Raw genomic sequence first — 57,380 nt, 5'->3', positions numbered from 1 at the left:
GGCCTGGGCGGCCTGTTCGAGCAGGGCCTGGTCGAATGGATGAGCTCGATGACCTACCAGGCGGCATCGGGCGGCGGCGCCCAGCACATGCGCGAACTGCTGACCCAGTTCGGCACCATCAACGGCGCCGTCAAGCCGCTGCTGGACGACCCGGCCTCGGCCATCCTCGAGATCGACCGCGCCGTGCTGGCGACCCAGCATGGCCTGAGCGCCGAAGAGACCAAGCAGTTCGGCGTGCCGCTGGCGGGCAACCTGATTCCGTGGATCGACAAGGACCTGGGCAACGGCCAGTCGAAGGAAGAGTGGAAGGCCGGCGCCGAGACCAACAAGATCCTCGGCCGTGGCGAAGGTTTTGCAGGTACCAAAGCCATCCCGGTCGATGGCCTGTGCGTGCGCATCGGCGCGATGCGCTGCCATTCGCAGGCGCTGACCATCAAGCTCACCAAGGATGTGCCGCTGGACGAGATCACCGACATCATCGCCTCGCACAACCAGTGGGTGAAGGTGGTGCCGAACACCCGCGAAGCCTCGATGCGCGACCTGTCGCCGGCTGCGGTGACCGGCAGCCTGACCATCCCGGTCGGCCGCCTGCGCAAGATGTCGATGGGCGAAGACTACCTGTCGGCCTTCACCGTCGGCGACCAGCTGCTGTGGGGCGCTGCCGAGCCGCTGCGCCGCATGCTGCGCATCGTGCTGGACAAGTAAGCACCCGGGTGGTCCGGTCCGCTGTCCGGACCACCCCTGTTGGCAGCCTTGCCACGACCCCTGCCATATTGCTAAGCGCTTGTAATCAAACGCTATCAAATTCCCCTCGTATCGGTCATTCTGGCCACACATCGTTCGCTGCCGCGCCTTCCATGTGCGCGGGAGGCTTGCATGCTCTAGAGCATGATGATATGTTGAGACTCCCAGGAAATCGTCTTTCCTCTGGCCAACTTTCCGGTTAACCGAACTATGCATTTTCAACACCGTCCTCCGCTCATGGCATTTGCGCTGAAAACAGTCACCGCGGCCGTCGCCAGCGCCGTGCTCCTGTCGTCCGCCGCCTCCGCTGCCGGCCTTGGGAAACTGACGGTGCTGTCGGCACTCGGCCAGCCGCTGCGGGCCGAGATCGAACTGACGACGACCGCCGGCGAAGACGCATCCAGCCTGGCCGTCAAACTGGCCTCGCCGGAAGCTTTCCGTGCGGCCAATATCGAATTCAACCCGGCCCTGCTGTCGCTGCGCTTCAATGTCGAGCAGCGCGCGGGCCGCCAGTTCATCCGCCTGAGCTCGACCCAGCCGCTGAACGAGCCTTTCGTCGACATGCTGATCGAGCTGTCGTGGAACAACGGCCGCCTGGTCCGCGAGTACACCTTCCTGCTCGACCCGGCCGAACTGCGCACGACCCAGCCGGCCCAGGTGGCGAGCGAGCCGCGTGCGGCCGCGCAGCCGGCCCAGCGTCCGGCCGTGCCGGCGCCGAGCGCGCCGCTGGCCCAGCCGGTCCAGCCGGCCGCGCCGGCCCCGGCGCCGCGCGCCGCCGCGCCGGCTCCCGCTCCTGCGCCGGCTGCGGCAGCCGCAGCAAACGAGACGCCGTCGCGCTACCGCGTCCGCCAGGGCGACACCCTGGGCAAGATCGCGGCCAAGCTCAAGCCGGCCGACATCTCGCTCGACATGATGCTGGTGGCGCTGTACCGCGCCAATCCGGACGCCTTTATCGGCAATAACATGAACCGCCTGAAGTCGGGCCAGATCCTGTCGGTGCCGGATTCGGACGGCCTGCGCGGGACCGGCGAGGCCGAGGCGCGCGGGGTCGTGGTCGCGCACGCGGCCGACTTCAACGCCTACCGCAACAAGCTGGCAGGGCAGGTGGCCAACGCCGCCCCGCAGCGCACGCCGCAGGCCGGCCAGAGCGCGGCCGGCAAGATCACCGCCAAGGTCGAGGAACGCCCGACCGCGGCCAAGGAATCGCAGGACCAGCTGCGCCTGTCGAAAGCCACCCAGGCCAGCACCGGCGCCCAGGGCAGCACCGCCAGCGCCGAAGAGACCATCGCGCGCGAACGCGAACTGAACCAGGCCCAGGAACGCGTCAAGGAACTCGAGCGCAACGTCAACGAACTCGAGCAGCTGATGACGGTGAAGAACCGCGCCGGCACAGACGTGCAGAGCGCCGCTGCCGGTGCAGCCGCCGGCGCCGCCGCCGGGGTTGCCGCCAACAAGGCAACGGAAGCGGCCGCGGACAAGCCTGCCGAAGCTGCCGCCGCGCCGGCCAAGCCGGCCGAGAAAAAGGCCAAGCCGCCGAAGAAGGCCAAGCCGCAAGAGAAGAGCTTCGCCGACACCGTGATGGACAACATCAACTATGTCGCCGGCGGCGTCGCCATCCTGCTGCTGGCCGCGCTGGGCGTCTCGCAGCGCCGCAGGAAGAAGAAGGACGGCGACAGGACCGTCGTCGCCGAGCCGTCGGTGCTGGGCGTGCCCTCGACGGCCGCGCACTCGCTGTTCGCGGAAGCGGGCGGCCAGAGCGTCGACACCAGCAATAGCGTGTTCAATTCCAGCTTCGCCCCCTCGGCCTCGCAGCTCGACACCAATGAAGTCGACCCGGTGGCGGAAGCCGACGTCTACATCGCCTACGGCCGCGACGCCCAGGCTGAAGAGATCCTGAAGGAAGCGCTGCGCACCCATCCGGAACGCCATCCGGTGCGCCTGAAGCTGCTCGAGATCTACGCGGCGCGCAAGGACCTGCGCGCCTTCGAAGCCCAGGCCACCGAGCTGCACGGCCTGACCCGCGGCCACGGCGAAGAATGGGCGCAGGCTGCGGCCCTGGGCCTGAGCATCGACCCGACCAATCCGCTGTACGCCAGCGCGAATGGCGCCGCCCCCGTCGTGGCCAGCCCGAGCGCGCAGGAGCGCGACCAGCAGTCGCTGCTGTCGCAGCAGCTCGAAGATGCCTTCCGCTCGGGTTCGTCTACCGGCGCACCCGTGGCGGCCCTGGGTGCGGGTGTCGCAGCCGGCGCTGCCTACGCCGCAATGGACCACGACGCGGAGCAGGAAGCGACCGCCGTCCCGGCAGAGCCGCTCGATAGCGTGGCCGAGCAGCGTACCGACGACAACTCGCTCGACTTCGACCTCGGCGGCCTGAGCTTCGAGCCGGTCACCGACCACGAACCGATCGCGATGAGCGGCCCGGACGCGGCCCAGGACGAGACCGCCGTGCCGGATCTCGACTTCGCCCTCGACCCGCTCGGTGATTCCATCACCTCGCCACCAGCTGATGTAACCGCGGCGCCGGCGCCAGCCAGCGAAGAAGCCTTCGACCTGGCCTTCGACATGAGCTTCGGCGAACCGCAGCCCGAGGCACGCGCGGCCGCACCGGTCGACCACGAGGCCGACATGGCCAGCCTGGCCGCCGAATTCGACCTGCCGCCGCCGGCGGTGGAAGAAGAAGTGCCGGCCGTGAGCGCGGCGGCGGCCGGGAAGGACCCGCTGTTCGACCTCGACACGATGGACTTCGGCCTGCCGGCCACCGCCCCGGCGCCTGCCGCCGTGGCCGAGGCGACCCCGTTCCACGAAGAAGTGCCGGCCATCCTCGGCGCGCCAAGCGGCACCGCCGCCCAAGGCGCGGACGATCCGCTGTTCGACCTCGACACCATGGACTTCGGCAGCCCGGCCGAGCCGGCCCCGGCCCCGAGCCAGCCGGCGGTCGAGCCTTTCGAGTTCGATGCGCCGCCGGCCGCCGCTGCGGCCCCGGGCGCCGAACCGTTCGACTTCGACATGAGGCCGGCCGGCGACGACGACCCGTTCGCGCTGCCGGAAGTACCGGCGATCGCCGCGGCCGGGGAAACCGCCCCGATCCCGGGCGTGCCGGTCGAGCCTTCGTTCGACCTGGCCGACATCGACCTCGACCTGCCGTCGATCGAGCAGCCGGCCGCCGCCGACAATGTGCTGCCGTTCCCGGCGCAGTCGCCAGAGCAGGGGCTGGAGCCGGCCGCGATGTCGCCGGAGCACATGGAAATGGAAACCAAGCTCGATCTCGCGATCGCCTACCAGGAAATCGGCGACAAGGAAGGCGCGCGCGAGCTGCTCGATGAAGTCATCAAGGGTGGCAGCAACGAACAGGTGAGCAAGGCCAGCGCCATGCGCTCCCTGCTGGCGTGAGGCGCATCGCACTTGGTGTCCAGTACGTAGGCACCGCCTGGAACGGCTACCAGAAGCAGCCGGATCGCAACACCGTCCAGGACCGGCTCGAGATCGCTCTCGAGAAGTTCGCCTGCACGTTCTTGGGTACCACTTGCGCCGGCCGGACGGACGCCGGCGTGCACGGCATCGAGCAGGTGGTCCACTTCGACACGGAACTCGACCGCGCCATGCAGAGCTGGGTGCGCGGGGTGAACGCCTTCCTGCCCGACTCGATCGTGGTGCGCTGGGCGCACGAGGTCGCGCCCGACCTGGACGGCAACGAGTTCCATGCGCGCTTCTCGGCGCGCTCGCGCACCTATCACTACGTGCTGTACAACCACCCGAATCCGTCGGCGCTGCTGACTGGCCGCGCGGGCTGGGTGTTCCGTCCGCTCGACGTCGAGCGCATGCGTGAAGCCGGACAGTACCTGATCGGCGAGCATGACTTTTCGGCCTTCCGGGCCTCGGGCTGCCAGGCCAATTCCCCGGTCAAGCAGATGCACGAGGTGAGCATTGCGCGCTACGGCGACGTGATCGTGTTCACGGTGCGCGCCAGCGCCTTCCTCCACCATATGGTGCGTAACATCGTCGGTTCGCTCATCTATGTGGGCACCGGCCGCAACGATCCTGGCTGGATGAAGGAGGTGCTGGAGAGCCGCTCGCGCGACGTGGCGGCGCCCACGTTCATGCCGGACGGCCTGTACCTGGCCAAAATCGATTACGATCCCAAGTGGGGATTGCCCCAGGAGCCTGCGCATCCCTTGCCCTGGCTCTGAGCCACCTTGGGATTTCACATGCAACGCACCCGTATCAAAATCTGCGGCATCACGCGCGAGGAAGACCTGCGCGCGGCCGTCCATGCCGGCGCCGACGCGCTGGGTTTCGTGTTCTACCCGAAGAGTCCACGCTACGTCACCCCGGAGCAGGCGGCTGAGCTGTGCAAGGCGCTGCCGCCCTTTGTTTCCGCGGTGGCGCTGTTCGTCAACGCGACGGTGGACGAGGTGCGGGCGGTCGCGGCGCAGGCGCCGCTGTCGCTGATCCAGTTCCATGGCGACGAAACGCCGGAGGAGTGCGCCGCGCTGGCCGCGGCCGTGCAGCGTCCATTCGTGCGCGCTTTCCGCGTCAAGCCGGACACGAGCCCGAACGAGCTGCTAGAATATGAAGCTGGTTACCGCGCCGCCAGTCCCTGGTTCTCGAGCCTCCTGCTCGACACCTGGGTGGATGCCTACGGCGGCGCAGGAAAGGTATTCGATTGGTCTCTTGTCCCAAAAGAGCTCGCGCCTCGGGTCGTTTTGAGTGGTGGCTTGAACGTACAAAACGCGACTGACGCGACCGTACGTGTTCGTCCCTTCGCGGTCGACGTCAGCAGTGGCGTCGAAGCGCAGAAGGGCATCAAGGACGCCCGCAGGATTGATGACTTCATCAAGGCCGTGCGGGCCGCCGACGCCATCATCTCGAGTGAGTACGATCATGAACGAATTTCCCAAGGACCTGCCTGAACGCGGCAAACCCGCATCCTTCCAAACCCCGCTGTACAAGACCACCGAATACCAGCTGCCCGACCATACCGGGCACTTCGGCGCCTATGGCGGCAGCTTTGTCGCCGAGACCCTGTCGCACGCGCTGGCCGAGCTGAACGAGGCCTACGCGCGCTTCTCGCACGATCCCGCCTTCCTCGAAGAGTTCCGCTACGAGCTGGCCCACTTCGTCGGCCGCCCTTCGCCTGTCTACCATGCCAAGCGCTGGTCCGAGCAACAAGGCGGCGCCCAGATCTTCTTCAAGCGCGAAGACCTGAACCACACCGGCGCGCACAAGATCAACAACGTGATCGGCCAGGCCCTGCTCGCGCGCCGCATGGGCAAGAAGCGCATCATCGCCGAAACCGGCGCCGGCCAGCACGGCGTGGCCACCGCCACCATCTGCGCCCGCTTCGGCCTGGAGTGCGTGGTCTACATGGGCAGCGAGGACGTCAAGCGCCAGGCCCAGAATGTCTACCGCATGAAGCTCCTGGGGGCGACGGTGGTGCCGGTGGAATCGGGCTCCAGGACCCTGAAGGACGCGCTCAACGAAGCGATGCGCGACTGGGTCACCAACATCGAAAACACCTTCTACATCATCGGCACCGTGGCCGGCCCACACCCGTACCCGATGATGGTGCGCGACTTCCAGTCGGTGATCGGCGAGGAGTGCCGGGTCCAGATGCCGGCCATGACCGGGCGCCAGCCGGACTACGTGGTCGCCTGCATCGGCGGCGGCTCGAACGCGATGGGCATCTTCTATCCGTATATCGACGAGCCGGGCGTGAAGCTGGTGGGCGTCGAAGCGGCGGGCGAGGGCCTGGGATCGGGCAAGCACGCCGCGTCGCTGACGGCCGGCTACCCAGGTGTGTTGCACGGCAACCGCACCTACCTGCTGCAGGATGCGAACGGCCAGATCATCGAAACCCACTCGGTGTCGGCCGGCCTGGATTATCCGGGCGTGGGGCCGGAGCACGCGTGGCTGAAGGATTCGGCGCGGGCGGAATACGTGTCGATCACGGACGAGGAGGCGCTGAGCGCCTTCCACGACTGCTGCCGCATCGAAGGGATCATCCCGGCGCTCGAATCCTCGCACGCGATCGCCTACGCGGTGAAGCTGGCGCCGACCCTCGGCAAGGACCAGCTCATCCTGGTCAACCTGTCGGGCCGCGGCGACAAGGACATGCACACGGTGGCAGAGAAGATGGGGCTGGATTTCAGCTGACCCTCCGCTCGACCATTCGTGAACTTTAAAAGAAAGAACAGCATGTCCCGTATCGAATCGACCTTTGCCGCCCTCAAGGCGGCTGATAAAACCGGCCTCGTCACCTTCATCACCGCCGGCGACCCCGGCCCCGAACTGACGGTGCCCCTGATGCACGCCCTGGTGGAGGGCGGCGCCGACGTCCTGGAGCTGGGCGTTCCGTTTTCCGACCCGATGGCCGAGGGCCCGGTGATCCAGCGCGCCTGCGAACGCGCGCTCAAGTTCAACATCGGCCTGCCGGACGTCTTCAACTTCGTGCGCGAGTTCCGCAAGACGGATGCCGCCACCCCGGTGGTCCTGATGGGCTACGCCAACCCGATCGAACGCATCGGCCCCGAGAACTTCATCCGCTGCGCGAAAGAAGCCGGCGCTGACGGCGCGATCGTGGTCGACTACCCGCCGGAAGAATGCGCCGCCTTTGCCGAAGCCATGCGCGCGGCCGACCTCGACCTGATCTTCCTGCTGGCCCCGACCTCGACCACGAAGCGCGTCCAGCAGGTGGCCCAGTACGGCAGCGGCTTCAGCTACTACGTCTCGCTCAAGGGCGTCACCGGCGCCGGCAGCATCGACACGGCCGACGTGGCGCGCCGCGTTGCCGCCATCCGCGAGCACGTGAAACTGCCGATCGGCGTCGGCTTCGGCATCCGCGACGGCGCCACCGCGCGGGCGGTGGCGGAAGTGGCGGACGCCGTGGTCATCGGCAGCCGCATCATCCAGGAGCTGGAATCGGTGCCGAAAGACAAGGCGGTCGACGCCGTCCGCAGTTTCACCTCCGGCATCCGCACCGCCCTCGACGCCTGAACTGCGGGCTCAGGCTTGAATGACCGGAATACGATCGACGTTCCGGTCATTCGACGCTGACCTGGCAAGCCCGGCGTTTAAGCATGCTGAATAGCCTGTGCAATGCATATTCCTTTGTGTTAATTGTTGAGTTACATTGGGTATTCTCATACGTCACTCAACAGGATCACCGATGAAAAAGCAGATCACGCATGTTTCCGTTCTCCAGTCAGCCAAGGTCATGGCGGTGCTGTACCTCGTTATCTCGCTGCCGATGGTGGTCTTGATGTCGATTCCCGCCATGATTGCCGGCCAGGCCTTTCCGTTCTGGATGCTGATTGTCATGCCGGTGATGTACACGGCGATTGGCTTCGTCTTCACGCTGCTCGGCGCCTGGATTTACAACCTGGTGGCGGCACGCATGGGTGGTTTTGAATTTACGACTGCCGAAGTTGCCGACCACGGATGAGCCCGATCGCCGAATAATGCGGGCGGACCGCATGCTCCGATAAAGATTGCCATTGCGCAATACGCGGTTTGCGCTGACACGTTTTGGGTCCAGCTTCATGGCGGTACATTGGATTTGTTTTTTCCGATAAACAAATCCTTTGGATCATGAAATGAAAATACAGATCGTGAACGTATCCGTGGCCCAGACCGCCAAAGTATTGACTCTGCTGTATATCGTGATGTCCCTTCCGTTTCTCGCCATCGGCGCTGTTTTTGGCGCTTTTGGAGGAGGCGTCGGTGTCGTGATCCTTACGCTCCTGATCGCCCCGCTGATCTACGGTGTCATCACGTTTCTCTGTACCGGCCTGGTCGCCTGGCTCTACAACGTGGTGGCAAAACGTGTTGGCGGGCTGGAGTACAGCATTGAGGAAATGTCGGCAAGCACCAGCAAGGTGTAAGCGACGAAGCTGCCGCACCGCCGACCAACGCGGGGACGCCTTTGCGGCGTCCTTTTTTACGTGACGACATGCCGCGTGCTTATGCGGCTCAGCCCCGGGCAAGCTCTTGATGGGATTTCAGGTACTCGTCCTTCAAGTCCCGATAGACAGAATCCAGTTCCTCTATCTGCTTCGTATAACGATGAAGATTTTCTTTCTTCTCAAACGCGAGCCGGGAATGCTCGGACAATTGACGTATCAATCCAAGCCATTTGCTCCAGGAAGGAAGTTTCGATAGCTCGCCATCATAGACCTTGTTGAACTGATCCACCATGTAGTAAGTGGACCGGTTTTCGATCATGTTGGCCTTGCTCGCATCGGTCACGAAGACCGCAAACGGCGCGATCATGTCGTCGGAAATGACGGGGTCGATGGTCACCCGCTTGCCGAATCCAAGCCTTGCCTTGACCCACTGCTCGACGCCGATCACATTCATGGTCGGATCGACGGGCAGCCACTTGCCTGAGGTTTCGTCATAGACTTCCAGCCAGCGGTGGTCATTATGGCGAGCGCCGAATACTGAAGCACGGTGTCCCTTTTCCTTGACCAGCTGTTCGGCCGCTGCCTGCCTTTCGGGATTCAATCTCGACAGGTTAATCTCCGCAATAGGGCGGGACTTGATGTTCATCTCGCGCACCAGGGCCAGATAAACCTCGGCCAGTTCGTAGCAGTTTCCGCCTCCGCGCTCCAGGATCTCCTTGACCGTCCTGCGCTGGTAGTCGGTTGCAAGCCATTCCAGGCGGTTGCTCACCCAGTTCAGCAAGCTCGCGGCTTTCTGGTAATCAGTACCATCGTTGCGCGTGATCTGCTCGCCCAGGGCCCGCAGGTTCAAGTTGGCGGTGTCGATTTTTTCGGTGAGGTTACTGCGATTCGATTGGGCAAAAACAAGAAAGGGCTGTGCGGCGAGGAATAAAAGAACGAAGAGTTTTTTCATGAAGCGATTGGGTGTTGATTGCAATGGTTTGGCCTCTTCGACGCGTATCCTCGCGGGCGGAGGCTTTGCAATCTTAACAATGTTGCACAATCAGAACAATATTTCTAAAGCACAGGTGAGCCGCAGGCTGCGATGATGTCTGAAGGATAATTAGCCGGGTGACATCATTCGACAAGCCGGGCGCTTGCGGCTACACTACCGCCACTTCGAAGAATTGCCCGCAAAGGAGAAAAGATGAGTTGGCTAGAAAAACTGCTGCCCCCACGGATCCAGCGCTCCGATGCCGCCAACCGCAAAACCATGCCCGAAGGGCTGTGGGTCAAGTGCCCCTCGTGCGAATCGGTCCTGTACCGCGCCGACCTGGAGTCGAACCTGCACGTTTGCCCCAAGTGCGATCACCACATGCGCATCCGCGCCCGCGAGCGCCTGGATAGCCTGCTCGACGAGGGCGGCCGCTACGAAATCGGCCAGGAAGCCCTGCCGGTCGATACCCTGAAGTTCAAGGACAGCAAGAAGTATCCGGACCGCCTCAAGCAGGCCATGGATGCCACCGGCGAAACCGATGCCCTGATCGTGCAGGGCGGCTCGATCATGAGCCTGCCGGTCGTGGTCGCCTGCTTCGAATTCGAATTCATGGGCGGTTCGATGGGTTCGGTCGTCGGCGAGCGCTTCGTGCGCGGCGCCCAGGTGGCCCTGGAGCAGAAGGTCCCCTTCATCTGCATCACCGCCACCGGCGGCGCCCGCATGCAGGAAGGCCTGCTGTCGCTGATGCAGATGGCCAAGACCACCGCCATGCTGACCAAGCTGTCGGAGAAGAAGCTGCCCTTCATCAGCGTGCTGACCGACCCGACCATGGGCGGCGTCTCGGCGTCCTTCGCCTTCATGGGCGACGTCGTCATCGCCGAACCGAAGGCCCTGATCGGTTTCGCCGGTCCACGCGTCATCGAGAACACCGTGCGCGAAAAGCTGCCGGAAGGCTTCCAGCGCGCCGAGTTCCTGGTGCAGAAGGGCGCCGTCGACATGATCGTCGACCGCCGCAAGATGCGCGAAGAAATCGCCCGCCTGTTGGCGTTGCTGCAAAACCAGGCCGCCGACGCGCTGGCCTGAATCACAGCTTAACCTTCACCCAGGTGCGGATGCCCAGCGCGTCCGCACCCGTGCCGTCTGGCACGCACTCACCGCTCCATCCCATGCCTACTCTCCCGACCACCTTGCCCGACTGGCTGGCACTGCTCGAGTCACGCCATGCCGAAACCCATATCGACATGGGCCTGGACCGCGTGCGCGCCGTCAAGGAGCGTTTGCAGCTCGCCTTCAGCTGCCCCGTGATCATGGTGGCCGGCACCAACGGCAAGGGCTCGACCTGCGCCATGCTGGAAGCGATGCTGCTGCAGTCCGGCTACCGCGTCGGCCTGTACATCAAGCCGCACTTCCTCGACTTCAACGAGCGCGCCCGCATCAACGGCGAGATGGCGTCCGACGCAGCCCTGGTGGCGGCCTTCGATGCGGTGGAGAGCGTGCGCGGCGACGTGTCGCTGACCTACTTCGAATTCACCACGCTGGCGATCATGCACCTGATCTCGCAGGCCGGCGTGGACGTCGCCATTCTCGAAGTCGGCCTGGGCGGGCGCCTCGATGCGGTCAATGTGGTCGACGCTGACGTGGCCATCGTCACCAGCGTCGACATCGACCACACCGATTACCTGGGCGACACGCGCGAGAAGATCGGCTTCGAAAAAGCCGGCATCTTCCGCGCCGGGAAGGCCGCGATCTGCAGCGACCCGATGCCGCCGCAAACGCTGGTCGAGCATGCCGAAAGCATCGGCGCCGACCTGTGGCTACTCGGCCGCGACTTCAACTACCAGGGCGACCAGCAGCAGTGGAGCTATGGCGGCCGCGGGCAGCGCCGCAATGCGCTGGCCTATCCGGCCCTGCGCGGCGCCAACCAGCTGCTCAACGCCTCGGCCGCGCTGGCAGCCCTCGAGGTGCTGCGCATGCAGCTGCCTTGCGGCGCCCAGGAAGTGCGCGCCGGCCTCGCAATGGTCGAGCTGCCGGGCCGCTTCCAGGTGCTGCCGGGCCGCCCGACCCAGGTGCTCGACGTCGCCCACAACCCGCATGCCGCAAGCACCCTGGCGCACAACCTCGGCAACATGGGCTTCCACCGTTACACCTACGCGGTGTTCGGCATCATGGAAGACAAGGACATCGACGCCGTGATCGCGCCCCTGAAGGGCATCGTCGACCACTGGTGCGTGACCGCGCTGCCGTCGCCCCGTTCCGCGCAGTTGGAACAGCTGGCGGAAAAGCTGGCGGCCCTGGCGCCTGCGGGCGCGAAACCGGACGATTTTTCCGTCACCGCCTTTGCCTCCCCGGCGGAGGCCTATGCGAATGCCGTGAGCCGGGCAGGGGAGAATGATAGAATTGTGGTCTTTGGCTCGTTCTACACGGTCGCCGGCGTGATGGCGGCCCGAAAATCCTCTCTTCACTGAATAAAAACGCATGGGCTTGTTCTCGTTCGGTAGCAAAAACAAGCAAGACACGGTCCGGGACAGCGGCCACTTCGTCAAGGACGACGATGCCGCCTACGGGCAGCAGGCTCGCTCCAAGCGTGCCTCCCACGCCGGCGAAGGCGCGACCCGCGGCCGCGGACGCGCCGGCAACGATCCGATCCTCCCCGAGAAGAAGCGCGCGCGCCGCCGCCTGGTAGGCGCGATCGCGCTGGCCCTCGCGGCCGCGGTCGGCCTGCCGATGCTGCTCGATTCCGAGCCCAAGCCGCTCGGCACCGACATCGCCATCAATATCCCGGCCAAGGACAAGGCGGCGCCGCTGCCGGTACCCGCGGCGGCCACCGTCGACAGCGGCGAAGAGATCGTCGAACCGGAAGACACACCCGCCGCCCAGCCGCAGGAAACCGCACCGGTCGCGGCCCCGCCGGCCGACCCGGCGCCGATGCGCAGCGTCGACACCACCCGTACCGAAGCGCCCAAGCCTGAGCCCGTGAAGCCGGAACCGAAGCGCAAGCCGGAGGCTGAAACGCATCCGAAGGCCGCCGATCTGGAAGCGAAGAAGCTCGACAAGCCGGCCGCCAAGCCGGTGGAAGTGAAACCGCGCCAGGAAGACGCCGCACGCGCCCTGGCCATCCTGGAAGACAAGCCGGCCGCCAAGGTCGCTGCCGGCCCGGCCCAGAAGTACGTGGTTCAGGTGGCCGCGCTGGCCACCCAGGAAAAGGTCAACGAACTGCAGAGCCGCCTGCGCGCGGCCGGCGTGTCCTCGTTCACCGAGAAGTCGGGCGACCTGATCCGCGTGCGCGTGGGGCCGTACAGCAAGGAAGAGGGCGAGAAGATCCGCTCGAAACTGATCGGCATGGGCCTGTCCGGCAGCCTGGTGCCGCTCTGAACGCACGAACGGAAGGTTGCAGGGCGTGACGATTTTCGACTACCTGGTGCTGTTCGTGCTGGTGTCGTCCGTCATCATTTCCACCTTGCGGGGACTGGTGAAGGAGATCCTGTCGCTGCTGGGCTGGATCGTCGCCTTCGTGGTGGCGAACGCCTACGGCGCAAAGCTGGCGCCGATGCTGCCGGAGTTGCTTCCGGGCGAGACCGCGCGCCTGATCATGGCCTTCGTGCTGCTGTTCCTGGGTGTGCGTATCCTGATGGGACTGCTGTCGCTGGCGATTGGCGCCCTGATCACGGCCACCGGGCTGAGCCTCGCGGACCGCGGCCTCGGTGGATTGTTTGGCTTGGCGCGCGGCATTGTAATCGTGCTTGCCGCCGTCATATTGAGTGGGATGACTTCCATCCCGCAACAGGATTTCTGGAGGAACGCGTTGCTGTCGCCCATGGCGGAAACCGGCGCGCGCACGGTAAAACCATTTCTCCCAGCTGCCATGGCGCAGCATGTGAATTTTTGATTCGTTTTTGACATTTCTGTAATCAGGCAGTCCAGCTTTAGGAGCGCACCATGTGTGGCATCGTCGGCGTCGTCTCGAACAATCCCGTCAACCAGCTTCTCTATGACGCCTTGCTGCTGCTGCAGCACCGCGGCCAGGACGCGGCGGGCATTGCAACCAATCACAGCAGCATGTTCTCGATGTACAAGGCCAACGGCCTCGTGCGCGACGTGTTCCGCACCCGTAACATGCGTTCGCTACAGGGCAATACCGGGATCGGCCACTGCCGCTACCCGACCGCCGGCTCGTCGAGCGAGGAAGAGGCGCAGCCCTTCTACGTCAACGCACCGTTCGGCATCACCCTGGCCCACAACGGCAACCTGACCAACCAGGCCCAGCTCAAGGAAGAGCTGTTCAAGAACGACCGCCGCCACATCAACACCGATTCCGATTCGGAAGTGCTGCTGAACGTGCTGGCCCACGAGATCCAGGAAGCGGCCGACGGCTACAACCTCGACAAGGAAGCCGTGTTCAAGGCGGTGGCCGCGGTGCACCGCCGCGTGCGCGGCGCCTATGCCGTGGTGGCGCAGATCGCTGGCCACGGCATGCTGGCCTTCCGCGACCCCTTCGGTATCCGTCCGCTGTGCCTGGGCGTGAACGAAGGCGAGCATGGCACCGAATACCTGGTGGCCAGCGAATCGGTGGCGCTGGAAGGCCTGGGCTTCCGCTTCGTGCGCGACATCGCGCCGGGCGAAGCGGTCTTTATCGACAACGACGGCAACATGTCGCAGCAGCAGTGCGCCGAGAACCCGTCGCTGAACCCCTGCGCCTTCGAATACGTGTACCTGGCGCGTCCGGATTCCGTGATCGACGGCGCCTCGGTCTACGCGACCCGCCTGCGCATGGGCGAGTACCTGGCCGACAAGATCCGCAAGGAGATCCCGGTCGAGGAAATCGACGTCGTGATGCCGATTCCGGATTCCTCGCGTCCGGCCGCGATCCAGCTGGCGCTGAAACTCGGCGTCGAATACCGCGAAGGCTTCATCAAGAACCGCTACATCGGCCGCACCTTCATCATGCCCGGCCAGGGCATGCGCAAGAAGTCGGTGCGCCAGAAGCTGAACGCGATCGCGTCCGAATTCAAGGACAAGAACGTGCTGCTGGTCGACGATTCGATCGTGCGCGGCACCACCAGCCGCGAGATCGTGCAGATGGCGCGCGACGCCGGCGCCCGCAAGGTCTTCTTCGCCTCGGCCGCGCCGCCGGTGCTGTACCCGAACGTGTACGGCATCGACATGCCGACCCGCGACGAGCTGATCGCCCACGGCCGCACCGTGGAAGAGGTGTGCAGGGAGATCACCGCCGACCGCCTGGTCTACCAGGACGTCGATGCGCTCAAGAAGGCGATCTCGGACGTCAACCCGGCCCTGAAGAACTTCGAGGCCTCGTGCTTCGACGGCGTCTACGTGACCGGCGACGTGACCCCGGAATACCTGGACCGCCAGGAGAGCGCGCGCCACAGCCCGAAGAAGAACCAGGTCGAGGATCCGGTGCGTACGCAACTGAACCTGAACACCCCGGCCGTGACCGAGTAATGGAGCGACAAGCGCGATGAGCGATCAGAAGTTCGGTTTCACCACGACGATCCTGCACAACGACCGCCGCAAGACGATCGAGCAGGGCTCGCTGCACAAGCCGGTGCACACCTCGGTCGCCTTCGGCTACGCCGACGCGCGCCAGCTGGCGTCGGTCTTCCAGGGCAAGGAGCCGGGCTTCCGTTACGGCCGCCAGGGCAATCCGACCGTGGGCGCGCTCGAGGACAAGATCACGAAGATGGAAGATGGCGTCGGCACCATCTGTTTCGCTACCGGCATGGGCGCCATCGGCGCGCTGTTCCAGGCGCTTCTCAAGGCGGGCGACCACATCGTGTCGTCGTCCTTCCTGTTCGGGAATACCAACAGCCTGTGGCAGACCGTGGCGGGTCAGGGCGTCGGCGTGGACTTTGTCGACGCCACTGACGTGGCCAATGTCGAAGCGGCCTTGACGCTTGAGACGCGCATGGTGTTCGTCGAGACCATCGCCAACCCGCGCACCCAGGTGGCGGACCTGGCCCGCATCGGCCAGCTGTGCCGCGAGCGCGGCATCCTCTATGTGGTGGACAACACCATGACCACGCCCTACCTGTTCCGCCCAAAGGCGGTGGGCGCGGGCCTGGTGGTCAATTCGCTGACCAAGTCGATCGGCGGCCATGGCAATGCGCTCGGCGGCGCCCTCACCGACACCGGCCTCTTTGACTGGAGCGCCTACCCGAACATCGCGGCCAACTTCCGCAAGCAGCCGGCCGCCAACCAGGGCCTGGCCCAGCTGCGCGCCAAGGCCCTGCGCGATTTCGGCGCTGCCCTCAACCCAGAGGCGGCGCACCACATCGCGGTGGGCGCCGAGACCCTGGCGCTGCGCATGGAACGCACCAGCAGCAATGCGCTGGCGCTGGCGCAGATGCTCGAGGCGGATGAGCGGGTCGCGGCGGTGCACTACCCGGGCCTGCCTTCGCATCCGCAACACGGCATCACGAAGGAGCTGTTCCGCGCGGGCGGCTCCTTGATGAGCTTCGAGCTGCGCGAGGATATCGACTGCTTCGACTACCTGAACCGTCTGAAGCTGGGCATCCCGGCCAGCAACCTGGGCGACACCCGCACCCTGGTGATCCCGGTGGCGCACACGATCTTCTTCGAGATGGGGCGCGAGCGGCGCGCCAGCATGGGCATCGCCGAATCCCTGATCCGGGTGTCGGTGGGCATCGAAGACACGGACGACCTGCTGGCGGACTTCCGCCAGGCGCTGGAAGCGTAAACACGACGGCAGCTACGGCTGCCGTTTTTCATTCAGCGGTTGAGCGGCACGGCACATTGCCGCTATCATGGGACTCCATTCCCATCGGTATCACACCCATGAAGACCAAGCTGTTCCTTGCCTCCCTGCTGCTGTGCGGCGCCGCCTTTGCCGGCGAGCTGGAAGACGCCAACGCCCTGTTCGAGAAGAAGGACTACGCGGCGGCGCTGAAGATCTATACCAAGCTGGCCAATGCCGGCAATCCGGAAGCGCAGCAGGCGCTCGGCCAGATGTACTGGTACGGCGAAGCGGGGCAGGTGGATGAGGCGAAGGCCGAGGCGCTGTTCAAGAAGGCTGCCGCCAAGGGCAACAAGGTCGCGATCGCTTCGCTCGAGCTGATGGACCAGCGCGTCAAGCGCCGCAAGGAGATCGATTACTGGATCAGCGGCTACGATGGCGAAGACCTGAAGTCGGGCGAATTCCGCTGCACCGCGCCGCGCATCCCGGCAATGTCGAAGATCAACGCCGACATCGACCGCATCGGCGCCGCCATCAACACCTGGCAGGATTGCTACAACAAGTACGTCACCAACCTGAATGCTGCCTCGCCGCTCACCAAGCGCGTGCCCGAAGACATCCGCAAGCTGATGAAGAAGGACGAGCTGGAGAAATCGAACGCCCACCTGGAGCAGCTGCAGGCCAACCTGTCGGAGGAGGCCAAGGTGAGTTCGAAGCTGATCCTGGCGGACTTCGAAGCCTGGCGCAAGGCGACCGAGGCTTATGTCTCCGAACACAACAAGATGGTCAAGACCAACAGCTCGACCCTGTTCAAGGACAAATAAAAAGAGCGGGCCGTGCCCGCTTTTTTTACGCTCGACTAACAAAACCCCGAGGACAAGGCGCATCGCCGCAGTGGCGGACCACGAAGACAGTACGCTAGTACGGCAAGGCGATGCAACGCAGCCATCGGGGGAATTGTTAGTGCCAGCTGCGCATCAGGCCGACTGCCAGGCCTTCGAGCGCGAACTCGTCTTCCGGCGTCACCTGGATCACCTTGAAGTCCGGGTTTTCCGGCAGCAGCTCGACCAGGTTGCCGGTCTTGCGGTAGCGCTTGACGGTGACTTCCTCGCCCAGGCGGGCGACGACGATCTGACCGTTCTTGGCGTTATCGACCTTCTTGACCGCCAGGAAGTCGCCATCGCAGATGCCGGCGTCGCGCATCGACCAGCCCTTGACCTTCAACAGGAAGTCGGGGCGCGCCGAGAACATGGCGGTGTCAACGGAGTAGGTGGCTTCGACGTGTTCCTGGGCCAGGATCGGCGAACCGGCGGCGACGCGGCCGACCAGCGGCAGCGACATCATCAGGTTCGGAGGCGGCATCGGGATCTGCTCGACGCTGGCGCCGACGAGGCGGATACCGCGCGAGGTGCCCGGCGAAATCTCGATCGCGCCCTTGCGCGCCAGGGCTTGCAGGTGTTCCTCGGCCGCGTTGGCCGACTTGAAACCCAGCTCGGCCGCGATTTCGGCGCGGGTCGGCGGGAAACCGGTATTCTCGATCGCTTCCTTGATCAGGTTAAGGATCTGTTCTTGCCTTGCAGTGAGCTTGAGCATGGGTGTTATACGGCATTAGTTGTAAGAGCAGACTGTATTTTTGTACAGTATTCCGCAATGCGCAAGGGCAAACGCGGGAAAAGTGTAAAAAAATTGTGCAATCCGGGTCCTCCGACTGCCAAAGTGTGGCGGCGTGTACGCAGGTACTTGGCGGACAGGCAAGGTCTCCTTCCATCCCAAACCACACCCCGGCTTCCCAACTGCCCGCTTTTCCGGCTATAATCGTGGGCTTACCCCTTCCCACACTCGTCTTGACGCCGAGGTGGGCATTTGTTTAAACGTCCTTAAGGAGTGTTGCATGCGTCATTATGAAATCGTTTTTATCGTCCACCCGGACCAGAGCGAGCAAGTTCCGGCGATGATCGAGCGTTACAAGACCACGGTGACCAGCCGCGGCGGTAACATCCATCGCGTGGAAGACTGGGGCCGTCGCCAGATGGCTTACCAGATCCAGAAGCTGCCGAAAGCCCACTACATCTGCATGAACATCGAGTGCGACAACGAGACCCTGGTCGAGCTGGAAACCGCATTCAAGTTCAACGATGCCGTCCTGCGCCACCTGACCGTCAAGATGAAGAAGGCCGAAACCGCACCGTCGCCGATGATGAAGTCGGTCCAGCGCGAAGACGCAGCCAAGAGCCACCGCGCAGAAGCAGCAGCCGCTGCCCCGGCCGCAGCTGCCTAAGTTTTTCCTAGGAATTAACGAACCAAGTAAAGCATCGCAGTGAACCAGTTCCAGCTCATCGCGACCATCGCGGAGCGAGACGTACTGCGATTCACCCCGGCCGGCGTCCCCATCGTGGGCGCCATCCTGCAGCACAGTTCGCAGCAGGTGGAAGCCGGAGTGGCAAGACTGGTCGAGTTTGAAATGCCTGCGCTCGGCGCAGGCGAGATTTCAGGCAGGCTGGACAGCGCCGAACTCGGCGCCGCCTACCGGTTCGAAGGATTCCTTGCACGAAAAAACCGCAACAGTAAAGCCTTGGTGTTTCACATCATTGATTTCAGTGCCGCCTAAAACGGCCAATTTAGATTAGATACAGGAGCCTCGAAATGGCATTCGGTAAAAAGTTCGACAAAAACAAAGCTAAAGAAAAACTCAAGCGCAAACAGCAGAACCCGCTGTTCAAGCGCAAGAAGTTCTGCCGCTTCACCGCCGCAGGCGTGGAACAGGTGGACTACAAGGACGTCGACACCCTGAAGGACTTCGTCCAGGAAAACGGCAAGATCATGCCGGCACGCCTGACCGGCACCAAGGCGCACTACCAGCGCCAGGTCGACACCGCCATCAAGCGCGCACGCTACCTCGCGCTGCTGCCGTACACCGACCTGCACAACGCTTAAGCGTCGGCACGTCAGTCAGTTATCCTGGAGAAAAAATATGCAAGTTATTCTGCTCGAAAAAGTTGTTAACGTCGGCAACCTGGGCGACGTCGTCAAAGTCAAGGACGGTTACGCACGTAACTTCCTGATCCCGCAAAAGATGGCACGCCGCGCTACCCAGGCTGCTGTGGCCGAGTTCGAAGTCAAGCGCGCCGAACTGGAAAAAGCAGCAGCTGAAAAGCTGTCGGCTGCCCAGGCGCAAGGCGACAAGCTGAGCGGCATGACCGTCACCATCGGCCAGAAGGCGGGCGTGGACGGCCGTCTGTTCGGTTCGGTCACCAACTTCGACATCGCCGAAGCCCTGAGCAAGCAAGGCTTCCCGGTCGAGAAGTCGCAGGTTCGCCTGCCGACCGGCCCGCTGAAGACCACCGGCGAATTCCCGGTCGCCGTCGCGCTGCACACCGACGTCGTCTCGGAGATCACCATCGCTGTTGTCGGTGAAGCTGCCTAAGCAAGTGTTGTATAAATGAAAAAGCCGGGCTCGCCCGGCTTTTTTTACGTCCTGAAAAACTGAGCCTTTATGACAGCCGGATGACAGGAGAAGGTATAATGCCCGCCATGAATTCCCCAGCCGATCCGCAAGTCGATTCCCTGCGCATCCCGCCGCATTCCATCGAAGCAGAGCAGTCCGTCATCGGCGGCCTCCTGCGCGACAATGCCGCGTGGGACCGCATTGCCGACTTCATGCACGCGGAGGATTTTTACCGCTACGATCACCGCATCATCTTCGAACAGATGATCCGCCTGATCAATGCCGGCAAGCCGGCCGACGTGATCACGGTCTACGAAGCCTGCAACATGCTGGGCAAGGCCGAAGAGGTCGGCGGCCTGCAATACCTGAACGCGATGGCGCAGAACACGCCGTCCGCCGCCAACATCCGCCGCTACGCCGAGATCGTGCGTGACCGCGGCATCCTGCGCAACCTGATCACGGTGGCCGACGAAATCTCGGGCAACGCCTTCAACCCGCAAGGGAAGGAGGTCAAGCAGATGCTGGACGAGGCCGAGTCGAAGATCTTCGCCATTGCCGAAACCGGCGCGCGCGGCCAGCAGGGCTGGAACCCGATCCAGCCGCTGCTCACCCAGGTGGTGGAGCGCATCGACGAACTGTACTCGCGCGAGAACCAGGGCGAGATCACCGGCGTGCCGACCGGCTTCATCGACCTCGATCGCATGACCTCCGGCCTGCAGCCGGGCGACCTGGTGATCGTGGCCGGCCGTCCCTCGATGGGCAAGACCGCGTTCTCGGTCAACATCGGCGAGAACGTCGCGATCGAAGCCGGCCTGCCGGTGGCCGTGTTCTCGATGGAGATGGGCGGCGCCCAGCTGGCCATGCGTATGCTCGGCTCGGTGGGCCAGCTCGACCAGCACCGCCTGCGTACCGGCCGCCTGAACGACGAAGACTGGCCGCGCCTGACCCATGCGATCCAGAAGATGAACGACGCCCAGCTCTACATCGACGAGACGCCGGCGCTCAATCCGATCGAAATGCGCGCGCGGGCACGACGCCTGGCGCGCCAGTGCGGCAAGCTTGGCCTGATCATCGTCGACTACCTGCAGCTGATGCAGGGCAGCCAGCCGGGCGACAACCGGGCGGCCGAGATCTCGGAGATCTCGCGTTCGCTCAAGGGCCTGGCGAAAGAGCTGCATTGCCCCGTCATCGCACTGTCCCAGCTGAACCGCTCGCTGGAACAACGCCCCAACAAACGACCCGTCATGTCCGACCTGCGCGAATCGGGCGCTATCGAACAGGATGCGGACGTTATCATCTTCCTGTATCGCGACGAGGTCTACAATCCCGACTCGCCCGATAAAGGAACCGCCGAGATCATCATCGGTAAGCAGCGTAACGGCCCGATCGGGGCGATTCGCCTTACCTGGATCGGCTCCTACACCAAGTTCGGCAACTATAGCGGTAACCTGAGTATCTACCAGGGCGACTAAGTTTCGATAAGCCGCAGTTTCAATCCTTTTCCGCTGCCAGCCGTGGCGGCGGTTTCGAAGTCCCAAGAGATTCACAACGGAGAATAATATGTTTGGACGCCTGATGCCCCAGGAGGGCAAGTTTTTTGACCTGTTCAACCAGCACGCCGCACTGTGCGTGAAGGGTGCCCAGGAAATGGTTGGCCTGATGACCAACTTCGACGACCTGGAAAACCGCACCCACGCCGTGGAGAGCATCGAGAAACAGGCGGACAAGATTACCTACGCCACCGTCGACATGCTGCACAAGACCTTCATCACGCCGATCGACCGTGACGACATCCACAAGCTGATCACCAGCATGGACGACATCCTCGACATGATGGAAGACGCGGCCCAGACCGTGTCGCTGTACGACCTGCACGCCGTGACCCCGGAAGCCGCGCGCCTGGCCGAACTGTGCCTGTCGGCCTGCAAGAAGGTCCAGGAAGCGGTCGCCCTGCTGCACGACATGGGCAACGCCGCCAAGATCGTCGCCATCTGCGAAGAGATCGACCGCTTCGAGTCGGACGCCGACCACGTGATGCGCGCCGCCATGTCCAAGCTGTTCCGCGATGAGCCGGACGTGCGCAACCTGATCAAGATGAAAGCCATCTACGAGATCCTCGAGACCGTGACCGACCGCTGCGAGGATGTCGCCAACATCATCGAAGGCATCATCGTCGAAAACGCATAACGCGGCCAACAACAAGAACAATTATGGAAACTGTTAACATCAGCATTTACGTGCTGGGCATGCTGGTGCTGCTGGCGCTGGTCTTCGACTTCATGAACGGCTTCCACGACTCGGCGAACTCGATCGCCACCGTCGTGTCGACCGGCGTCCTGAAGCCGCACCATGCGGTGGCGATGGCGGCCTTCTTCAACTTCATCGCGATCTTCGTGGTCAACATGAAGGTGGCGCAGACCATCGGCAAGGGGACCATCGACCCGCACGTGGTCGACCACTACGTGATCTTCGGCGCGCTGGTCGGCGCGATCGCCTGGAACATCATCACCTGGTACTACGGCATCCCGTCCTCGTCCTCGCACGCGCTGATCGGCGGCCTGGTGGGCGCCGCGGTGGCCAAGGCGGGCACCGGCTCGCTGGTCGCCGGCGGCCTGCTCAAGACCGTCGCCTTCATCGTGGTGGCCCCGATGCTGGGCTTCATCCTCGGCTCGATCATCATGCTGATCGTCTCGTGGAGCTTCGTGAAGTCGACGCCGCGCAAGGTCGATACCTGGTTCCGCCGCCTGCAGCTGGCCTCGGCCGCCGCCTACTCGCTGGGCCACGGCGGCAACGACGCGCAGAAGACCATGGGCATCATCTGGATGCTGCTGATCGCCGCCGGCTACGTCAGCGCCAGCGATGCGCATCCGCCGGCCTGGGTCATCATCTCCTGCTACGCGGCGATCGCCTTCGGCACGCTGTTCGGCGGCTGGCGCATCGTCAAGACCATGGGCCAGAAGATCACCAAGCTCAAGCCGGTAGGCGGCTTCTGCGCCGAGACCGGTGGCGCCATGACGCTGCTGATGTCGAGCTACTTCGGCATCCCGGTGTCGACCACCCACACCATCACCGGCGCCATCGTCGGCGTCGGCGCCTCGCAGAAGATGTCGGCGGTGCGCTGGGGCGTGGCCGGCAACATCGTCTGGGCCTGGATCTTCACCATCCCGGCGTCGGCCTTCATGGCGGCTGTGGCCTGGTGGATCGGCACCCACATCATGTAGGCACAGCAGAGAAAGCAATGCTTCCACAAAACCCGGCGCTGCCGGGTTTTTTTTCGCCCGTCGTGTCCGGGTACCCGCAGCCCCCGCAGTTATACTGGACGGGCCGCTGCCCATCCGACCAGAGCCATGAACCCGCAAGCCGACAAGGCAATGCCCGCCGGAACCGCGACCGGACTCCGGGCCATCGACAGCCTGCGACCGCTGCTGGCCTTCCTGCGTCCGCGCATGACGCTGCTGCTGGTATGGCCAGCGCTCGCGCTGGCTGCCGCGGTCGCGCTGTGGAGCTATGTGCTGCTCGACCTCGGGCGCGAGCTGAGCGATCGCCGCACCGAACTGGCGCAACAGGTCGATGCCTATACGCGCAGCCTGGTGATCCGCACCGAACGCTCGATCGGCGACACCGATCGCCTGTTGCTGTTGTTGCGCCACAACTGGGCGGTATCGGCGCGGCGTGTCGACCTGTCGGGCACGCTCGAGGCAGGCATTTTCTCTAAACAATATATATCCGCCGTGGCCCTGGTCGACCGCGAGGGGAGCATCATGACCAGCACCCATCCGGGCGCCATCGGCCGCTACGTCGGCGACCGGGCCTACTTCCGCGCCCAGCAGGCAGCCGGCGCCGACCGGCTCTACGTGAGCCGGCCGCTGGTGGGAGACCTGTCGGGGCGCGAGGTGGTCGCCTTCTCGCGTCCGCTGTTGACGCCCGAGGGACGCTTCGACGGCATCGTGCTGGTGTCGGTCCTGCCGTCCTTCTTCACCCAGCACTACGCCGAGCCGATCCTGGGCGAGCATGGCTTCGTGGCCGTGGTGGTGGCGGACGGCGCGCTGGTCGCCAGCCGCAGCGGCGCCACGGTGCACAGCATGGGCGCACCATTCCTGCTGGCGCCGCTGCCCCTGGGTGTGCCCAGCGGCGTGGCCCAGCCGGACGGCGGGCTTCGCTTCGCCGACGGGCGTGCGCGCGTGGTCGGCTGGCGGCCGTTTTCGGAGCTGGGCCTGGTCGGCGTCGTCGGCGTCGACCAGTACACGGCGCTGGCGCCTTACCGCGCGCACCGCCAGGAGCAGCTGGCCGGGGCCTGGTGGAACACCGCCTGGCTGGCGCTGGCCGCGTTGCTGGCCAGCGCCGTCTTCGTGCACGCGAAGTGGCGCCGGCACCAGGTCGAGACCATCCGCGCCACCTACCGCCTGGCCACCGAGGATGCGGGCGAGGGTTTTTTCATCAACCGCCCGCTGCGCGACCTGCAGGGCGTGGTGCGCGATTTCCTGGTCGTCGACTGCAACCAGTTTGGCGCCGACATGTTCGGCAAGCAGCCCAGGGAACTGATCGGACACCGTCTCTCCGAGTTCTACCAGGGCGAGTTGTTCCGCGCCGCCTGCGCGCGCCTGTGCCAGGCGCTCGACACCGGCCTGTACGACCGCGAGCTCCCGGTGACGCCGTCGGCGGAGCAGCCGCTGAAGCCCCAGTGGATCCGCTACAAGGCGGTGCGCGCCGGCGATGACCTGGCGGTCACGATCCGCGACATCAGCGAGGGCAAGGCGCACCTGACCGAACTCGAGCGCCGCAGCAATTCGGACGAGCTGACCGGCCTGCCGAACCGCTACTGGATCCAGCAGTACCTGCCGCAGGCGATCGGCGCGGCGCGCGCGGACGGGCAGGGCCTGGCGGTACTGTTCATCGACCTGGACGGCTTCAAGACCGTCAACGATGCGCTCGGCCATGCGGCTGGCGACGAGCTGCTGCGCACCGTGGGCAAGCGCCTGCGGATCGCGGTGCGCCCGCGCGACCACGTGGTGCGCCTGGGTGGCGACGAATTCGTGGTGGTGCTCGAACAGGTCGCAAGCAGCACGGATGTCGAGCACGTGGCGGAGCGCATCCTCGGCGCCTTCCGCGACGGCTTCCACCTGCACCACGCGCTGCACGTCCTGAATGCCTCGATCGGGATCAGCCTGTTCCCGCAGCACGGCGACGACGCCCAGACCCTGCTGAAAAACGCCGACATCGCCATGTACTCGGTCAAGACCGAAGGCAAGGGCAAGTACCGCTTCTTCCACGAGAGCTTCTTCGAGGCGATCCGCACCCGTCTGGAAACCGAGGTCGAACTGCGCCATGCGCTCGACCGGCAGCAGTTCGTGCTGCACTACCAGCCGCGCGTGGACCTGGTGTCGGGCGCGCCGGCCAGCATGGAAGCGCTGGTGCGCTGGGAGCGCCCGGATCGCGGGCTGACCGGGCCGGACCGCTTCATTCCGCTGCTCGAGGAGACCGGCCTGATCGTCCGCCTGGGCGAGCAGGTGATCGACGGCGTCTGCCGCCAGCTGGCCCAGTGGAAGCGCGAGGGCGCGGCGCCGGTGCCGGTGTCGGTGAATGTCTCGCCGCGCCAGTTCAGCCAGTCGGACATCCTCGGCCTGTTCCGCGCGGCCGTGGCGCGCCACGGCATCGACCCAAGGCTGCTCGAGATCGAGGTGACCGAATCGTCGATGATGCAGGAAGGGATCGGCGAGTCGGCCGTGTTCCGCCAGCTGCGCGACATGGGGATCAAGCTGTGCATCGACGACTTCGGCACCGGCTACTCCTCGCTGTCGCAGCTGCAGAAGCTGCACTTCGACGTGCTCAAGATCGACCGCGCCTTCGTGCTGCGGATCGAGCATCCGGAAGGCGACACCCTGATCGCGTCGATGATCGCCATGGCGCATGCGCTGGGGATGCGGGTGGTGGCCGAGGGCATCGAGAGCCGGCGCCAGATGCAGCTGCTGCAGGCCCTTGGCTGCGACGAAGGGCAGGGCTACTTCTTCTCGCGTCCGGTGCCGGCCGAGAAGATCCATGCACGCGGATGACAGTTTTTTTTAGCGAACGCATTGTTAAATGTCAGTACGTTGGTAGTAATATTACATGGTAGCGCTCGCTACCGTGACCGCCTGCTCAGCTGTTGCCGGTGGTAACTACCAATGAAAACAATGACAAAGGGGACATCAATGCGCACCAGACGTAGTTTGACTTCACGGCTGCGGTTCGCCATGACCGCTTGCGGCCTGCTGGCGGCAGTCGCCGGCACCGGCCTGCCCGCAGCGGCCGCGTACGCCCAGCAGCCGGCCGCCACTGCCACCACTGCCGCCGCGCCGGTCGCGCCCGGCACCATCCGCATCCACTTCCGGCGCGTCCAGAACGACGCCGCCCAGTGGGGCGTGTATTCGTGGGACGGCCCGGCCAATCCGAGTTCCGCCTGGATCACCGACCGCTTCATGTTCACCCAGTCGGACAGCTTCGGCGGGTTCGTCGACATCCCGCTTGCCGCCGGCAAGACCGCGCTGTGGTTCCTCGTCACCGACGGCAGCGGCACCAAGAACTGCGGCACCGACCAGGGCGCGCCGCTCCCGAACGACGTGGCTAGCCGCGGCCACGAGATCTGGCTGCTGGAAGGCGACTGCACCGTCTACACGGCGCCGCCCGCACTCAGCTACGGCAGCCTGCTCAACGCCAGCGCCCACTGGCTGGCCGCGAACACCCTGGCCTGGCCCGGTGTGCCGGCCACCGGCAGCTACAAGCTGTATTACGCCGCCAATGGGGGGCTCGGTTCCGGCGCGGCGGGCGTGAGCGGCGCCGACGGCAGCATGAACCTGAGCCTGGCGCCGCTGCCCGAAGCGGTGCGCACGAAGTTCCCGCACCTGGCGAATGCTACCGGCCTGGCCCTGTCGAATGCGGATGCGGCGAAACTGGGCGCTTTGGCCAGCGCCCAGTTCGCGATCGCCCAGTTCGACGCCGCCGGCAAGCTGGTGCAGGTCACCTCGCTGCAGAACGCGGGCATGCTCGACGACGTGTTCGGGCAGCGCGCCGCGAACGCGAAGCTGGGGGTAAGCTTCAACGGCGCCGGCGTGCCGACCTTCCGGGTCTGGGCCCCGACCGCAAAGTCGGTGGCGCTCGACATCTATCCGGATGCGAACGCACCAAGCTCCGGTTCGGTGCCGATGCGCTTTGATGCCGCCACCGGCGTGTGGAGCTACACCGCGCCCAACGCGAACTGGACCAACCGCGCCTACTACACGTATACCGTGCAGGTGCTGTCGCGCTGGGCCAACAACAGCATCGTGACCAATACCGTCACCGACCCGTATTCGGTGAGCCTGAATGCCAACAGCGCCCGCTCCTTCGTGGCGGACCTCGACAGCGACGCGCTCAAGCCGCGCGGCTGGGACCAGCACCGCATCCCCAGACTCGAGCATGCGGGCGACATCGCGCTGTACGAGCTGCACATCCGCGACTTCAGCGCCAGCGACAACTCGGTGCCGGCGGCGCGGCGCGGCAAGTACCTGGCCTTCACCGAGCGCCAGTCGAACGGCATGCGCCACCTGAAGTCGCTGGCGAAAGCCGGACTGACCCACGTGCACCTGCTGCCGGCCTTCGACATCGCCAGCGTCAACGAGCTCGGATGCACCACGCCTGCGATCCCGGATGCGGGGCCGGCGTCGAGCGCCCAGCAGGCCGCGGTGGACGCGGTGCGCGACAGCGACTGCTTCAACTGGGGCTACGACCCGGTGCACTACAACGCGCCGGAAGGCAGCTATGCCTCCAACGCGAATGACGGCGCTGCCCGCATCCGCGAATTCCGCGCGATGGTGCAGGGCCTGCACGACACCGGCCTGCGGGTGGCGATGGACGTGGTCTACAACCACACCAGCAGCTCGCAGCAGGGGCCCCTGTCGGTGCTCGACAAGATCGTGCCGGCCTACTACTACCGCCTGAACGGCAATGGCGCCAACCTGAACGACAGCTGCTGCGCCGACACCGCGGCCGAACACACCATGATGGGCAAGCTGATGGTCGATTCGGTGGCGCTGTGGGCCAAGGCCTACCAGGTCGACAGCTTCCGCTTCGACATCATGTCCTTTGCCCCGCTCGAGCTGATGACGCGCCTGAAAACGGCCGTGAACCGTGCCGCCGGCCGCGAGATCTACCTGTACGGCGAAGGCTGGAACTTCGGCGCCGTCGGCAATGACCAGCGCTTCGTGCAGGCGCGCCAGGCCAACCTGTATGGCAGCGGCATCGGTTCCTTCAACGACCGCCTGCGCGATGCGGTGCGCGGCGGCGGCTGCTGCGACGGCGGCGAGAACTTGATTAGCCAGCAGGGCTTCATCAACGGCGTGTGGTATGACCCGAACGACCGGGCGCGCCAGTCGCGCGACGATGCGCTGCGCCTGGCCGACATGGTGCGCGTGGGCCTGTCCGGCACCCTGCGCGACTACCGCTTCGTCGACCGCTTCGGTTCGCTGCGCAGCAATGCCGACATCGACTACTTCGGCCAGCGCGCCGGCTACACCGCCAGCCCGCTCGAAGCGATCAATTACGTGGAGAAGCACGACAACCAGACCCTGTTCGACATCAACGCCTTCAGGCTGCCGCAATCGACCTCGCTGGCGGACCGCGTGCGGGTGCAGAACCTGGGCGCCGCCATCGTGCTGTTGTCGCAGGGCGTGCCCTTCATCCATGCCGGCCAGGAATTGCTGCGCTCGAAGTCGCTCGACCGCGACAGCTACAACGCGGGCGACTGGTTCAACCGCCTCGACTACAGCTATGCGGCGAACAACTTCGGTGTCGGCCTGCCGATGGCGGGCGTCAACCGCGACAACTGGGGCCTGATGACGCCGATCCTGGAAAACCCGCTGATCAAGCCTGATTCCGGCGCGATCCTGTCGGCCAGGTCGGCCTTCGAAGACCTGCTGGCGATCCGCATGGACAGCAGCCTGTTCCGCCTGCGCACGGCGAAAGACGTGATGGAGCGCCTGAAGTTCCACAACACGGGGCCGGACCAGGAGCCGGGGCTGATCGTGATGCGCATCGACGGCGACGAGCCGACCCGCTATCCTGGCGCGCAGTACCGCAGCGTGGTGGTGCTGTTCAACGTGGACAAGGAAGCGAAGACGATTGCGATCCCCGCACTCAAGGGGCTGAAGCTGAAGCTGCACAAGCTGCAGCGCAAGTCGGACGACCCGGTGGTGAAGAGCTCGAGCTATGGCGAGGCGAGCGGCAGTTTCACCATTCCCGCGCGCACGACGGCGGTGTTCGTCGAGAAGGGCAGCGGCCCTGACGACGACTGAGCGTAAAAAAAAGGCCAGGAATCCTGGCCTTTTTTGTTTGCCGGCGCTTATTGCTGGTTGGCCGGGATGACCGGGGCCGACCCGGCGTCCATGCGGGCGCTCTCCAGTTCGACCTTGCTCAGGGTGCTGACATTGCTCGTACCTTCGCCCTTCTTGCGCGGGATGTTGCTGCCGGTCGGGACGTAGCGACCGTCGTCGTTCTGGGCCACGTTCTCGCCGGTGGACGGGACATAGTAGGCGCAGCCGCCCAGCAGGGTGCAGGCCGCAGCGGCCATCAGGAACTTCTTCATCTAAAACGACTCCTTGTCAGAAAAGCGAACGTATTCGCCGCCACCGTACGGCAAAGTGCGCGGCGGAAATCAATTGCATCTTGGTATGCATGAGAAAGACGGTTCATTCACATCCAGGCTGCCTGTCTTGCTGCAATCAGTATTTCTTCAGGCCCGTGTTCATCATGATCCGGGCATTCTCCAGCTCGTTCATCTCGGCGGTACCGACCGCTGCAGCGCCAGTCCCCTTGCCCTTGGCGCGCGGGATCGCCGAACCGGTATGCGTGAAGCTGCTGTTCTGCGCCACTTGCTCGCCTGTCTTCGCCGCCGGATCGGTAGCGCAGCCGGAAAGCAGCACACATGCCAGGGCGGTCAGGATGATGGTTTTCATGTCGAGGTCTCCTCCATAAGCTTCGTTCAACTATGCAAACCGCAGCGTTGCGGATTCCGGAAACAGGCGTATCGAGACAGCGTCAGAGCGGTTTGCCGAGGCCGCCCAGGCCGCTGGACTGCATGGCGCGCGCGTTCTCGACGGCCGTCTTGTCGACTGCGGTGATCGGCGCGGCGCCCAGACCGGTGCCGTTCTTGCGCGGGATGAAAGTGCCGACCGGCGCATAGGCTTCTTCGCGGGCGACTTTCTCGCCCCTGGTCGTGGGCTCGGTAGCGGCGCAGCCCGCCAGGCTCGCGGCGAGCCCGAGCGCCAGGGCGGTAAACAGCGGTAGATGTTTCATCGACGTCTCCTGGTAATCGGGAGCGATGGACTGCCATCCTTTGCCCTCGAGTATGAGATATGCATGATTCGCCAGATCGGCAAATAATTACATTAACTATTCTAATGTCACTCGCCCGGCAAAAACCGCTTCAGCCTGTCCTGGGTGACGATTACCCGCGGTGGATAGTGCGGCACAGCGCCATCGAATGAAAAAGCCAGGAGTGCTTTATGCTCCTGGCCTTTATTGAACACTTGCAGCGTGGATCAGGCGCCCGGAGGCGCGCCGGCGACACCGTTCGATTGCATGGCGCGCGCATTTTCGACCTGGGTCTTGTCGACCGCGGTGACCGGCCCGGCACCGAGGCCGCTACCGTTCTTGCGCGGGATCATGGTGCCGACCGGGGCGTAGGATTCCTCGCGGGCGACTTTCTGGCCATTGGCCGGGGTATCGGTGGCGGCGCAGCCGGCCAGGCCGAAGGCGAGGGCGAGGGCGGCGGAAAGCGGCAGATATTTCATGAACTTCTCCTGTCTTGAATGGAAGGTTTGAAGGGGTACTACCTGATACAAACCGCCCTGACCATCTTGATATCGGTGAGGCCGGCAAACACTTTCTCGATCCCGTCCATCTTCAGGGTCAGCATGCCGTCGTCGAGCGCCGCGTCGAGCAGGCTTGACACCCGGCTGTGCTCGACGAGCAGGCGCTTGACGGCATCGCTGCCGAGCATCAGCTCGTGCAGGCCGATGCGGCCGCGGTAGCCCTTGTTGCAGTCGTCGCAGCCGACCGCGCGGTACAGGGTGAAGCGGCCATCGGCATCGCCGTGGCGCTGGCGCCAAGCATCGAGAATCCGGTTGCGCGCCGCCTCGGGATCAGCCTGGTGCGACGCGGTCCCGCGCAGGTCTTCGCAATACTCCGCCAGCAGTGCCTCCACTTCCGCAGGGTCCGGTGAGTAGGACTGGCGGCAGGTCGTGCACAGGCGGCGCGCGAGGCGCTGCGCGAGGATGCCCAGCAGGGCATCGGCAAAATTGAAGGGGTCCATCCCCATGTCGAGCAGGCGCACGATCGATTCGGGCGCGCTGTTGGTGTGCAGCGTGGCGAACACCAGGTGGCCGGTCAGCGAGGCTTCGATGCCGGTGCTGACGGTTTCCTTGTCGCGCATCTCGCCGACCATGATCACGTCCGGGTCGGCGCGCAGGAAAGCGCGCATGACGCTGGCGAAGTCCAGCCCCGCCTTGCGGTTGACCTGCACCTGGCGCAGGCCTTTCTGCGTGATCTCCACCGGGTCCTCGGCGGTCCAGATCTTGGTTTCCGGCGTGTTCAGGTGGTGCAGGATCGAATGCAGGGTGGTGGTCTTGCCCGAGCCGGTAGGGCCGCACACGAAGAACAGGCCATAGGGCTTTTCGATCGCCGGCAGCAGGCGCCCGAGGTTGTAGTCGCTCAGCCCGAGCTTGCTAAGGGGAATCGGTTCGCCAGCCTGCAGGATGCGCATCACCACGTCCTCGACGCCGCCGGCCGAGGGGATGGTCGCCACCCGCAGCTCGATGTCGAGCGGGCCGTACTTCCTGAAGCGGATCTTGCCGTCCTGCGGCTTCCTGCGCTCGGAGATGTCGAGGTCGCACATGATCTTGATGCGCGCCACCAGCGCATTGCGGTAGCTCGACGGAATTTCGATGTAGGGCACCAGCACACCGTCCTTGCGGAAGCGGATGCCGGTCTTGCCCTTGCCCGGCTGCGGCTCGATGTGGATGTCCGACACGCCCTGGCGGTAGGCGTCGACGATGACCTTGTTCAGCAGGCGCACCAGTTCGTTCTCGACCGCCTCCGAGATGTCCGCCGAGGACTCGTGGTCCTCGTCGTCTTCCAACCCCGACAGCAGCTCGCCCACGGTTTCGCTGCTGCTGCCGGTGCCGAAGAAGGCTTCCAGGGTCTGGCGGAATTCGGCGCGCGTGGTGACGCGCCAGCTGACCTTCGCTTTCGGGAACAGCTGGCCGACGATGCGGCTGGCCGCGGTGCGCTCCGGGTCCACTGCCAGCACCACCAGGCCGTTGGGGCCGTCCTCGAGCGGCAGCCAGCCGTTCTCCTCGACATACTGCGCCTTGAGGTTGCGCAGCAGGTCGACCGGCTTGACGCGCTCCGGCCGGAAGGGTTCGTAGGGCAGCTTGAACCAGACGGCCAGCGCCGCGCCGATGGCGGCTCGGCGCACGTGCAGCTCGCCTTCCAGCACGTCTTCGAGGTCGGCATCGCGCTCGCGCGCGCGGCGCCCGGCCTGCTCCAGTTCTTCCTGGCTCAGCAGGGCTTCCCGGACCAGCGCGTCGTATTTGCCGCGCATGCGCTGGGGAGCGAGGCGCTGGCTGAGCGCTACCGACAGGGTCTCTCCCAGCTGGCGCACCGCCTCCATCGCGCGCGCCGGGAAGGGACCGCCACCGCGGTGGTTGATGAACTGGACCACGCCCAGCAGCTCTCCAAGAGCGTCCTGCAGGGGCGCGACCAGCATCTCGCGGGTGCGGTAGCCGGTGCGCTGGTCGACGCCGCGCTGGAACTGCAGCGCGGGCGATATCCGCCGCAGTTCGGCCTCGTCGTAGACGTCGGCGATCGCGACCGCCTGGCGGGTCTGGGCCACATAGCCGGCGATCGACGCCGGGCCGAGCGGCAGGCGCAGCTCGCGCACGGTGGTCAGGCCGGTCTTGACCCGCGAGACGATGTGTTCCTTGTCGGGCGCCATCGCGTACAGGGTGAAGCGGTCGCAGTCAAGCAGGTCGCAGAAATCCAGCCCGAGGTCGAGCATGATCTCTTCGACCCGGGCGGTGGCGTGGATACGGTTGGTGATCGCCTGCAGCTTGCGGAGGAAGACCAGCTGGCCGGCTGTGTCGTCCTGCGCGCGTGCGGGAGCGGGACCACCCATGGCCTCGTTCATCAGAGCGCCACCTCCAGGCCTTCGAAGGCCAGGTGGACCTCGAGCGATCCGAGGCGGTCGCGGTAGCGCGCGGTGACCGCGGCAAAGGCGGCTTCGAGCTCGTCGTCGCTGCGGGTCGGTTCGTGGTGGGTGCAGTACAGGGCGCGCGCGCCGACGCGCAGCGCCATCTCGATGGCGGCGTCGAAGGTGCCGTGGCCCCAGCCGGCCTTGGCTGGGTATTCCTCGCGGGTGTAGGAGCAGTCGACGATCAGGGCGTCCACGCCTTCCATCGCGGCGTCGATGGCGCGCTGGCGCTCGTGCAGGTGCTGTTCGAAGGCGTCGAAGGCCGAGTCGCCCGGTGGATAGGGGTTGTGCCAGGGCTCGTGGTCGCCGGTGAAGAACAGCGAACGGCCATTGCAGGCGATGCGGTAGCCGAGGTTGGTGACCGGGTGGTTCATCAGGACGTTGCCCACCACCGCATCGCCCACTTCGATCGGCGCGCCGATGTCGAGGGTGCGGTATTCGATGGTGGCGCCCATCTGCGTTTCGCTGACCGGGAAGTAGCTGTTCTGCAGCTGCACGCCCATCACGTGCTCGATGCCGCTGCGGGTGACCGGGTCATAGGCGCCGTGCAGGCGCACGCGGCTGCCCTTGATGAACAGGGGCGTGAAGAAGGGCAGGCCGTGGATATGGTCCCAGTGGCTGTGGGTGATGAAGATGTTGGCCTGGATGGGCGGACGCGGCGGCGAGGCGAGCAGGTGCTGCGCCAGCGGGAACAGGCCGGTTCCGCCGTCGAGGATGATCAGGGTGCCGTCGTCGCTGCGAACTTCGATGCAGGTGGTGTTGCCGCCGTAGCGCGCGGTACGAGGACCTGGGGACGGTATCGAACCTCGCACCCCCCAGAAGCGGAATTTCATTGGTACTCCCAGCCGGACTATCTGTCTTTGTTATTTTGGAACATCGATCATGATAGCGGCATTGTCCTGAAAAGCGTCCCAAAATTGTAATTTTTCGACACTTCCACCCACGTCCCATATACACCAGGTCGTAACAAAGCTAAACTTTCGGAAATTACCAACTGGCAAATAAGTTTCCGTGTGCATATGCTCTAGCCTCATGCATACGGCGTCCCTCCCGGCCGAACCATCATGCAAGAGCTGAATCCCACACAAATCGCGCAACGCCTGCACCAGCTTACGGAAGTCAGCGTGGCGCTGGGAGACACGCACGATACCGCCGCGCTGCTCGACCGCATCCTGCGCGTGGCCAAGCACATGACCGACGCCGACGGCGGCACCCTGTACCGCCCGAGCGAGGACCGCAAGAGCCTGTGCTTCCACATCTCGATCAACGACACCCTCGACATCTACCAGGGTGGCGTCAGCGGCAAGCCGATCGACATCGCGCCGGTGCCGCTCTACGACAACTACGGCAACAAGAACATCGCGTCGGTGGCGGCCTATGCGGCCAACTTCAACCAGTCGGTGAACATCGAAGACGTCTACAAGGCCGACGTCTTCAACTTCTCGGGCATGCGCTCCTTCGACACCGCCTTCGGCTACCACTCGCAGTCGATCCTCACGGTACCGATGACCGACCACGAGGGCGAACTGGTGGGCGTGCTCCAGCTGGTCAACGCCAAGAATCCCGAGACCGGCGAGATCTGCGTGTTCACCCAGACCGACCAGCGCTTCATCGAAGCCCTGGCGGCGCAGGCGGCGGTGGCGCTGACCAACCAGCTCCTGATCCAGCAGCTCGAGAACCTGCTGGAAGCGCTGGTCAACCTGATCAACATCGGCATCGACGAAAAGTCGCCCTACACCGGCCGCCACTGCCAGTTCGTGCCCGAGCTGACCATGATGCTGGCCGAGGCGGTGCACGCCACCCCCCACGGCCCGCTGGCCGGGTTCCGCATGACCGACGCCGACCGCAAGGAATTGTGGCTGGCCGGCCTGCTGCACGACTGCGGCAAGATCACCACGCCCGTGCACGTGGTCGACAAGTCGACCAAGCTGGAAACCATTTTTGATCGCATCCACCTGGTGGACACGCGCTTCGAGGTGCTGCTGCGCGACTGCGAAATCCGCGCGCTGCGCGCGAGAATCGAGCCGGGCGCGAATGCGGAGGCGATCGAGGACCGCCTGCAGTCGGAACAGGCGCGTATCAAGGCCGACCGCGACTTCCTGCGCCACGCCAACGTCGGCGGCGAAGGCATGTCGGCCGAAGACCAGGAGCGCGTGCGCCGCATCGCCGCGTACCGCTGGACCGGGCCGGATGGACGGGAAGAGGCCTTCCTGTCGGACGACGAAGTGCGCAACCTGACCGTGCGCTTCGGCACCCTGACCGACGACGAGCGCAAGATCATCAACAACCACATCGACGTCACCGTGCGCATGCTGGAGTCGCTGCCGTGGCCGAAGCACCTGAAGAACGTGCCGGAATACGCGGGCGGCCACCACGAGCGCATGGACGGCAAGGGCTATCCGAAAGGCCTGACGAAGGAACAGATGTCGGTGCCGGCGCGCATCATGGCGATCGCCGACATCTTCGAGGCGCTGACCGCCTGCGACCGCCCCTACAAGAAGGGCAAGAAGCTGTCCGAGTCGCTGCACATCCTCGGCAAGTTCGCGCTCAACGGCCACATCGATCCGGACCTGTTCGACATTTTCGTGCGCAACCGCGTCTACCTGCAGTTCGCGCACAAGAACATGGACGCGCACCAGATCGACGAGATCGACGAGTCGCAGATCCCGGGTTACCGGCCCTAGGTTCCCGCAGTTGCGATGAAACGTCTTCGCCAGGCTTTTTCCCGGTATGGGGCGCGCTGGGCGCTCGGGCTACTGCTGACGCTTGCCGCCGTGTTGTACGTCCGCGGCGACTGGACCAGCCATACCATCGAGCGACAGGACACCATCATCGCGGACATGCGCATGCGCCTCGAGCCTTTCGAGCTCGAGCCCGGCATCGTGATTGTCGACATCGACAGCAAGAGCCTGACCGAAGTGGGACGCTTTCCGTGGAGCCGCAACGTGCTGGCCAAGCTGGTCGACCAGTTGACGCGCCATTACGAGGTGGGCGTGGTCGGTTTCGACATTTCGTTCCCGGAGCCGGATACCAGCTCAGGCTATGAGGTGCTGGAACGCCTGGCCGGAACGGAGCTGAAAGAAGTGCCTGCGCTGCATGACCAGCTCGCGCGACTCAAGCCGGCGCTGGACTATGACGGCATGTTTGCGGCGTCCATGAAAGGGCGGCCGGTGGTGCTCGGCTTCAACCTGTCGGGCAGCCAGACCAAAGGCGTGCTGCCCGCACCGTATTTCGATACCGATTTCCTGAACGGCCGCGAAGCCTATGCGCATAGCGGCGAAGGCTACGAGGCCAACATCGCGCGCCTCCAGCAGGCCGCGGCCGGCGCCGGCGTGTTCACGGCCGTGATGGATGCGGATGGTCTGGTGCGCTCGTCGCCGGTGCTCTTCCGCATCGGGGACAGCTACTATCCATCGCTTTCATTGGCCACGATGGCGGCCTTCCTCGACGCCCGGGCGGTCAAGCCGGTCCTCGACACGAACAAGGACGAGATGTCCCAGTCCCAGCGCGACGCCTCCGACTTCGACACGATTCAGCTGTTCACCAGCAAGGCCGGGGTAGTCCGCTTCCCGGTGGGCTACCGAATGACGTCCACCGTCCAGTTTCGCGGTAGTGGCGGGCCGGAGGGCGGAGCCTTTCGCTATGTCTCGGCCAGTGATGTCCTGAAGGGCAAGGTGCCGAAGGAGGTGCTCGAGGGCACGATTGTGCTGGTCGGTACCACGGCGCCGGGATTGCTGGACTTGCGCGCGACGCCGGTGAACGCCGAGTATCCCGGGGTCGAGATCCACGCCAACATGATCAAGTCGATGATCGACGGGCGCTTCAAGGTCCGTCCAGGGGTTGCCGAGGCCCTCGAGGCCTGCCTGGTGGTCGCCGTGGGACTGGTGCTGACCTTCACCTTGCCGGCCCTGGCCCCCGCCTGGTCGGTGCTGCTCGCATCCGGCGTCTTCGTCGCCACCGGCTGGCTGAACTGGTACGCGTACACGGAACACGACCTGGTCCTGAACGTCTTCATCTGCCTGCTCCTGGTCGCGTCCCTGTTCGTGCTGAACCTCGCCTGGGGCTACTTCTTCGAGTTCCGCAAGGGCAGGGCGCTGGTCACCCGCTTCGGCGAATACGTGGCGCCCGAGCTGGTCGAAAAGATGGCCGAGGACCCGCAAGCCTACAACATGGATGGCGAGAGCCGCGAGCTGACCGTCATGTTCGTCGACGTGCGCGGATTCACCACCATCTCCGAGGGCCTCTCGCCGAAGGAGCTGCGCGAGTACATCAACCTGTATCTCACCGCGATGTCCGAGGACATCCGTTCCAGCCACCAGGGCACGCTCGACAAGTACATCGGCGACGCCGTGATGGCCTTCTGGGGCGCGCCCGTCAGCTTCCCCGACCACGCCAGCCGCGCGGTGGCGACCTCGCTCCTGATGCAGGAGAGCGCGGCGCGCCTGAACCGCGACTTCCTGGCGCGCGGCTGGCCGGAGCTCAGGATCGGCATCGGCCTGAACTCGGGCCTGATGCACGTCGGCGACATGGGCTCGAAAATCCGCCGGGCCTATACCGTGATGGGCGACGCCGTGAACCTCGGCTCGCGCCTGGAAGGCATCACCAAGGTCTACGGCGTCGGCATCGCGGTCGGGGTGGCGACGCGCCTGGCCGCGCCGGAATTCGTCTACCGCGAACTCGACCTGGTGCGGGTGAAGGGCAAGAACGAGCCGGTCGCGATCTTCGAGCCGCTCGGCAAACCCGGCGAGCTGGCGCCCGCCGTCATTGAGGAGCTGGGGCAGTGGGATGCGGCGCTGGCCCTGGTGCGTTCCCAACAGTGGGACGCGGCGCAGCAGGCCATCGAAGCGCTGGCCGCGGCCAATCCGGAGCGCGGCCTGTACGCCCTCTACCTGGAGCGCATCGCCCATTACCGCAGCCATCCGCCAGGCCTGGACTGGGATGGCGTAACCACCTTCGACACCAAGTAAATCCTATGCAGGATGGCTGTGTCGTTCAAACAACGGAATAGGCCGGGCATTCCCCCTTCCCATGGGGGAAGTTCTCCCTCTCGCCGCAATTTTTCTCCACTGCAACAAAAAGCTCGATAAACTGCCCGTCGAGCATGGTCTTCCTCTACAGATTCATAAGACAACCTTATAAAAACAACAATTTTTAAAGCAAATCCGATGAAACAACGCTTTGCGCGCCTGCTTGCAGGCTCAGTGCTTGCCATGGCCGTCAGCAGTGCCTGGGCCCAGGACGACATCGTCCGCTTCGAGGTCACGCGCTTCGACGTGACCGGGAACACACTGCTGTCCGCCGCCGAAGTCGATGCGGCGGTCGCGCCGTTTACCGGCAAGAACCGCGACTTCGGCGACGTCCAACGCGCCCTGGAGGCGCTCGAGGCGCTGTACCATGCACGCGGCTACAACGTGGTGACGGTGCAGCTGCCCGAGCAGGAGCTCAACGGCGGCGTGGTGCGCCTGAACGTCCAGCAGACGAAAATTGGCAAGGTCACGGTCGCAGGCAACCGCGCCTTCAGCGTCGAGAACATCCGCCGCAGCCTGCCGGCCCTGCGTGAAGGCGAAACGCCGAACCTGACCCGCGTGTCGGCCAACCTGAAGCTGGCCAACGAGAACCCCGCGAAGAAGGTCAAGCTAAGCCTGGGCAGCGGTGAGCGCGATGAGACGGTCGATGCGCGCATCGAGGTGGTCGACGAGTCCCCGTGGTCGGTGATGGCCAACTTCGACAACACCGGCACCCACGATACCGGCCGCACCCACGCCGGCGTGGTGCTGCAGCATGCGAACCTGGGGGGACGCGATCACGTCGCCAGCCTGCAATACACCACCACCGTGGAAGAGCCGTCCCAGGTCGCGGTGTGGGGCCTGGGCTACCACGTGCCGCTGTATGCGCAGGGCGCGGCGCTCGACCTGTACGCCAGCTATTCCGACGTCGACACCGGCGTGGTCAGCGCCGGCCTGTTCGACCTTGCCGTCAGCGGCCGCGGCGCCGTTTACGGCGCGCGCTACACCAAAGTGCTGGCCAAGCGCAGCCTGGGTGGACGCGAGCTGGAAGGCCGCTTCATCGCCGGCCTGGAAGTCAAGGCCTACAAGAACAGCGTGCTGTTCTTCAACCAGGACTTCGGCAACGACGTCACGGTACGCCCGCTGAGCATCGGCTACCAGGGCCGCGTGGCGCTCGATAACGGCGAAGCCAACTTCGCGCTCAGCGTGCTGCGCAACATCCCGGGCGGATCGCGCGGTTCGCAGGAAGACTTCACGGCCGCGCGCGCCGGCGCCAAGGCCGGCTACAGCGCGCTGCGCCTGGCCGCCGCCTGGAGCCGCGCGCTCGGCTCGAGCGACTGGCTGACGCGCGTGCTGGCCAACGGCCAGTATTCGCCGGACGCCCTGGTGCCGGGCGAGCAGTTCGGCGCCGGCGGCTCGACCAGCGTGCGCGGCTTCGACGAACGCGCCCTGGCGGCCGATTCCGGCCTGGGCCTGAACCTGGAAGCCTACACCCCGAACTTCTGCACCAGGAGCGGCTGGCAATGCCGCCTGCTGGGCTTCTACGACACGGCCTACGGCAAGCGCAACAAGGCGCTGCCGGGTGAACTGCGCAGCACCACGATCGCCGGCGCCGGCGTCGGCCTGCGCTTCTCGGTGGGCAGTAGCCTGAACCTGCAAGTCGATTACGGCAAGGTAGTGAAAGAAGGCGCCCTGAACGGCGCCGACAAGGACAGGCTGCACGTGCGCGTCGGCCTGGCCTACTAGGAGAGAATAGATGAGAAACGGCTTGATTCGTTTATCCAGGGCGGCGCTGTGCGTCGCTGCCTGCTTTAGAGCGCCTAACAATTCCCCCGATGGCTGCGTTGCATCGTCTCGCCGTACTAGCGTACTGTCTTCGACAATGCGCCTTGCCCTCGGGGTTTTGTTAGGCGCTCTTAGTGTGGCGCACGCCGCGCCGACGCTGCCGAAGGTGGTGGCCGGGCAGGCCAGCTTCTCTCAGGACGGCAACGTGTTCTCGATCACGAACACACCGGGCGCCATCATCAACTGGCAGAGCTTCTCGGTGAACGCCGGCGAGATCACCCGCTTCATCCAGCAAAGCAGCGACAGCGCGGTCCTGAACCGAGTCAATGGGCAGGACCCGAGCCGCATCCTCGGCGCGCTGCAGTCGAACGGCAAGGTCTTCCTGATCAACCCGAACGGCGTGGTCTTCGGCCAGAACGCGCGCGTGGACGTGAACGGCCTGGTGGCCTCGACGCTGAACATGAGCGACGCCGACTTCCTGGCCGGGAAAAAGAATTTCACGGCCGGCCCGGGCGGGAACAATGTGGCCGGCAGCGTGCGCAACGAAGGCATGATCACCACGCCAAGCGGCGGCAAGGTCTTCCTGGTGGCGCCGAACGTCGAGAACACCGGCATCATCTCGGCCCCGAACGGCCAGATGGTGCTGGCCGCCGGCCGCAGCGTGCAGCTGGTCGATTCCAGCAATCCCGACCTGACCGTGGTCGTGTCGGCGCCGGGCGACCAGGCCATCAACCTGGGCCAGGTCGTCGCCAGCGGCGGCCGCATCGGCATCTATGGCGCGCTGGTGAACCAGCGCGGCGTGGTCAATGCCAACAGCGCGGTGGTCGGCCAGGACGGCAAGATTATCCTCAAGGCCAGCAAGGAAGCCGTGCTCGAACAGGGCAGCGTCACCAGCGCGATCGGTGCCGGCACGGGCGGCGAAGTCCAGCTGCTGGGCGAGCGCGTGGCCATCGCCGGCAACGCGCAGGTGGACGCCAGCGGCGCCACCCAGGGCGGCACCGTCCTCGTGGGCGGCGACTACCAGGGCAAGAACCCGGCCCTGCCGAACGCGCAGCAGACTTCCTTCGGCAAGGATGCCGTGATCCGCGCCGACGCGACGCAAGCGGGCAAGGGCGGCAAGGTCGTGCTGTGGTCGGACGGCGCCACCACGGCGGCCGGCAGCATTTCGGCGCGCGGCGCCGGGGGCGGCAACGGCGGCCTGGTCGAAACCTCGGGCCGCCAGCTTGCCATCGACGGCATCCGCGTGGATGCGGGCGGCCAGCGTACCGGCACCTGGCTGATCGATCCGACCAACCTCGTCGTCGGCGCCAGCCTCAGCGAACCGGAACTGGATACCACCTACATCCGGGCGGACAGCCTGAAGGCGACCAATGCCGACATCGTTTTGCAGGCCACCGACAAGCTGGACTTTCGCGAAGACCTCGTCGTGGACCACAATGTGCGCGCCGAGGCAGGCAAGACGATGACGGTGGGCGCGGCGGTGAGCTCGAGCGGCGGCAGCATCGACCTGCGCGCGAAGGACAGCATCACGATCATGGCCGGCGGCTCGCTGGCCAGCCCCAACTACATCGACCTGAAGTCGAACCGCATGACGCTCGCCGGGCATATCGGCGGCGTGAACGACGTGCTGCCAGTGATATCGTTCAACCCCTTCGACAACGATCGCCCCATCTACCTGCGCGGCAGTGCGCCCACGTTCACGCTGGGCCTGGACCCGCAGCGCCTCGGCAGCTTCGGCGCCTACGAGATCAACATCGGCAGCAGCGCCCACAACGGCCTGATCAGCATCGACCAGGAACTGCGCATGGCCGGTAACCTGGTCATCGATACCAGGCACTCGATCAACATCAACGCACCGGTCACCCTGACCGGTTCGGACAGCCAGTTCATCGGCACGCTGCACGAGTCCTTCGGTTCCGCCGCAGCGGTCACCACCTCCGGCGTGCTCACCGCCAGCAAGATCAGCATCCTGGGCGCCGACCAGACCCAGATTTCGGGCCAGCTCAAGGGCGACGACATCGCCATCACCGCCGCCAGCGGCGGCATCCAGATTCGCCGCAACCCCTACGATACCGAGGGGACGTCGCTGAGCACCCGGATCGAAGCCGGCAACTCCCTGAGCCTGCGCGCCGAGGGTGAGCTTTACCAGGACAGCGGCACCCTGGTGAAAGCGCCATCCCTGGTGGTGGAAGGGAGCAGGGTCGAGATGCTGGCCGTGAACCAGGTCAGCACGCTGGCCGGCAGGGCCACCGGCGGCGACGAGGAACAAAAGGGCATGATCTTCCGCTGGAGCGGCGACCTGAAGGTCGGCACGGTCGGCGGCATCTCGGGCTTGCAGTCGGCATACGGTATGAACCTGAGGGGCGACGCCCTGCGCGCCGACCTCAACATCGAGGCTGGCAAGGACCTGGTAATCGATGCCGCGAGCATCTACGGCGCCGGCATGTACAAGGCCGAATCGATGGACCTGCGCTCGCGCGGCGGCATCGGTGAAACCACCAGTGCGCTGCGCACCAGCACCGGCCGGCTGAGCGCGGTGAACACCGCGAGCGGCCGCGCTCCGATCAACGTCCTCAACGACCGCATCCTGATCCTGGACGACGTGGTGCAGGCAGGCGAGGCCAATGCTGGTGCGATCGCGATCGAGACCACCGGCGGCCTGACCGTCGCGGCCACCCCGAGCGGCAAGCAGGGCGTGCGCACCGGCAGCGGCAACATCCGCCTGCACACCCATAGCCCGCTGACCATCGAAGGCAAGGTCAGCACCGAAAGCGGCAACGTGACCCTGATCGCGGCCGACGACGGCCCGTTGATCATCCGCGGCGCCGGCCTGGTGAAATCGACGTCGGGCAGCGTCAGCCTGACCGGCGGCACCGTCACCGCCCCCGACGGCAGTGTGCAGGTCGCCGACCCGGGCAAGCTGTCGATCACCAGGACCAAGCCGAACGAAGAGCCGAAGCCGGACCCAGAGCCGGATCCGAAACCGCCGCTCGACACCTGCCTGGCCAATCCGAATGCCCCGGGCTGTAACGGCGTGATCGAGCAGGCTGCGCGTGACTGCATCGGCACCCCCGAAACGCCGCAGTGCCGCGCCGTGCTGCCGCAGCCGCAGACTTGCCGCGACGACCCGACCAAACTCGGTTGCGGCGCGGTACTGGTGCGCGAATGTATCGTGAGCCCGAAAGCCTCGGGCTGCGAGGCGATCCTGCCGGCATGGGGCGTATGCGAAAAGACGCCGGGCACCTACGGCTGCGCACCGGTCATCGCCGAGCGCGAGGCCATTGCCCAATGCATCCGCAATCCGAAGGGCGAGGGCTGCGGCAGCACGCTGCCGGTCTGGAACGTGTGTGAAAAGGCGCCGGACACCTACGGCTGCGCGCCGGTCATCGCCGAACGCGAAGCCATCGCCCAATGCATCCGGACGCCGAAGGCCGAAGGCTGCGGCGCCACGCTGCCGGTATGGGGCGTGTGCGAGAAGTCGCCGGATACCTACGGCTGCGCGCCGGTCATCGCCGAACGCGAAGCCATCGCCGCCTGCATCAAGAACCCGGGCGCGAGCGGTTGCGGCGAGACCCTGCCGCCGCTGGATAGCTGCCGCAAGGACGGCAGCCTGTACGGCTGCGCGCCGGTGATCGAACGCGCCGAGTTCCTGGCTTGCGTGGCCAACCCGAGCGCCAGCGGCTGCGCGGCGCGCCTGCCGGAGCTCTCGGTCTGCAAAGTCACGCCGGGCAAGGAAGGTTGCGCAGCGGTGCTGAAAGTGACCTTCGATGCCTGCCTGGTCAAGCCGAGCGATCCGTCGTGCAGCGGCATCCTGCCGACCCTGTCGCAGTGCGTGAACGACAAGAGCACGGCCGGCTGCCAGGCAGTGTTGCCGACCCTGCAGCAGTGCATCGGCAGCCCGACCCTGCAGGGCTGCTCGGTGCAGCTGCCGAAGCTGGAACAGTGCGCGGTCAACCCGAACCTGGAAGGCTGCGTGGCGGTGCTGCCCAAGCCGGACTTCTGCAGCACCCATCCGACCGATCCGAAGTGCGCCGTGTTCAATCCGGCCCCGACCCAGGGCGGCGGCGAATCGAAGAAGCCGGTGGCCCAGGTCCAGCAGACCACCGTGGAGCTGCTCAATTCGCGTTCCCCGGCATCGCAGGCCAAGGCGCCGGCGGGATCGAGCGCCGCCGGCACGCCGGACGGCAGCAAGGGCGGCGAGGGCGGCGGCAAGCCATCCGAGCAGTCGGAGAATCAGGCCGGCCCGGCCGCAGGTACGAACACCGGAGTAAAGAATGAAAAGCCAGCCTCAAAAATGTATTGCAACTAATCCGGTGCAGCGGGCGCTGGGCGCGCTGCTGTTCGCGGCGCTGCTCACGGTCGGCAACGCGGCCTGGGCCGCGCAGGTCGCCGGCGTGGTGGCGCGCCTGAGCGGCCCGCTGATGGCGAAGAAGGCGGACGGCAGCGTCAAGGTACTGGCGCTCAAGTCCGAGATCGAAAGCGGCGACACCCTGGTGTCGGAAAAGAACACCTACGCCCAGATCAAGTTCATCGACAACAGCGAGATCACGCTGCGTCCCGGCACCACCTTCAAGGTCGAGAACTTCTCGTTCGACGAGGGCAAGCCGGACGCGGACAGCGCCAGCTACAGCCTGGTGAAGGGCGGCCTGCGCTCGATCACCGGCCTGATGGGCAAGCGCAACAAGGAGAAGTTCTCGCTGAAGACCCCGAACGCGACCATCGGCATCCGCGGCACCACCTTCGTGGTGCAGTACGTGGCGCCGGCCGCGCAGGAAGCCGCGCCGAAGCTGCCGGCATCCGGCGCGCCGCCGGCGCTGCCCCCTGGCCTGCACCTGTCGGTGACCGACGGCGCCATCATCGTGACCAACAACGGCGGCGCGCTCGGCTTCCAGGCCGGCCAGTTCGGCTACGTGCCGAACGCGAATCAGGCGCCGGTGATCGTACCGCCCAACACCAACCTGCAGTTCGTGCCGCCGCCCTCGTTCGACGCGGGCGCCGGCGGGCCGCTGGCCGGCAACGGGCCTGCTGCAGGCCAGGAACAGGGCGCCGACTGCATCGTGCGCTGAAGCTCAGCGCTGCAATTCAACAAGCCCCGTGCGCCACCGGCCACGGGGCTTTTTTACTATCAGGAGCGCTGGGCGCGGGCGCGCGCCAGCAGCAGTTCGCGTTCGCGGCCGTTGGCCGTCATGGCGGCGGCGCGTTCGAATTCGGCGCGCGCTTCCTCGACGCGGCCCAGCTTGGACAGCAGGTCGGCGCGCACGCTCGGCAGCCAATGGTAGCCGTCCAGCTTGCCCTCCAGCGCCAGCGCGTCGGCCAGCGCCAGGCCGGCGGCGGGGCCGTCGGCCATCCCGACCGCCACCGCGCGGTTGAGTTCGACCACAGGCGAGGGCTGGACTTGCGCCAGTTCGCCGTACAGCGCGGCGATGGCGTGCCAGTCGGTGCTGTCCGCCACATGGGCGCGCGCATGGCAGGCCGCGATCTCGGCCTGCAGCACGTAGGGCTCGCGCGGCTGCTGCAAACGCGCCGCGCGTTCCAAAGCCGCCAGGCCGCGCCGGAGCAGCACGCCGTCCCAGCGCGAGCGGTCCTGGTCGAGCAGCAGCACCGGGCGCCCCTCGGCATCCAGGCGCGCACCCATGCGCGAGGCCTGCAGTTCCATCAGCGCCACCAGGCCGTGGGCTTCCGGTTCACTCGGGGCCAGTTCGGCCAGCATGCGCCCGAGGCGCAGCGCTTCGTCCGCCAGGGCGGGGCGCATCCAGTCTTCGCCCGCAGTGGCGGTATAGCCTTCGTTGAAGATCAGGTAGACCGCTTCCAGCACCGCGCCCAGGCGCTCGCCCAGTTCCTGGGGCGGCGGCAGTTCGAAGGGCACACCGGCCTCGCCCAGGGTGCGCTTGGCGCGCACGATGCGCTGGGCCATGGTGGCCTCGGGCACCAGGAAGGCGCGCGCGATCTCCTGGGTCGACAGGCCGCCCAGCAGCTTGAGCGTGAGCGCCAGGCGCGCATCGAGCGAGAGCACCGGATGGCAGGCGGTGAACATCAGGCGCAGCAGGTCGTCGCCAATGACGTCGTTGCGCGCGGCGTCCAGGCCATCGACGAAATCGGGCACGATCAGAGCCTCCTGGGCTTCGAGGTCGAGCCCGATCTGCTCCAGCTTCTGCTGGAGCACGCGGTCGCGCCGCAGGCGGTCGAGCGCGGCATGCTTGGCGGTGGTCGTCAGCCAGGCGCCGGGCTTGTCCGGGATGCCCTGTTGCGGCCAATGCTCGAGGGCCGACACCAGCGCGTCCTGGGCCAGTTCCTCGGCCAGGCCGACGTCGCGCACCATGCGCGCGACGACCGCCACGATCTTGGCCGATTCGATGCGCCAGACCGCGGCGATGCTGCGTTCGACCTCGGCGTTCATCAAATGGCGACGTCCGCGTCCGCGGCGTCGAGCGCCTGTTCCGGCATGCCCTCCATGTACGCCAGCTCCCACATGTGGCCGTCGAGGTCTTCGAAGCCGTGCTGGTACATGAAGCCATGGTCCTTGGGCGCATTCGGCCAGTTGCCGCCGGCGGCCCTGGCCTTGGCGGCCATGTCGTCGACCGCGGCGCGGCTGTCGCAGGACAGGCACAGCAGCACCTCGGTGCTCTTGCGCGCGTCCGAGATCGCCTTCGGCGTGAAGCCCTTGAAGAAAGTTTCGGTCAGCAGCATGACGTAGATGTCTTCGCTGATGACCATGCAGGCGGCGTCCTGGTTAGTGAACTGCGGGTTGAAGCCGAAGCCGAGCGCACTGAAGAAAGCCTTGCTGCGCTCGAGGTCCTTGACCGGAAGGTTCACGTAGATCTGCTTGTTCATGGCGGTCTCCTTGTTCAGCAGGGCAGGTCGCCCGGTTCGTACAGCTGGCGTACTTCGATCTCGGCGTTGGCGAATTCACCGTGCGGGGCGGGGAAGCGGCGCGACCACTCCATCGCTTCCTCGCGCGAACGCACCTGGATCAGGGTATAGCCGGCGATCAGCTCCTTGGTTTCGGCGAAGGGCCCGTCGGTGCTGCTGCGGCGGCCTTCCTGGTAGCGGATGCGCCAGCCGTCGCGGCTGGGACGCAGGCCGTTGGCATCTAACAGGACGCCGGCCCGGGCCAGCTCCTGGTGGTACTCGGCCATCGCGGCGAACAGCGGTTCGCCGGGGAAGATGCCGGCCTCCGTGTCGGCGGTGGCCTTGACGATGATCATGAAGCGCATGTCGGTCTCCTGGTGGTCTGGATGAAAGCGTGTTGGCTGCTTTCATCCCTACGACGAAGAGGAAGGACAGGATTCGACATCGCTGCCGGACTTATTTTCCGGCCGTCCGCCTTACTGCTCGTAGCACGGGGCCAGGGCGCGCACTTCCACCGTCGCCCACTCGGCCGCCGGGCACTGCTGGGCCAGTGCGATCGCTTCCTCGCGCGTGTCGACGTTCACCAGGAAGAAGCCGCCCACCATTTCCTTGGCCTCGGCAAACGGACCGTCGACGATCCGCGCCTTGCCCGCGGGGACCGTGACGCGCACCGCCTTGTCCTGGTTGGCCAGCGATTCCGCTGCCAGCAGCAGGCCGCGGCTGCGCAGGTCGTCGCGCCAGCGCAGCATGCGCTCATAGGTGGCACGGCCTTCAAGCTCGTTGCGGGTGGCGCGCTGGCCGATGGGTTCGTGGATCAACAGCATGTGCGGCATCGGAATCCCTCCTCGGTGGATTGAACCCGGCTATTCTAAGCTGGCTGCCGACGGCTGGCACGCTGCGGCGCGCAAAGTTTTTTCATTGTGTCGTTGGACCAGCCAGCGCACGCCCAGTTGCACGGCCAGCGCGGCCATGGTGGCCGCCAGGAAGGACAGGCCGATGCCCTGCGCGCGCAGCAGCAGGGACAGCACCACGCAGAATACGGCGAAGGCATAGTAGCCATTCACCATGCCGCGCAGCAGCGCCACTGCGAAGCCGGGACCGCTCGAGCGGTGCGAGAAGCCGACCAGCACCGTGCTCATCACGGGGAACATGGCGAACAGGCCGCTCAGGCGCGGCCCCAGGCTGGATGCCGCATAGGTCACGCTCAGGGACAGCAGGGCGCCGGCCAGCATGCGCCAGGGCAGGTCGTTGGCAGGCTTGCCGCTCCCTGCCTGCCCTGGTGCCGGCCCAAAGAGGCGTGGCGCCACCAGCAGCGCGCCCACCACGGCGATGAAACCGGCCCACAGCGGCAGGGACAGGCTTTTCAGGACCAGCACCGCCAGCGCGTAGGCCAGCAGGGCGGCCGTCATCGCGCGCGGCATGCCGAGATGGGCGCAGCGCGCATAGGCGATGCTGAAGACGAGGATGGCCAGTACGGCCAGCAGCGTGTTGGCGCTGGCCGCGGCGGCAAAGGCGGGGCCCTGTTCCAGTGCGATCACCAGCAGGATCGGCCCGGCGACGATGGGAAAGGCGGACAGCCAGCCGGCCACCAGCGGTCCCCAGCGGCGGCCTGCCAGGGTGACGAGGGCGATCAGGGAAGGGACGAGCAGCAGTTTGAGTAAGAAGATCATGCGTGACGAATACAGGGCTCAAATGAAAAACGCCCGCTTTTGCAAGCGAGCGTTTTGGGTGGGGACGAAACAGGCTTACAGCACGTCGCTGGCGTGGTCCGCCAGGCGCGAGCGTTCGCCGCGCGCCAGGGTGACGTGGCCGCTGTGGCTCCAGCCCTTGAAGCGGTCGACCACATAGGTCAGGCCGCTCGAACCTTCGGTCAGATACGGCGTGTCGATCTGGGCGATGTTGCCGAGGCACAGGATCTTGGTGCCCGGGCCGGCGCGCGTGACCAGGGTCTTCATCTGCTTCGGCGTCAGGTTCTGCGCCTCGTCGATGATGAGGAACTTGTTCACGAACGTACGGCCACGCATGAAGTTCAGGGACTTGATCTTGATGCGCGAGCGGATCAGGTCCTGGGTCGCAGCGCGGCCCCAGTCGCCGCCGTCGCTGTCTGACTTCATCAGCACTTCCAGGTTGTCGTCGAACGCTCCCATCCACGGCGACATCTTCTCTTCCTCGGTGCCCGGCAGGAAGCCGATGTCTTCGCCGACCGGCACGGTGACACGGGTGACGATGATCTCGTTGTACTGCTTGGTTTCCAGCACCTGCGCCAGGCCAGCGGCCAGCGCCAGCAGGGTTTTACCGGTACCGGCCTGGCCGAGCAGGGTGACGAAGTCGCACTCCGGATTCATCAGGAGGTTGAGCGCGAAGTTCTGCTCGCGGTTGCGCGCCGTGATGCCCCACACATTGTTCTTGTTGTGGCTGTAGTCGCGCAGGGTCTGGAACACGGCCGTCTTGCCGTTGATCTGTTTCACCTGACCATAGAAGGGCGCTTCGCCATTCTGCGGCTCGATGAACACGAACTGGTTCACCAGGAGGGTCGGAATCACGGGGCCGGTCACGCGGTAGTAGGTGGCCGAGCTGCCGTTCTTGTTCTCCTGCCAGGACTCCATGTCCTTGCCATGCTTGTTCCAGAAATCATCCGGCAGCTGGACGATGCCCGAGTACAGCAGGTCGGTGTCTTCCAGCACATGGTCGTTGAAGTAATCCTCGGCCGGCAGGCCCAGCGCACGCGCCTTGATGCGCATGTTGATGTCTTTCGACACCAGCACGATGGCGCGGCCCGCCATCTTGTCTTCCAGCGCGCGCACCACGCCCAGGATCTGGTTGTCGGCCTTGCCCTCGGGCAGGCCTTCGGGCAGCGGGGCGGAATCCAGGTTGGTCTGGAAGTAGAGGCGGCCGCGTGCATCCTTGTTGCCCAGCTTGGCCAGCGGGATGCCGGCTTCGATCGCATCGTCGTCGACGTTGGCGATCAGGGCGTCGAGGGTGCGCGCCACCTGGCGGGCATTGCGCGCGACTTCCGACATGCCCTTCTTGTGGTTGTCGAGCTCCTCCAGGGTCATCATCGGCAGGTAGACGTCGTGTTCCTCGAAGCGGAACAGCGAGGTCGGGTCGTGCATCAGCACGTTGGTGTCGAGCACGAAGACCTTGCCGGCGCCGGCCTTGTCGGCCTTGCGGCTGGTGGAGGACTTGACGGTGACTTCGACCGGCTTGTGCTTGACCGGATGCGGCTGGTCGGCATCGGTCTCGCGCAGGCGCGCGCCGACGCCGTCCTTCGACTTGCGGGCCGGACCTTTCGCCAGCGGCGCTTCGCCCGTTGGCGCTTCGGCGGCCGGGGCGTTGACGGCATTCACCGGTGCGGTGCCGGTCACGCCGGCGGCGACGGCGTCGTTCGCGGCCGGGGCGGTCTTGGCCTTGCGCGCCTTGCTCGCCTTCGGCGTGGGCACGGCCTGGCCGCTGATCAGTTCTTCGAGGTCGGCGTCGGCCTTGGCGGACACGGGACGCACGGGCGACTTGCCCGGTTCGGCTTTCGGGTAATCTTTGGCCAGCAGCATGGTCGCTGGCTTGCTAGGCATTTTTGGCAGTGGCATCAGGTTCTCGATTCGAAAAAGTTCTTGGATGGACGCGCGGGCGCAGCACGGGGCGCGCCGCTGCACGGAAACGATGCTACTTGAGGGTGGTGCTGCGGGTTGAGCTGCAGCCGGAGGATGCCGGTCCGGCGGCAGTCGGGAGAGTGATGCTGATGAGATGCTCTGTGACTCAAAATAGGTGGCAATGTCCAGCAAAGTTACAGGAACTGGGTTGCTGGAGCCATCCGTTATTCAGGGCTGGCTCTTCAGAAATTCCAGCACTTCAGCCACGTGGTCGTTGACTTTCACGCCACGCCATTCTTTCACCAATCGGCCGTTAGCGTCAATGATAAACGTACTGCGCTCAACGCCGCGCACTTGTTTGCCATACATGTTTTTCATCTTCATGACAGCGAACTGGTTGCACACCGCTTCCTCGGGATCGGAAATCAGTTCGAAGGGCAGGCCGAGCTTGCCCTTGAAGTTCTCGTGCGAGCGCAGCGAGTCGCGGCTGATGCCATAGATTTCGGCGCCGGCGGCCTGGATTTCCGGATAGGCCTCGCGGAAGGCGATGCTTTCGGTGGTGCAGCCCGGCGTGTTGTCCTTCGGGTAGAAGTACAGCACGGTGTACTTCGCGGGACGGCCGGCCAGCTCGAAGGTCTGGCCGCTGGTCATGGGCGCGGAAAAATTCTCGACGGTTGCTGCAGTTGGGCTCTCGGCCACGGGATTCTCCTGGCGTGTCATGGCGGCGTTCACTACCGGTCCCGGCGAAGCAGGAGCGGATACCAGAATGATAATCGGGGCCGCCTTCTCTCGCCAGTCCTGTATGGATGGGTTCTGGAACGCGATATGGGTCGGCTATGCCATTTTTTCAAGATGCCAAGATGAAATTATTGTCGGCATTTTTTACAACATGGTGCCCTGGCTGGCTTAACTGCTTGTTTGGCAACGATGTTTTCCTGGCGCCGCCGCCTAACTGCGGGCCAGCAGGACCACGCCCAGCACGATAACGCCGAGCGCGAGCATGCGTTGCGGTGAAATGACTTCCCCCAGGAACATCCAGGCGCCGATGGCGCCGATTACGTAGCCCAGCGAGAGCATCGGGTAGGCGACGGTGACGTCAGTGCGCGAGAGTCCCAAAATCCAGACCACCAGCGAGATGCCGTAGCACAGCATGCCCAGCACGATCGGCCATTGGGTCGCGACCTTCAGTCCTGTGACGAACCAGTTGTCGCGGGTGAGGTGGATGGCGCCGCCGAGGGCGTTGGTGCCGGCCTTGAGCAGGAGCTGGGCGGCCGCGTTCAGGATGACGCCGGTGATGATGAAGGCAAAAGCCGATGGATTCATGTCGTGATTAGTATGGGCTGGCCGGGCGCAAGCGGGCCCGCCGCCGCCTGGGCGGAAAGGCCGGGCCGCCCGAAAAACTCAGGCCGCGGGTGGAATGATCAGGGCCAGCGTGACCTTGCGGCCTTCGCCCATCAGCACGTTATAGGTACGGCAGGCGGCCTGGCTGTCCATGCTTTCCACGCCCACGTGCATCGCGGACAGGCTGGCGACCAGCTTCGGATGGACGAAGCGCTGGCGTTCGCCGGTGCCGAGCACCACGACGTCCGGCGCATCCTTTGCGATTTCCTCGAAGTGGGCGGCGCTCAGGTCTTCGAAACGCGCCACATTCCACGGACGCGGCAGCATTTCCGGCATCACGGTCAGGCTGTAGTTGAAGCGTTGGGCGTTGATCTCGACCCCGCTGGCGTCGTAGCCGGTGACGGTCTGGTACTGCTGGGTATTGTCGGAATGGAGCTTCATCGTATCGCGCATTTGCATTGAGATGGAAGCGGCCATTGTAACCGCGAGAGGCGAGGTTGCTTAAATTGGGCGCTTTCGGCAGAATGGTATTTTTCGCACTGCAACATAGCGCCACAGAACAGGGGACCCCTTGCGACCGATCCTGAAATCGAACAAGCTGGACGACGTCTGCTATGAAATCCGTGGCCCGGCCCTGGAAAAGGCCCGGCAGATGGAAGACGACGGCCAGAAGATCATCAAGCTGAACATCGGCAACCTGGCCGTGTTCGGTTTCGATCCGCCCGACGAGATCGTGCACGACATGATCCGCAACATGCACGGCGCGGCCGGCTATACCGACTCGAAAGGCATGTTTGCGCCGCGCAAGGCGGTCATGCACTACACCCAGGGCAAGAACATCGCCGGCGTCGGCATCGACGACATCTATCTGGGTAATGGCGCGTCGGAACTGATCGTCATGGCGATGCAGGGCCTGCTGAACAACGGCGACGAAGTACTGGTGCCGGCGCCGGACTACCCGCTGTGGACCGCGGCGGTGAGCCTGGCCGGCGGCAACCCGGTGCACTACGTGTGCGACGAGCAGAGCGGCTGGCTGCCGGACATCGAGGACATGCGCAAGAAGATCACGCCGAACACGCGCGCGATCGTCGTCATCAACCCGAATAACCCGACCGGCGCCCTGTACCACCGCGAGGTGCTGCTCGAGATCGTCGAACTGGCGCGCCAGCACGGCCTGATCATCTACGCCGACGAGATCTACGACAAGACCCTGTACGACGGCGAAGAGCACGTCTCGATCGCCTCGCTGGCCGACGACGTCTTGTTTCTTACCTTGAACGGCCTGTCGAAGAACTACCGCTCCTGCGGCTACCGCGCCGGCTGGATGGTGGTGTCGGGCGAAAAGCGCCACGCGAAGGGCTATATCGAGGGCCTGAACATGCTGGCGTCGATGCGCCTGTGCGCCAATGCGCCGGGTCAGTATGCGATCCAGACCGCGCTGGGCGGCTACCAGAGCATCGCCGACCTGGTCGGCCCCGGTGGACGCCTCCTGAAACAGCGCGACCTCGCGCACAAGCTGCTCACCGATATTCCGGGCGTGTCCTGCGTCAAGCCAAAAGCGGCGCTGTACATGTTCCCCCGCCTCGATCCGAAGATGTACCCGATCACGGACGACCAGCAGTTCATCTGCGAACTGCTGTCCGAGGAAAAAGTGCTGCTGGTGCAAGGCACCGGCTTCAACTGGATCGCACCGGACCATTTCCGGCTGGTGTTCCTGCCTAATTCCGACGACCTGACGGATGCCTGCGACCGCATCGCGCGCTTCCTGGACGGTTACCGGCGACGCCACGCGCGTTAAGCCGATTAACGAAAATCGAGATCATGAAACCCATCAAAGTAGGCCTCCTGGGCATCGGCACCGTCGGCGCCGGCACCTTCAACGTTCTTCAACGCAACCAGGAGGATATCCGCCGCCGCGCCGGCCGCGGTATCGAGATTACGATGGTGGCGGCGCGCAACCTCGACAAGGCGCGCGGGATCGTCGGCGCCGGCGTGGAAGTCGTGGGCGACCCGTTCCTGGTCGTGAACAATCCGGACATCGACATCGTCGTCGAACTGATCGGCGGCTACGAGCTGCCGCGCGAGCTGGTGCTGAAGGCAATCGCCAACGGCAAGCACGTGGTCACCGCCAACAAGGCGCTGCTGGCGCTGCACGGCAACGAGATCTTTGCTGCCGCCCAGGAAAAGGGCGTGACGGTCGCATTTGAAGCGGCCGTGGCAGGCGGGGTGCCGATCATCAAGGCGCTGCGCGAGGGCCTGACCGCAAACCGTATCGAATCGGTGGCTGGCATCATCAATGGCACCACGAACTTCATCCTGTCGGAAATGCGCGAGAAGGGCCTGGACTTTGCTACCGTGCTGAAACAGGCGCAGGAGCTGGGCTATGCCGAAGCCGACCCGACCTTCGACATCGAAGGCGTGGATGCGGCCCATAAGCTCACCATCATGTCGGCGATTGCCTTCGGCATCCCGGTGCAGTTCGACAAGGCGTATATCGAGGGCATCAGCCAGCTGCAGGCGCGCGACATCCGCTACGCCGAGCAATTGGGCTACCGCATCAAGCTGCTGGGCATCACGCGCCGCACCCGTACCGAGAGCGGCGAGGGCATCGAGCTGCGCGTGCACCCGACCCTGATACCGGCGGCGCGCCTGATCGCCAACGTGGAAGGCGCGATGAACGCGGTGCTGGTGCAGGCTGACGCCGTCGGCGCATCGCTTTACTACGGCAAGGGCGCCGGTTCCGAACCGACCGCCTCGGCGGTGATCGCCGACCTGGTCGATGTGACCCGCCTGGCGACCGTCGACCCCTACTGCCGCGTGCCGCACCTGGCCTTCCAGCCGAACGAGATGACCGACGTCGCCATCATGCCGATGGCCGAGATCACCACCAGCTACTACCTGCGCGTCTATGTAAAGGACCAGCTCGGCGTGATGGCCGACCTGACCCGCATCCTGGCCGACGCCGGCATCTCGATCGACGCGGTGCTGCAAAAGGAGCCGGGCGACCAGGTCAACCTCGACATCATCCTGCTCACCCACCAGACCCGCGAGAAGAACATCATCGCGGCGATCGAGAAGATCGAGAATCTGCCGGCGGTGATCAGCAAGGTCACCCGCATCCGCCTCGAAACCCTGAGCTGAGCGGACCGCCAGTAGGGCGGAAACATGATTCGGATTTTGCGGCATGGTCCGCAAATCCGAATCATTTTTTTATGGGCGTCTCATGTTTGCGGGAGGCCGAGCGGCTGCGGCATCGGCACCGCACCGGCCTCGTGCATGCTGCTGGGTAGATGCTCGTCTTCGTCGATGAAGGCACAGGACAGGGCCAGCATGTCCTGTTCGATGTGGTCGAACAGCGAGGTGGTCACGCTGGCGTAGCGAAGGAGAAAGTCGGTAGAAGTCATCCGCGGATTCTACCCGCGCTGCGCTGCACAATCCTGCAGTATGCACACTCGATTGAGCCGTTTCAATCAAGTTTATCAATGCCCCCGCTTGACGCCGCGCGCCGCTTGAACGCTTCGGCGGTCTATGCTTTTTACCCATCCGGTATCGCCAGCCGAGACTTTGCGTATTAGTATCAATAGCTGAATGATGTGAATGAGCAATAGTCTTTGTATGGCTAGCGCGTCCTGATGTAGATTACGAATCTTGATTACCAGCCAACACGCAGCCCCATGAGCCAACCGAGCCAGTTTTCCCTGCTGACGCAACGCCGTTTCGGCCCCTTTTTCTGGACCCAGTTCTTCGGCGCCTTCAACGACAACCTGTTCAAGACCGCCTTGCTGGTGGCGCTGACCTTCGACACCGCCAACTGGACCACCGCCGACCCCGGCATGCTGAACAACCTGATCGCCGGCCTGTTCATCCTGCCCTTCGTGCTGTTCTCGGCAACCGCCGGCCAGGTCGCCGACAAGTTCGACAAGGCGCGCATGGCAAGGTTCGTCAAACTGCTCGAGATCGCCATCATGCTGGTGGCCGGCATCGGCTGGCTGACACACACGCTGTGGGTCCTGATCGCCGCCGTGGTCGGCATGGGCCTGCATTCGACCCTGTTCGGGCCGGTCAAGTACGCCTACCTGCCGCAGCACCTGAAATCGGAAGAGCTGGTCGGCGGCAATGGCGTGATCGAGATGGGCACCTTTGTCGGCATCCTGCTGGGCGAGGTCGCCGGGACGCTGCTGGTCGGCGTCAAACCCTGGGGCATCGAGCTGGTGGCCGGCGGCACGCTGCTGTGCGCAGTGCTGGGTCTGCTGGCCAGCTGGCGCATTCCTCCATCGCCGGCGCCGGCGCCTGAACTGAAGATCAGCCGCAATCCGTTTGCCGAATCGATCCGCAACCTCAAATTCTCGAGCCAGAACCGCACCGTGTTCCTCTCGATGCTGGGCAATTCCTGGTTCTGGTTCTACGGCGCCCTGGTGCTGTCGCAGTTCCCGCTCTACGCCAAGGATTACCTGCACGGCGACCACAGCGTGATCATGCTGCTGCTGACCGTGTTCTCGCTCGGCATCGGCGCCGGCTCGCTGCTGTGCGAAAAGCTCTCCGGCCACAAGGTCGAGATCGGCCTCGTGCCTTTCGGCTCGATCGGCCTGTCGGTGTTCGGCATCGACCTGTATTTCGCCAGCGTGGCCTACACCAATACGGCGGCCGTGGATGCCATTGCACTGCTGAGCCTGCCGGGCGCGTGGCGCATCATGCTGGACCTGGTACTGATCGGCGTGTTCGGCGGCCTGTTCATCGTGCCGCTGTTCGCCCTGATCCAGACCCGCTGCGACCAGAAGCACGTCTCGCGCACCATCGCCGGCATGAACATCCTGAATGCCTTGTTCATGGTGGCCGCGGCCGGCGTGGCGATCGTGCTGCTGGGGCAGGGCTTCACGATTCCCGAGATGTTCCTGGTGACCGCGCTGCTGAACGCCTGCGTGGCCGTGTACATTTTCTCGCTGGTGCCGGAATTCCTGATGCGCTTCCTGGCCTGGATGTTGATCCACACCGGCTACCGCGTGCGCACCATCGATGCCGACCGCATTCCCGACGAGGGCCCGGCAGTCCTGGTCTGCAACCACGTGAGCTATGTCGACGCGCTCGTGATCGGCGCCGCCAGCCCGCGCCCGATTCGCTTCGTGATGGACCACCGCATCTTCAGGACGCCCTTCCTGCGCTGGATCTTCCGCGCGGCCAAGGCGATCCCGATCGCGCCGGCCAAGGAAGATCCGTTCATGATGGAGCGCGCTTTCGTGGACATCGCGGAAGCGCTGCATCAGGGGGAACTGGTCTGTATTTTCCCCGAAGGCAAACTGACCAAGACCGGCGAGATCAGCGAGTTCCGCAGCGGGATCGCCAAGATTGTCGAGCGCAGCAAGGTGCCGGTGATTCCAATGGCGCTGCGCGGGCTGTGGGGCAGCGTGTTCACGCGCGATCCGTCGAACGTGTTCGAGCGCTCGTTTGCGCGCGGGATCCGGTCGAAGCTGGCGCTGGCGGTGGGGCAGCCGGTGGCGCCGGAGGCGGCGTCGCCGGAGTATTTGCAGCAGCAGGTGTTGGCGCTGCGGGGGGATTGGAAATAGGTGTTGTATCGCCAGGTAGCCAGCTTACATCGTGAGCGGATGATTAGTATCTTCTGTTTTCGGCTACCAGCAAACGGCGAGGCCAAGTGATCGGTATCGCTTGTCCTGTGGTGTTGGATTCATTCGGTTGAATGCCGGAGGTTCTATGAAAAAAATACTTGGATTCCTTTTGTTTGCGTTCGCAGGCACTGTGTTCGGTTCCGATGGGATAA

Annotated in this window: 51 protein-coding genes (2 of these 51 only partly in view); 33 read left to right on the top strand and 18 right to left on the bottom strand. The window is 65.0% G+C overall.

Translation table 11 applies throughout. The annotated features are described in order from the left end of the window. The 8 genes from asd to LK542_RS10350 all read left to right on the top strand — a co-directional run. Positions 1-705 carry the 3' portion of an aspartate-semialdehyde dehydrogenase gene (asd, locus tag LK542_RS10385; protein ID WP_227811843.1) on the top strand. The gene continues 426 nt to the left of window position 1, outside the view, so 705 of the gene's 1,131 nt are visible here — the last part of the coding sequence; its start codon lies off the left edge, out of view; it ends in the stop codon at positions 703-705. 276 nt (positions 706-981) lie between these two features. Beyond that, entirely contained in the window at positions 982-4,134 is a 3,153-nt protein-coding gene (locus LK542_RS10380; RefSeq protein WP_227811842.1) for a FimV/HubP family polar landmark protein, read from the top strand. Then, positions 4,131-4,931 carry a tRNA pseudouridine(38-40) synthase TruA gene (gene truA / locus LK542_RS10375; RefSeq protein ID WP_227811841.1) on the top strand — a complete coding sequence of 267 codons (801 nt, stop codon included), beginning with the start codon at positions 4,131-4,133 and terminating at the stop codon, positions 4,929-4,931. The genes LK542_RS10380 and truA overlap by 4 nt, the downstream gene beginning before the upstream one ends. A gap of 18 nt (positions 4,932-4,949) precedes the next feature. Then, complete coding sequence (locus tag LK542_RS10370) at positions 4,950-5,654, top strand: phosphoribosylanthranilate isomerase (protein ID WP_227811840.1); 705 nt, start codon at positions 4,950-4,952, stop codon at positions 5,652-5,654. After that, positions 5,626-6,897: a tryptophan synthase subunit beta gene (trpB, locus tag LK542_RS10365; protein ID WP_227811839.1), complete on the top strand. Its 1,272-nt coding sequence runs from the start codon at positions 5,626-5,628 to the stop codon at positions 6,895-6,897. Before LK542_RS10370 ends, trpB begins: the two co-directional genes overlap by 29 nt. A gap of 42 nt (positions 6,898-6,939) precedes the next feature. Then, complete coding sequence (gene trpA, locus LK542_RS10360; protein WP_227811838.1) at positions 6,940-7,737, top strand: tryptophan synthase subunit alpha; 798 nt, start codon at positions 6,940-6,942, stop codon at positions 7,735-7,737. 172 nt (positions 7,738-7,909) lie between these two features. Then, positions 7,910-8,185, top strand: coding sequence for a hypothetical protein (locus LK542_RS10355; protein WP_227799133.1), 276 nt, complete (start codon positions 7,910-7,912; stop codon positions 8,183-8,185). A 151-nt stretch (positions 8,186-8,336) separates the two neighbouring features. Then, positions 8,337-8,624 (top strand): hypothetical protein, encoded by a 288-nt coding sequence (locus LK542_RS10350; protein WP_227799132.1) that lies wholly within the window; start codon positions 8,337-8,339, stop codon positions 8,622-8,624. Positions 8,625-8,712: 88 nt separating this feature from the next. On the opposite strand, the gene LK542_RS10345 is transcribed toward LK542_RS10350, so the two are convergent. After that, positions 8,713-9,597, bottom strand: a complete 885-nt coding sequence (locus tag LK542_RS10345; protein WP_227811837.1) for a transglutaminase family protein — start codon at positions 9,595-9,597, stop codon at positions 8,713-8,715. A 234-nt stretch (positions 9,598-9,831) separates the two neighbouring features. Here LK542_RS10345 and accD point away from each other — a divergent pair, with 234 nt between their 5' ends. From accD to LK542_RS10310, 7 genes are all read left to right on the top strand, one after another. Next, positions 9,832-10,704 (top strand): acetyl-CoA carboxylase, carboxyltransferase subunit beta, encoded by an 873-nt coding sequence (gene accD, locus LK542_RS10340; RefSeq protein WP_227799130.1) that lies wholly within the window; start codon positions 9,832-9,834, stop codon positions 10,702-10,704. 83 nt (positions 10,705-10,787) lie between these two features. Continuing rightward, positions 10,788-12,086, top strand: coding sequence for a bifunctional tetrahydrofolate synthase/dihydrofolate synthase (gene folC / locus LK542_RS10335; RefSeq protein ID WP_227811836.1), 1,299 nt, complete (start codon positions 10,788-10,790; stop codon positions 12,084-12,086). A 10-nt stretch (positions 12,087-12,096) separates the two neighbouring features. Beyond that, positions 12,097-12,993, top strand: a complete 897-nt coding sequence (locus LK542_RS10330) for an SPOR domain-containing protein (RefSeq protein ID WP_227811835.1) — start codon at positions 12,097-12,099, stop codon at positions 12,991-12,993. 25 nt (positions 12,994-13,018) lie between these two features. Beyond that, a complete protein-coding gene (locus LK542_RS10325) occupies positions 13,019-13,507 on the top strand; it encodes a CvpA family protein (protein ID WP_227799765.1) in 489 nt (162 codons plus the stop codon). A 50-nt stretch (positions 13,508-13,557) separates the two neighbouring features. Beyond that, the gene (gene purF / locus LK542_RS10320; protein WP_227799127.1) at positions 13,558-15,081 is read left to right on the top strand and encodes an amidophosphoribosyltransferase; all 1,524 of its coding nucleotides are present in this window, start codon (positions 13,558-13,560) and stop codon (positions 15,079-15,081) included. 16 nt (positions 15,082-15,097) lie between these two features. Continuing rightward, positions 15,098-16,336, top strand: coding sequence for a cystathionine gamma-synthase family protein (locus tag LK542_RS10315; protein ID WP_227811834.1), 1,239 nt, complete (start codon positions 15,098-15,100; stop codon positions 16,334-16,336). A gap of 98 nt (positions 16,337-16,434) precedes the next feature. Further along, positions 16,435-17,157 carry a tetratricopeptide repeat protein gene (locus tag LK542_RS10310; RefSeq protein WP_227811833.1) on the top strand — a complete coding sequence of 241 codons (723 nt, stop codon included), beginning with the start codon at positions 16,435-16,437 and terminating at the stop codon, positions 17,155-17,157. A 136-nt stretch (positions 17,158-17,293) separates the two neighbouring features. On the opposite strand, the gene lexA is transcribed toward LK542_RS10310, so the two are convergent. After that, positions 17,294-17,926 carry a transcriptional repressor LexA gene (lexA, locus tag LK542_RS10305; protein WP_227811832.1) on the bottom strand — a complete coding sequence of 211 codons (633 nt, stop codon included), beginning with the start codon at positions 17,924-17,926 and terminating at the stop codon, positions 17,294-17,296. 298 nt (positions 17,927-18,224) lie between these two features. Here lexA and rpsF point away from each other — a divergent pair, with 298 nt between their 5' ends. The 9 genes from rpsF (at position 18,225) to pulA (ending at position 29,083) form a co-directional block, all read left to right on the top strand. Beyond that, positions 18,225-18,611, top strand: a complete 387-nt coding sequence (gene rpsF, locus LK542_RS10300; RefSeq protein WP_020656856.1) for a 30S ribosomal protein S6 — start codon at positions 18,225-18,227, stop codon at positions 18,609-18,611. 39 nt (positions 18,612-18,650) lie between these two features. After that, complete coding sequence (gene priB / locus LK542_RS10295; protein ID WP_227799123.1) at positions 18,651-18,941, top strand: primosomal replication protein N; 291 nt, start codon at positions 18,651-18,653, stop codon at positions 18,939-18,941. Between the two features lie 35 nt (positions 18,942-18,976). Further along, positions 18,977-19,267: a 30S ribosomal protein S18 gene (gene rpsR, locus LK542_RS10290; RefSeq protein ID WP_036249492.1), complete on the top strand. Its 291-nt coding sequence runs from the start codon at positions 18,977-18,979 to the stop codon at positions 19,265-19,267. A gap of 37 nt (positions 19,268-19,304) precedes the next feature. Next, entirely contained in the window at positions 19,305-19,757 is a 453-nt protein-coding gene (gene rplI / locus LK542_RS10285; protein ID WP_227811831.1) for a 50S ribosomal protein L9, read from the top strand. A gap of 107 nt (positions 19,758-19,864) precedes the next feature. Beyond that, complete coding sequence (locus LK542_RS10280; protein WP_227799764.1) at positions 19,865-21,250, top strand: replicative DNA helicase; 1,386 nt, start codon at positions 19,865-19,867, stop codon at positions 21,248-21,250. Positions 21,251-21,338: 88 nt separating this feature from the next. Then, entirely contained in the window at positions 21,339-21,965 is a 627-nt protein-coding gene (locus tag LK542_RS10275) for a DUF47 domain-containing protein (RefSeq protein WP_227799122.1), read from the top strand. 23 nt (positions 21,966-21,988) lie between these two features. After that, positions 21,989-22,999: an inorganic phosphate transporter gene (locus LK542_RS10270; protein WP_227799121.1), complete on the top strand. Its 1,011-nt coding sequence runs from the start codon at positions 21,989-21,991 to the stop codon at positions 22,997-22,999. A gap of 126 nt (positions 23,000-23,125) precedes the next feature. Then, positions 23,126-25,828 (top strand): EAL domain-containing protein, encoded by a 2,703-nt coding sequence (locus LK542_RS10265; RefSeq protein WP_227811830.1) that lies wholly within the window; start codon positions 23,126-23,128, stop codon positions 25,826-25,828. Positions 25,829-26,008: 180 nt separating this feature from the next. Then, entirely contained in the window at positions 26,009-29,083 is a 3,075-nt protein-coding gene (gene pulA / locus LK542_RS10260; protein WP_227811829.1) for a pullulanase-type alpha-1,6-glucosidase, read from the top strand. 47 nt (positions 29,084-29,130) lie between these two features. Here the strand turns inward: pulA and LK542_RS10255 are convergent, their stop codons facing one another. The 6 genes from LK542_RS10255 to LK542_RS10230 form a co-directional block, all read right to left on the bottom strand. Further along, on the bottom strand, positions 29,131-29,373 hold the full coding sequence (locus LK542_RS10255; protein ID WP_227799118.1) for a hypothetical protein: 243 nt from the start codon (positions 29,371-29,373) through the stop codon (positions 29,131-29,133). A gap of 136 nt (positions 29,374-29,509) precedes the next feature. Beyond that, on the bottom strand, positions 29,510-29,743 hold the full coding sequence (locus LK542_RS10250) for a hypothetical protein (protein WP_227811828.1): 234 nt from the start codon (positions 29,741-29,743) through the stop codon (positions 29,510-29,512). Between the two features lie 82 nt (positions 29,744-29,825). Further along, a complete protein-coding gene (locus LK542_RS10245; protein ID WP_227799116.1) occupies positions 29,826-30,083 on the bottom strand; it encodes a hypothetical protein in 258 nt (85 codons plus the stop codon). Positions 30,084-30,328: 245 nt separating this feature from the next. After that, positions 30,329-30,580 carry a hypothetical protein gene (locus LK542_RS10240; RefSeq protein WP_227799115.1) on the bottom strand — a complete coding sequence of 84 codons (252 nt, stop codon included), beginning with the start codon at positions 30,578-30,580 and terminating at the stop codon, positions 30,329-30,331. Between the two features lie 38 nt (positions 30,581-30,618). Further along, positions 30,619-32,976, bottom strand: a complete 2,358-nt coding sequence (locus tag LK542_RS10235; protein ID WP_227811827.1) for a GspE/PulE family protein — start codon at positions 32,974-32,976, stop codon at positions 30,619-30,621. Continuing rightward, positions 32,976-33,872, bottom strand: a complete 897-nt coding sequence (locus LK542_RS10230; RefSeq protein ID WP_227811826.1) for an MBL fold metallo-hydrolase — start codon at positions 33,870-33,872, stop codon at positions 32,976-32,978. Before LK542_RS10230 ends, LK542_RS10235 begins: the two co-directional genes overlap by 1 nt. Positions 33,873-34,103: 231 nt before the next feature. Here LK542_RS10230 and LK542_RS10225 point away from each other — a divergent pair, with 231 nt between their 5' ends. The 5 genes from LK542_RS10225 to LK542_RS10205 all read left to right on the top strand — a co-directional run bounded on the left by LK542_RS10225 (position 34,104) and on the right by LK542_RS10205 (position 44,896). Further along, the gene (locus LK542_RS10225; protein WP_227811825.1) at positions 34,104-35,723 is read left to right on the top strand and encodes an HD family phosphohydrolase; all 1,620 of its coding nucleotides are present in this window, start codon (positions 34,104-34,106) and stop codon (positions 35,721-35,723) included. Positions 35,724-35,738: 15 nt separating this feature from the next. After that, positions 35,739-38,006, top strand: a complete 2,268-nt coding sequence (locus LK542_RS10220; RefSeq protein WP_227811824.1) for a CHASE2 domain-containing protein — start codon at positions 35,739-35,741, stop codon at positions 38,004-38,006. Positions 38,007-38,204: 198 nt separating this feature from the next. Next, the gene (locus LK542_RS10215; RefSeq protein WP_227811823.1) at positions 38,205-39,791 is read left to right on the top strand and encodes a ShlB/FhaC/HecB family hemolysin secretion/activation protein; all 1,587 of its coding nucleotides are present in this window, start codon (positions 38,205-38,207) and stop codon (positions 39,789-39,791) included. 175 nt (positions 39,792-39,966) lie between these two features. Beyond that, positions 39,967-44,139 carry a filamentous hemagglutinin N-terminal domain-containing protein gene (locus LK542_RS10210; protein WP_227811822.1) on the top strand — a complete coding sequence of 1,391 codons (4,173 nt, stop codon included), beginning with the start codon at positions 39,967-39,969 and terminating at the stop codon, positions 44,137-44,139. Then, the gene (locus LK542_RS10205; RefSeq protein WP_227811821.1) at positions 44,105-44,896 is read left to right on the top strand and encodes a FecR domain-containing protein; all 792 of its coding nucleotides are present in this window, start codon (positions 44,105-44,107) and stop codon (positions 44,894-44,896) included. Before LK542_RS10210 ends, LK542_RS10205 begins: the two co-directional genes overlap by 35 nt. Positions 44,897-44,955: 59 nt before the next feature. Here LK542_RS10205 and LK542_RS10200 read toward each other — a convergent pair whose 3' ends face one another. From LK542_RS10200 to LK542_RS10160, 9 genes are all read right to left on the bottom strand, one after another. Then, a complete protein-coding gene (locus tag LK542_RS10200; protein WP_227811820.1) occupies positions 44,956-46,227 on the bottom strand; it encodes an RNA polymerase sigma factor in 1,272 nt (423 codons plus the stop codon). After that, the gene (locus LK542_RS10195; RefSeq protein ID WP_227799106.1) at positions 46,227-46,661 is read right to left on the bottom strand and encodes a VOC family protein; all 435 of its coding nucleotides are present in this window, start codon (positions 46,659-46,661) and stop codon (positions 46,227-46,229) included. The genes LK542_RS10200 and LK542_RS10195 overlap by 1 nt, the downstream gene beginning before the upstream one ends. Positions 46,662-46,675: 14 nt before the next feature. Continuing rightward, on the bottom strand, positions 46,676-47,044 hold the full coding sequence (locus LK542_RS10190) for a YciI family protein (RefSeq protein ID WP_227811819.1): 369 nt from the start codon (positions 47,042-47,044) through the stop codon (positions 46,676-46,678). 111 nt (positions 47,045-47,155) lie between these two features. Continuing rightward, the gene (locus tag LK542_RS10185) at positions 47,156-47,512 is read right to left on the bottom strand and encodes a YciI family protein (protein WP_227811818.1); all 357 of its coding nucleotides are present in this window, start codon (positions 47,510-47,512) and stop codon (positions 47,156-47,158) included. Positions 47,513-47,542: 30 nt separating this feature from the next. Continuing rightward, positions 47,543-48,349: a hypothetical protein gene (locus tag LK542_RS10180; RefSeq protein ID WP_227811817.1), complete on the bottom strand. Its 807-nt coding sequence runs from the start codon at positions 48,347-48,349 to the stop codon at positions 47,543-47,545. Between the two features lie 75 nt (positions 48,350-48,424). Further along, positions 48,425-50,263 (bottom strand): PhoH family protein, encoded by a 1,839-nt coding sequence (locus tag LK542_RS10175; protein WP_227811816.1) that lies wholly within the window; start codon positions 50,261-50,263, stop codon positions 48,425-48,427. A 231-nt stretch (positions 50,264-50,494) separates the two neighbouring features. Beyond that, positions 50,495-50,986: a peroxiredoxin gene (locus LK542_RS10170; protein ID WP_227811968.1), complete on the bottom strand. Its 492-nt coding sequence runs from the start codon at positions 50,984-50,986 to the stop codon at positions 50,495-50,497. A gap of 228 nt (positions 50,987-51,214) precedes the next feature. After that, entirely contained in the window at positions 51,215-51,589 is a 375-nt protein-coding gene (locus tag LK542_RS10165) for an SMR family transporter (RefSeq protein WP_227799100.1), read from the bottom strand. 78 nt (positions 51,590-51,667) lie between these two features. Next, complete coding sequence (locus LK542_RS10160; RefSeq protein ID WP_227811815.1) at positions 51,668-52,048, bottom strand: Mth938-like domain-containing protein; 381 nt, start codon at positions 52,046-52,048, stop codon at positions 51,668-51,670. A 130-nt stretch (positions 52,049-52,178) separates the two neighbouring features. Between LK542_RS10160 and LK542_RS10155 the strand changes: the two genes are divergently transcribed. Together LK542_RS10155 and LK542_RS10150 are read left to right on the top strand one after the other, a co-directional pair. Continuing rightward, the gene (locus LK542_RS10155) at positions 52,179-53,405 is read left to right on the top strand and encodes a pyridoxal phosphate-dependent aminotransferase (RefSeq protein WP_227811814.1); all 1,227 of its coding nucleotides are present in this window, start codon (positions 52,179-52,181) and stop codon (positions 53,403-53,405) included. A gap of 23 nt (positions 53,406-53,428) precedes the next feature. Continuing rightward, positions 53,429-54,748: a homoserine dehydrogenase gene (locus tag LK542_RS10150; RefSeq protein WP_227799097.1), complete on the top strand. Its 1,320-nt coding sequence runs from the start codon at positions 53,429-53,431 to the stop codon at positions 54,746-54,748. 80 nt (positions 54,749-54,828) lie between these two features. Here LK542_RS10150 and LK542_RS10145 read toward each other — a convergent pair whose 3' ends face one another. Beyond that, positions 54,829-55,011 (bottom strand): hypothetical protein, encoded by a 183-nt coding sequence (locus LK542_RS10145; protein ID WP_227811813.1) that lies wholly within the window; start codon positions 55,009-55,011, stop codon positions 54,829-54,831. A 270-nt stretch (positions 55,012-55,281) separates the two neighbouring features. Between LK542_RS10145 and LK542_RS10140 the strand changes: the two genes are divergently transcribed. Next, complete coding sequence (locus LK542_RS10140; RefSeq protein WP_227799095.1) at positions 55,282-57,168, top strand: MFS transporter; 1,887 nt, start codon at positions 55,282-55,284, stop codon at positions 57,166-57,168. Between the two features lie 145 nt (positions 57,169-57,313). Then, positions 57,314-57,380 carry the start of a hypothetical protein gene (locus tag LK542_RS10135; protein WP_227799094.1) on the top strand. 350 nt of this gene lie beyond the right edge of the window, so only the first 67 of its 417 coding nucleotides appear in the window; the start codon lies at positions 57,314-57,316; the stop codon falls past the right edge of the window.

Source organism: Massilia sp. IC2-477, from assembly GCF_020707265.1.
GTDB lineage: Bacteria > Pseudomonadota > Gammaproteobacteria > Burkholderiales > Burkholderiaceae_D > Telluria.
This window is presented reverse-complemented; position numbering and strand designations above follow the sequence as displayed.

What these genes read in the sequence shown, in the direction of transcription:
- LK542_RS10265 (WP_227811830.1), top strand. Translation starts at nt 23,126, where the DNA reads ATGAACCCGCAAGCCGACAAGGCAATGCCCGCCGGAACCGCGACCGGA.
- LK542_RS10165 (WP_227799100.1), bottom strand. Translation starts at nt 51,589, where the DNA reads ATGAATCCATCGGCTTTTGCCTTCATCATCACCGGCGTCATCCTGAAC.
- LK542_RS10225 (WP_227811825.1), top strand. Translation starts at nt 34,104, where the DNA reads ATGCAAGAGCTGAATCCCACACAAATCGCGCAACGCCTGCACCAGCTT.
- LK542_RS10275 (WP_227799122.1), top strand. Translation starts at nt 21,339, where the DNA reads ATGTTTGGACGCCTGATGCCCCAGGAGGGCAAGTTTTTTGACCTGTTC.
- LK542_RS10170 (WP_227811968.1), bottom strand. Translation starts at nt 50,986, where the DNA reads ATGACACGCCAGGAGAATCCCGTGGCCGAGAGCCCAACTGCAGCAACC.
- LK542_RS10370 (WP_227811840.1), top strand. Translation starts at nt 4,950, where the DNA reads ATGCAACGCACCCGTATCAAAATCTGCGGCATCACGCGCGAGGAAGAC.
- LK542_RS10315 (WP_227811834.1), top strand. Translation starts at nt 15,098, where the DNA reads ATGAGCGATCAGAAGTTCGGTTTCACCACGACGATCCTGCACAACGAC.
- LK542_RS10380 (WP_227811842.1), top strand. Translation starts at nt 982, where the DNA reads ATGGCATTTGCGCTGAAAACAGTCACCGCGGCCGTCGCCAGCGCCGTG.
- LK542_RS10145 (WP_227811813.1), bottom strand. Translation starts at nt 55,011, where the DNA reads ATGACTTCTACCGACTTTCTCCTTCGCTACGCCAGCGTGACCACCTCG.
- purF (WP_227799127.1), top strand. Translation starts at nt 13,558, where the DNA reads ATGTGTGGCATCGTCGGCGTCGTCTCGAACAATCCCGTCAACCAGCTT.
- LK542_RS10180 (WP_227811817.1), bottom strand. Translation starts at nt 48,349, where the DNA reads ATGATCTTCTTACTCAAACTGCTGCTCGTCCCTTCCCTGATCGCCCTC.
- rplI (WP_227811831.1), top strand. Translation starts at nt 19,305, where the DNA reads ATGCAAGTTATTCTGCTCGAAAAAGTTGTTAACGTCGGCAACCTGGGC.
- trpA (WP_227811838.1), top strand. Translation starts at nt 6,940, where the DNA reads ATGTCCCGTATCGAATCGACCTTTGCCGCCCTCAAGGCGGCTGATAAA.
- LK542_RS10330 (WP_227811835.1), top strand. Translation starts at nt 12,097, where the DNA reads ATGGGCTTGTTCTCGTTCGGTAGCAAAAACAAGCAAGACACGGTCCGG.
- LK542_RS10150 (WP_227799097.1), top strand. Translation starts at nt 53,429, where the DNA reads ATGAAACCCATCAAAGTAGGCCTCCTGGGCATCGGCACCGTCGGCGCC.
- LK542_RS10185 (WP_227811818.1), bottom strand. Translation starts at nt 47,512, where the DNA reads ATGCCGCACATGCTGTTGATCCACGAACCCATCGGCCAGCGCGCCACC.
- LK542_RS10160 (WP_227811815.1), bottom strand. Translation starts at nt 52,048, where the DNA reads ATGAAGCTCCATTCCGACAATACCCAGCAGTACCAGACCGTCACCGGC.
- LK542_RS10205 (WP_227811821.1), top strand. Translation starts at nt 44,105, where the DNA reads ATGAAAAGCCAGCCTCAAAAATGTATTGCAACTAATCCGGTGCAGCGG.
- LK542_RS10230 (WP_227811826.1), bottom strand. Translation starts at nt 33,872, where the DNA reads ATGAAATTCCGCTTCTGGGGGGTGCGAGGTTCGATACCGTCCCCAGGT.
- LK542_RS10355 (WP_227799133.1), top strand. Translation starts at nt 7,910, where the DNA reads ATGAAAAAGCAGATCACGCATGTTTCCGTTCTCCAGTCAGCCAAGGTC.
- LK542_RS10140 (WP_227799095.1), top strand. Translation starts at nt 55,282, where the DNA reads ATGAGCCAACCGAGCCAGTTTTCCCTGCTGACGCAACGCCGTTTCGGC.
- LK542_RS10350 (WP_227799132.1), top strand. Translation starts at nt 8,337, where the DNA reads ATGAAAATACAGATCGTGAACGTATCCGTGGCCCAGACCGCCAAAGTA.
- folC (WP_227811836.1), top strand. Translation starts at nt 10,788, where the DNA reads ATGCCTACTCTCCCGACCACCTTGCCCGACTGGCTGGCACTGCTCGAG.
- LK542_RS10310 (WP_227811833.1), top strand. Translation starts at nt 16,435, where the DNA reads ATGAAGACCAAGCTGTTCCTTGCCTCCCTGCTGCTGTGCGGCGCCGCC.
- LK542_RS10255 (WP_227799118.1), bottom strand. Translation starts at nt 29,373, where the DNA reads ATGAAGAAGTTCCTGATGGCCGCTGCGGCCTGCACCCTGCTGGGCGGC.
- LK542_RS10345 (WP_227811837.1), bottom strand. Translation starts at nt 9,597, where the DNA reads ATGAAAAAACTCTTCGTTCTTTTATTCCTCGCCGCACAGCCCTTTCTT.
- LK542_RS10235 (WP_227811827.1), bottom strand. Translation starts at nt 32,976, where the DNA reads ATGAACGAGGCCATGGGTGGTCCCGCTCCCGCACGCGCGCAGGACGAC.
- accD (WP_227799130.1), top strand. Translation starts at nt 9,832, where the DNA reads ATGAGTTGGCTAGAAAAACTGCTGCCCCCACGGATCCAGCGCTCCGAT.
- trpB (WP_227811839.1), top strand. Translation starts at nt 5,626, where the DNA reads ATGAACGAATTTCCCAAGGACCTGCCTGAACGCGGCAAACCCGCATCC.
- LK542_RS10240 (WP_227799115.1), bottom strand. Translation starts at nt 30,580, where the DNA reads ATGAAATATCTGCCGCTTTCCGCCGCCCTCGCCCTCGCCTTCGGCCTG.
- LK542_RS10245 (WP_227799116.1), bottom strand. Translation starts at nt 30,083, where the DNA reads ATGAAACATCTACCGCTGTTTACCGCCCTGGCGCTCGGGCTCGCCGCG.
- LK542_RS10175 (WP_227811816.1), bottom strand. Translation starts at nt 50,263, where the DNA reads ATGCCACTGCCAAAAATGCCTAGCAAGCCAGCGACCATGCTGCTGGCC.
- LK542_RS10280 (WP_227799764.1), top strand. Translation starts at nt 19,865, where the DNA reads ATGAATTCCCCAGCCGATCCGCAAGTCGATTCCCTGCGCATCCCGCCG.
- LK542_RS10220 (WP_227811824.1), top strand. Translation starts at nt 35,739, where the DNA reads ATGAAACGTCTTCGCCAGGCTTTTTCCCGGTATGGGGCGCGCTGGGCG.
- LK542_RS10190 (WP_227811819.1), bottom strand. Translation starts at nt 47,044, where the DNA reads ATGCGCTTCATGATCATCGTCAAGGCCACCGCCGACACGGAGGCCGGC.
- LK542_RS10215 (WP_227811823.1), top strand. Translation starts at nt 38,205, where the DNA reads ATGAAACAACGCTTTGCGCGCCTGCTTGCAGGCTCAGTGCTTGCCATG.
- pulA (WP_227811829.1), top strand. Translation starts at nt 26,009, where the DNA reads ATGACCGCTTGCGGCCTGCTGGCGGCAGTCGCCGGCACCGGCCTGCCC.
- LK542_RS10200 (WP_227811820.1), bottom strand. Translation starts at nt 46,227, where the DNA reads ATGAACGCCGAGGTCGAACGCAGCATCGCCGCGGTCTGGCGCATCGAA.
- rpsF (WP_020656856.1), top strand. Translation starts at nt 18,225, where the DNA reads ATGCGTCATTATGAAATCGTTTTTATCGTCCACCCGGACCAGAGCGAG.
- LK542_RS10270 (WP_227799121.1), top strand. Translation starts at nt 21,989, where the DNA reads ATGGAAACTGTTAACATCAGCATTTACGTGCTGGGCATGCTGGTGCTG.
- LK542_RS10195 (WP_227799106.1), bottom strand. Translation starts at nt 46,661, where the DNA reads ATGAACAAGCAGATCTACGTGAACCTTCCGGTCAAGGACCTCGAGCGC.
- rpsR (WP_036249492.1), top strand. Translation starts at nt 18,977, where the DNA reads ATGGCATTCGGTAAAAAGTTCGACAAAAACAAAGCTAAAGAAAAACTC.
- LK542_RS10250 (WP_227811828.1), bottom strand. Translation starts at nt 29,743, where the DNA reads ATGAAAACCATCATCCTGACCGCCCTGGCATGTGTGCTGCTTTCCGGC.
- lexA (WP_227811832.1), bottom strand. Translation starts at nt 17,926, where the DNA reads ATGCTCAAGCTCACTGCAAGGCAAGAACAGATCCTTAACCTGATCAAG.